Source organism: Aquisalimonas lutea, assembly GCF_030409225.1.
Taxonomy (GTDB): Bacteria; Pseudomonadota; Gammaproteobacteria; order Nitrococcales; family Aquisalimonadaceae; genus Aquisalimonas; species Aquisalimonas lutea.
Genome location: NZ_JAUFPK010000005.1, coordinates 1 through 48,889, shown reverse-complemented (window position 1 = coordinate 48,889; position 48,889 = coordinate 1). Strand labels below are relative to the sequence as shown.

The window sequence follows — 48,889 nt, the reverse complement described above, 5'->3', positions numbered from 1 at the left end:
GGGGCCTTCTGTTGACGGTTTCATGCAACCGCCTGGAGTCAAAGGGCAATGGACATCAATTTCACCCCCGAGGAAGAGGCGTTCCGCCAGGAGGTCCGCGACTTCCTGCGCGAGAAGCTGCCCGCGCACATGAGCGACAAGGTGCTCAACCACAAGCACCTGAGCAAGGACGACCTGGTCGGCTGGCAGAAGATCCTCTACGACAAGGGCTGGGCCGCCCCGGGCTGGCCGAAGAAGTACGGCGGCCCCGGCTGGACCCCGGTGCAGAAGCACATCTTCGACGAGGAGACGGCCCTGGCCGGCGCCCCGCCGCTGCTGCCCTTCGGCCTGGCCATGGTCGCGCCGGTGATCATGAACTTCGGCACCGAGGAGCAGAAGGAGCGCTTCCTGCCGCGCATCCTGTCCGCGGATGACTGGTGGTGCCAGGGCTATTCCGAGCCCGGCGCCGGCTCCGACCTGGCGTCGCTGAAGACCCGCGCCGAGCGCCAGGGCGAGAACTACATCGTCAACGGCCAGAAGACCTGGACCACCCTGGGCCAGTACGCCGACTGGATCTTCTGCCTGGTGCGCACGGACCCGGACGCCAAGAAGCAGGAAGGCATCTCGTTCCTGCTCATCGACATGAACAGCCCCGGGATCACGGTACGGCCCATCATCACCCTGGACGGCGGCCACGAGGTCAACGAGGTCTTCTTCGACAACGTCCAGGTGCCCGTCGACAACCTGGTGGGCGAGGAGAACAAGGGCTGGACCTACGCCAAGTTCCTGCTGGGCCACGAGCGCAGCGGCATCGCCGGTGTCGGGCGCGGCAAGATGGAGCTGCAGCGGCTCAAGCAGATCGCCGCCGCGGAGCGCAAGAACGGCAAGCCCCTGATCGATGATCCGCTGTTCCGCTCGCGGGTGGCGCAGATCGAGATGGAGCTGGAAGCCCTGGAGATGACCGACCTGCGCGTCATCGCCGCCGTCCAGCAGGGGCAGTCGCCGGGCCCGGAGGCCTCCATGCTCAAGATCAAGGGCACGGAGATCCGCCAGGAGATCTACCACCTGGTGCGCCAGGCGGTGGGTCCGCGCGCCCTGCCCTTCCAGCCGCAGGCCCTGCACGGCGACACCGATGACGCCGTGGCGCCGGACTACGCGCTGTCCGCTGCGCCCACGTATTTCAACAACCGCAAGCTCACCATCTTCGGCGGCTCCAACGAGATCCAGAAGAACATCATCGCCAAGATGATCCTGGGCCTCTGAGCGCACCGATACGGGTTAACGGAGCAACGACCATGGATTTCTCTCTGACCGACGAACAGCGCATGCTCCAGGATACGGTGGAGCGCCTGGTGCAGGATCAGTACGGTTTCGAGCAGCGCCGCGGCTACATGCAGGCCGAAGGCGGCTTCACCCGCGAGATGTGGAACCAGTTCGCGGAGCTGGGCCTGCTCGGCGTGCCCTTCGCCGAGGAGCTGGGCGGCTTCGGCGGCGGTCCGGTGGAGACCATGCTGGTCATGGAGGCCTTCGGCAAGGGGCTGGTGCTCGAGCCCTACGTCGCCTCCGTGGTCACCACCGGCCAGCTCATCGCCGATGCCGGCAGCGACGCCCAGAAGAGCGCCGTGCTGGAGCCGCTGGTCAGCGGCGAGCTGATCCTGGCCTTCGCCCACGGCGAGCCGGACAACCGCTACAGCAACACGCAGGTCGCCACCCGGGCCGAGCGCTCCGGCAGCGGCTATACCCTCCACGGCCACAAGACCGTCGTCCTGCACGGCGACAGTGCCGACAGGCTCGTCGTCAGCGCCCGCACGAGCGGCGATACCGGCGACGCCAGCGGCGTCAGCCTGTTCCTGGTGGACGCCGGCGCCCCGGGGGTCTCCGTCCAGGGCTATGCGACCATCGACGGCCTGCACGCCGCCGAGGTCCGGCTGGACGGCGTCCAGGTCGGCGAAGACGCGCTGGTGGGCGCCGAGGGCGGAGCCGTGCCGCTCATCGAGCTCACCCAGGACCGCGGCGCCTTCGCCGTGTGCGCCGAAGCGGTGGGCGCCATGAGCGTCGCCTGCGACCTCACGCTGGACTACCTCAAGCAGCGCAAGCAGTTCGGCGTGCCCATCGGCAGCTTCCAGTCCGTCCAGCACCGCATGGTGGAGATGCGCATGGAGCTGGAGCAGTCCCGCTCCGCCACCTACAAGGCCGCCGCCAAGCTCGACAGCGACGACCCCGCCGCGCGCCGGCGGGCGGTGTCCATCGCCAAGTACCAGGTGGGCAAGGGCGGCCGCTTCGTCTCCGAGCAGTCCATCCAGCTGCACGGCGGCATCGGCATGACGGAGGAGTACAACCTCTCCCACTTCGCCAAGCGCATCGCCATGATCGACAACCAGTTCGGCGATGCCGATGCGCACATGGACCGGTTCTCGGAGCAGATGGAGGTGCCGGCGGCGGGGTGATGCGCCGGCAGCAGGGTCGCGACTGACGTCGCTCCTACGGAAAGCCAGCTGTGGGAGGGGCTTCAGCCCCGACCATCCCGGCGAGCAGACTCTCTGGAAGGTCGCGGCTGAAGCCGCTCCTACGGGACCGGAATCCGGCCGGCATTGCACGGGTCCACTGTAGGAGCGACGTCAGTCGCGACCAACGCCCCGGAGTCGCAGGCGATACCGCCGACGCCGCCGGGGCGTCGCCGTCATCGATATCCGAATCCGCCGACGGAAGCCCCTATGAACAGCCCCATCGTCAACCGCCGCGACCTGGATTTCCTGCTCTACGAGCTGCTGGACACCGAGCGGCTCACGGAGCGCGAACGCTACGCCGAGCACAGCCGCGAGACCTTCGACGCCGCCATCGAGACCGCCCACCGGGTGGCGGTGGACTACCTGCAGCCGCACAACCGCAAGGCGGACCTGAACGAGCCCACCTTCGACGGCGACAAGGTCAGCACCATCCCGGAGGTCAAGGAAGCCCTGGATGTCTACTGCGACACCGGGCTGCTGGCCGCGGGCCAGGACTTCGAGCGCGGCGGCATGCAGCTGCCCGCCACGGTGGCGCAGACCTGCACCGCCATCACCAAGGGCGCCAACGTGGGCACCTTCGCCTATGTCGGCCTGACCGTGGCCGCCACCAACCTGATCCTCGCCCACGGCAGCGACGAGCAGATCCAGCGCTACACCCCGTACATGCTCAGCGGCCGGTTCTTCGGCACCATGTGCCTGACCGAGCCCCAGGCCGGGTCGTCCCTGGGCGACCTGCGCACCCGCGCCGTCCCGCAGGACGACGGCAGCTACCGCATCCGCGGCAACAAGGTCTTCATCTCCGGCGGCGACCACGAGCTCGCCGAGAATATCGTGCACATGGTCCTGGCCCGCACCCCGGACGCACCTGCCGGGGTCCGGGGCATCTCGCTGTTCATCGTGCCCAAGTACCTGGTCAACGACGACGGCAGCCTGGGCCCGCGCAACGACGTCAAGCTGGCCGGGCTCATCCACAAGATGGGCTACCGCGGTACCACGTCGACCATGCTCAACTTCGGCGAGAACGACGAGTGCACCGGGTATCTCGTCGGCCAGCCGGGCGACGGCCTCAAGTGCATGTTCCACATGATGAACGAGGCGCGCATCGGCGTGGGGCTGGGCGCCGTCATGCTCGGCTACGGCGGCTATCTCCATTCCCTGGCCTACGCCCGGGAGCGCCGCCAGGGACGCGCGCCGGGCGAGAAGGATCCGGCGACGCCGCAGCGGCTGCTGGTGGAGCACGCCGACGTGCGCCGCATGCTGCTGGCCCAGAAGAGCTACGTGGAAGGCGGCCTGGCCCTGGGGCTCTACGGCGCCCGGCTCGTGGACGACGAGCGCACCCACCCGGACGCCGCGGCGCGCGCGAACGCGACCCGGCAGCTGGCGCTGCTCACGCCCGTGATCAAGTCCTGGCCGTCGGACTACTGCCTGCGGGCCAACGATCTGGCCATCCAGATCCTGGGCGGCTACGGCTATACCCGGGAATACCCGGTGGAGCAGTACTTCCGGGACAACCGCCTCAACCCCATCCACGAGGGCACCCACGGCATCCAGGCCCAGGATCTGCTGGGCCGCAAGGTGCGCCAGGAAGGGGGTACCGCGTTCGACACCATGGTCGCGACCATGCGCGCGACGGTGGACGAGGTGAACCACGACGGTCCCGGGTCGCTGGCCGGCGAGGCGGAGGCCCTGGCGCGCGCCCTGGAGGCGCTCGAGGAGACCACGCGGGCGTTGAGGGCCGTGGGCGAGACGGGAGACACGGAGCGGTATCTCGCCAACGCCAGCGACTACCTGGACATGTTCGGGCACATCGTCATCGCCTGGCTGTGGCTCCGCCAGGCGGCGACCGCGGCCGCGGCCCAACCGGCCAGCGACGACGACCGCGCCTTCTACCAGGGCAAGCTGGCCGCCTGCCGGTACTTCATGAACGTCGAGCTGCCGAAGATCCATCACCTGGCCGCGCTGTTGCGCCGGGGCGAGGACACGCCGCTGAACACGGATCCGGACTGGCTGTAGCCAGGGAGCACCGGGTCATCGAACGACACGACGAAGGAGGCACCATGGACATGCAAGCCGACGACCCGGCCCTGAAGCACGACTACGAACAGCTGACCGAATGGGATGCCCGCGTCCAGCTCGCCGCCGCCTACCGCCTGGTAGCCCACTTCGGCTGGGACGACCTGATCTTCACCCACCTGTCCTGCCGGGTACCGGGGCCCGAGCATCATTTCCTGCTCAACCCGTACGGCTACCTGTTCCACGAGATCACCGCCTCGTCGCTGGTGAAGGTGGACAAGGACGGCAATGCCGTGGACGACGACGGCAAGGGCCGCATCAACCCCGCCGGCTTCACCATCCACAGCGCCGTGCACATGGCCCGCGACGACGCCCACGCGGTCATGCACCTGCACGAGCCCAACTGCATGGCTGTCTCCGCCCAGGGGGGCGGGCTGAAGCCGCTAAGCCAGACCGCCATGCTCTGCCAGGCGCACCTGGCCTTCCACGAGTACGAGGGCGTGGCCCTGGAGCTGGGGAAACGCTGAACCATTCACGCGCGCTTCTGGCCGAGCGGCGCAGCTGCAGGCAAGGCGCGCTGCGCAGCGCTGTACTGGCGGTACAGTCAAGCAGCGCAACGCCGACTGCGGCTGTGCCGCTCGGCCCCGCAGGGCGCGCCGCAGCGGTGCTCTGGACTGCGTTGGCGTTCTTGTAAAGGGCGACCGGCCATTCACTGCGAACGCCGCCTTGCCAGAGCACCGCTGCGGCGCGCAGAAGCACGCGGGAATGGTTCAGCGTTTCCCTAGACGAGCGCGAGCGGCTGATCCGGGACCTGGGCGAGAAGAACATCATGATGCTGTGGAACCACGGCGTGCTGACGGCCGGAAAGACGGTGCCGGAGGCGTTCATCTACCTGTACTTCTTCACCCGCGCCTGCGAGATCCAGGGCCGCGCCGGCAACGGCCCGCATCACCTGCCGGACCAGGCGGCCATCGATACCACCCGCGAGCAGGGACAGATGCTCGGCGGCGCCGCCAAGCTGGCCTGGCCGGGGCTGGTGCGGCTGGCGGACACGCACCACCCGGGCTTCCGCGAGTGATCACCGCACCGTGATCCCGCGGCCGGCCCGCGCCGGGGCCGGTCACTCGCGCACGAAGGTCACCGCGTCGGCGATGCCGGCGCGCTCGGTGCGATAGCGGTTCACCGGGTGACGCTCGTCGGCGTAGCCGAAGGAGCAGCCGAACAGCAGGTGGCGGTCGGCCGGGACGTCGAAGTGCTCGCGGACCACCGCCGGGTACGCCGCCAGGGACGCCTGGGCGATGGAATGCACGCCCTGGTCCAGGGCCGCCAGCATGAACGACTGCAGGTACAGCCCGCAGTCCACCCCGCCGTAGAAGCCCAGGCTCTCGTGGCAGAACACCAGCATGACGTGGGGCGCGTCGAAGAACTCGTAGTTGCGCAGCATCTGCCTGGCGCGCGCCTCGCGATCCGTCCGGGCGATATCCACGGCCTCGTAAAGCTGCGCCCCGCACTTCTTGCGCCGGGTGTCGTGCGCGCCCACGTACTCGCGCGGGAAGGGCTTGTCGGGTCCGGGCTCGCCGCCGGCGGCGGCGTGATCGTACAGCCGCTGCCGCAGGCGCTGCGTCGCCGCCGGCGTCTCGGTCACCACGGCTTCCCAGGGCTGCGTGTTGCACCACGACGGCGTCTTCTGGGCGACATCCAGGATATGCCGGATGATTCCCGCGGGCACGGGGTCCGCCAGGAATGCACGTGCACTGTAGCGCTGACGCATGAGGTTTTCGAAGTTCATTCCGGGCTCCTATGCCAGGCGGTGCCGGTCGGGCAACGCGCCGTTCGACGCGCCGCCCGACCCGGGGTAACCTCGTCGCGATCGACAACGACGAATGCGGGAGGACAGGCACCATGCTGGATGCCAGTGAAATCGAGCTGTTCCGGGATACGCTGGGGCGCTTCCTGGACAAGGAAGTCGCCCCCCACTACGAGGCCTGGGAGCACGAGAAGCTCTTTCCCCGGACGCTGTGGAACCGGCTCGGGGAGAACGGCTTCCTGTGCGTCGACGTCCCCGAGGAATACGGCGGCTTCGGCGGCGACTTCGTCCTGTCCGCCGTGGTCATCGAGGAAGTGGCGCGCCGCGGTTTCGGCGCCCTGGCCACCAACCTGTCGGTGCACTCGGATATCGTCGCGCCCTACATCCTCCACCTGGGCACCGAGGAGCAGAAGCACACCTGGCTGCCGCGCATGGTCACGGGCGAGGCGGTGGGCTCCATCGGCATGACGGAGCCGGCGGCGGGCTCGGACCTGCAGGGCATGAAGACCCGCGCCCAGCGCGACGGCGACGCGTTCGTCATCAACGGCCAGAAGACGTTCATCACCAACGGCTATCATGCGGATCTCCATATCCTCTCGGCCAAGACGGACCCGAATGCCGGCGCGCGCGGGGTGACCCTGTTCACCGTCGATACGTCCCTGCCCGGGTTCGACTGCGGCCGCCGCCTGGAGAAGATCGGCCAGCACGGCTCGGACACCGCGGAGCTGTTCTTCTCCGACCTGCGCGTGGGCGCCGACCAGATCCTGGGCGGCGAGGGCCAGGGCTTCGCCAATCTCATGAATGAGCTGCCCCGCGAGCGCCTGGTGCTGGCGGTGGGTGCGATCTCGGCGTGCGAGGGCATGCTGGAGCGCACCATCCAGTACGTGCAGGAGCGCAAGGCGTTCGGCCAGGCCATCGGCAGCCTGCAGAACACGCGCTTCGCCCTGGCGGACCTCCAGGCACAGATCCAGGTCAACCGGGCGTTCGTCCGGCAGTGCACGGAAGAGTACAACCGGGGCGAGCTCACCACGACCAATGCCTCCATCGCCAAGCTCACCACCACGGACCTGCAGTTCCGGGTGGCGGATCAATGCCTGCAGCTGTTCGGCGGCTACGGCTACATGCGCGAGTACCCGATCTCCAGAGACTTCGTCGATGCCCGCGTGCAGCGCATCTACGGGGGCAGCAACGAGATCATGAAGGAGCTCATCGCGCGTTCGATTCTCGGGCGTTGAGAGGTCTCCTCCCCGGAAACCGGTAACGGTAACTTCCGGGGGCGGGGGAATCGGGTGCTTCGGTCACGGACACGCCGCAAGTACATCCCTGTAGGCTCGTCTCCAGCCGTCCATGGCTGGAGACGGTCCGTGACCGAAGCACCCGATTCCCCGCCTGTGCCTCCTTTCGATCCCGTCCCCAACAATGCGCCGCACCGCAATTATCCCGACTACTTCGGCTGCATCCGGATGGCGCCGTCCAGGCGGATGGTCTCGCCGTTGAGCATGGTGTTGCCGACGATGCTCTCCACCAGCCGGGCGTACTCGTCCGGCCGGCCCAGCCGCGGCGGGAACGGCACGCTGGCGCCCAGGGAGTCCTGCACTTCCTGGGGCAGCCCGAGCAGCATGGGCGTCTCGAACAGGCCCGGGGCGATGGTCATGACGCGGATGCCGTAGCGCGCGAACTCCCGGGCGATGGGCAGCGTCATGCCGGCCACGCCGGCCTTGGACGCCGCATAGGCGGCCTGCCCGATCTGGCCGTCGAACGCCGCCACCGAGGCCGTGTTCACCACCACGCCCCGTTCGCCCTCGGCGTCCGGCGTGTTCTCGGTCATGGCCTGCGCCGCCAGGCGGATCATGTTGAAAGTACCCACCAGGTTGATCTGGACGACCTTGTTGAAGCGCTCCAGATCATGCGGCCCTTCCTTGCCCAGGGTCTTCTCCGGCGTGCCCACGCCGGCGCAGTTCACCAGGCCGTGCACGGCACCGAAGGTCTCCCGGGCCGCATCCACGGCGTGCTGGGCATCGGACTCCCGGGTGACATCGCAGCGGGCGAAGTGCACGGCGCCGCTGAGCTCGTGGGAGAGCTTCTTGCCGGCATCCTCGTTCATGTCGGCGATCACCGCGCGGGCGCCGCCGTCGACCAGACGGCGGACCGTGGCCTCGCCCAGCCCGGAGGCGCCGCCGGTGACAATGAATACGCGTTCGTCGATCTTCATGCTGACCTCCACTCGGTGATAACGGGGACCGGGCGCGGCGCTTGACCTGCCCGGGGAAACACGGGAATGTTGCCGGCGGACGCCGGGGCAAGCCGGCGCACGCCTGAAAAGAACCGGGAATCGGAGGAGACCTCATGGGCCCCCTGCAGGGTATTCGCGTCATCGAGATGGCCGGCATCGGACCCGGCCCCTTCTGCGCCATGATGCTGGCGGACATGGGCGCGGACGTGCTGCGCATCGACCGCAAGTCGGCCGGCGCACTGCCGGTGGACGACCCGGTTACCGCCCGCGGGCGGCGCTCGGTGACCGTCGACCTGAAGCAGCCCGCCGGCGTCGAGACCGTGCTCAAGCTCCTGGAACGCGCCGACGCCCTGGTGGAAGGCTTCCGGCCCGGCGTCATGGAACGCCTGGGCCTGGGCCCGGACACCTGCCTGGAGCGCAACCCCGCCCTGGTCTACGGACGCATGACCGGCTGGGGCCAGGACGGTCCGCTCGCCCGCGCCGCCGGCCACGACCTCAACTACATCGCCCTGTCCGGCGCCCTGCACCCCATCGGCCGCGCCGGCGAGCGACCCGTACCGCCGCTGAACCTGGTGGGCGACTACGGCGGCGGCGCCATGATGCTCGCCTTCGGCATCGCCTGCGGCCTGCTCGAGGCGAGGCAATCCGGGCGCGGCCAGGTGGTGGACAGCGCCATGACCGACGGCTCGGCACTCCTCATGAGCCTGTTCCACGGCATGAAGGCCGGAGGCGCATGGTCCAGCGAGCGCGGCACCAATCTGCTCGACGGCGGTGCGCCCTTCTACGACACCTACACTTGCGCCGACGGCCGGCACATCAGCATCGGCGCCCTGGAGCCGCAGTTCTACCGCGAGCTGCTGGAACGCCTGGAACTCACCGATGAGCCGGCCTGCGCCGAGCAGATGAACAAGCACAACTGGCCCGCCATGCGCGAGCGCTTCGCCGCGGTGTTCGCCACCCGCAGCCGCGACGAATGGTGCCGCCTGCTGGAGGGCACCGATGTGTGCTTCGCCCCCGTGCTGGACATGGACGAAGCCCCGGAGCACCCCCACAACCGCGCCCGCGGCACCTTCGTCCACCACGACGGCATGACCCAGGCCGCCCCGGCCCCGCGCTTCTCCCGCACGCAGCCGGAACTCACCACCGGTGCCCGCGAACCCGGTGCCGACACCGAAACCGCCCTCTCGGATTGGGGCATCGACGCGAACACCATTAAAGAATTGCGGGGCAAGGGAATCTGCTGATTCCGTACCATCACTGACCGCTGGACTGCCTGCCAGGGACGGCGGAGAATCATGAACATGAGGACGCTGCAGTAAAGAGCGTGATCGATAGCACGGCGCGGAGCGGGTGCTTTGGTCACGGACCGTCTGCGGCCAGGACGGCCGCAGTCGAGCGTACAGGGACGTATTTACAGCGTGTCCGTGACCAAAGTACCCGCTCCGCGCCCCCCGACGCGCCGATACCCGCTGATTCCGGTCCCAGCCAAGATCAAAGCCATCAGAGCGAGGAGTAGAGCCATGCAAGACGACCCCATTGTCATCGTCGGCAGCGCCCGCACCCCCATGGGCGGCCTCATGGGCGACGTCGCCGCCCTCAGCGCCACGGAGCTGGGCAGCCGCAGCATCGCCGCCGCCCTGGAGCGTGCCGGCGTCCCGGCGGACACCGTGGACGAAGTGTTCATGGGCAACGTCCTGCCCGCCGGCCTGGGCCAGGCACCGGCCCGCCAGGCCGCCCTGGGCGCCGGGCTGCCCCTGTCCGTGCCCTGCACCACCGTCAGCAAGGTCTGCGGCTCCGGCATGCGCGCCACCATGTTCGCCCACGACACCCTGGCCCTGGACCGCGGCCGCATCACCGTCGCCGGCGGCATGGAAAGCATGTCCCGCGCCCCGTATCTCCTGGACAAGGCGCGCGGCGGCTACCGCCTCGGCCACGGCCGGATCACCGATCACATGTTCTTCGACGGGCTCGAGGACGCCTACGAGAAGGGCGAGCTCATGGGCCGGTTCGCCGAGCGCTGCGCCAGCCACTTCGGCTTCACCCGCGAGGCCCAGGACGACTTCGCCGAGACCTCCCTGCAGCGGGCCCGCAAGGCCTCCGAGGACGGCACCTTCGAGGCCGAGATCACGCCCATCACCATCAGCGAGCGCAAGGGCGAGCGCACCATTAGCCGCGACGAGCAGCCCTGGAACGCCGACCCCGACAAGCTGCGCACCCTCAAGCCGGCCTTCGACCCGCAGGGCACCGTAACCGCCGCCAACGCCAGCTCCATCTCCGACGGCGCCGCCGCCCTGGTGCTCATGCGCCGCAGCGAGGCGGACCGGCGCGGCCTCAAGCCCCTGGCGGCCATCCGCGGCCAGGCCAGCCACGCCCGCGAGCCGCAGTGGTTCACCACCGCGCCCGTGGGCGCCACCCGGAACCTCCTGGAGCAGGTGGGATGGAGCGCCGGCGACGTCGATCTCTACGAGATCAACGAGGCCTTCGCCGTGGTGGTCATGGCGGCCATGCAGGAGCTGGGCCTGTCCCACGACACGGTCAACGTCCACGGCGGCGCCTGCGCCCTGGGCCACCCCATCGGCGCCTCCGGGGCGCGCATCCTGGTCACGCTGCTGAATGCGCTGGAGCGCCACGGCCTCCGGCGCGGCGTGGCCTCCATCTGCATCGGCGGCGGCGAGGCGACCGCCGTGGCGGTGGAGCGGTTGGACTGAGCGCGGGGTATAGACCTGCGGCCGGCCCGGCGAAAACGCCGGGTCGGTCTGGGTCTGGAGACGGTCGCGACTGACGTCGCTCCTACGGCGGCGGCTGGCACACATGGTTGTGGGAGCGGCTTCAGCCGCGACCTTCCAGAGCGCCGCCCAGCCGGGGCGGTCGGGGCTGAAGCCCCTCCCACAGCGGGTCTCGGAAGAGACCTCCCCCCGGCCCGCTGTAGGAGCGACGTCAGTCGCGACCCAGCCTCGGCCGTCCCTACGATGGCCACAGCCGACAAGCAACCGGCAAGCCCCGGCATCACCGTGGCGGAAGACGCCCCTGCCGGCTCCCTCTCCCACGCACGGCCTCGCCGGCCCCGCGGCAAGCGCTTCAGCCGCGGCGGGCAGGGACGCATCTGGCGAGCGCTTCGGCATGGGAAGCCTCTTACAGGTCGTCGAAGTCGCCGTGACGACCCTGGCCCGAGGCAAAGCGGCTTGCCCCGGCCACCCCTTCCTCGCGCAGGGCGCGCAGGCCCTGCCGGTACTCGTGCCGCAGGGCCTCGCCGACCCCCTGCCCGTGCTGGGCATAGGCCGACGCCCGGTCCATGCGCATGCAAAGCTGCGGAAAGCGCGCCAGCTCCCGGGCCAGCTCCTCGGCGGCGGCGCGTGCCCCGCCCTCAGGCACCACGCGGTTGCACAGGCCCATGGCGTGGGCCTCGTCCGCGTCCACCCGGCGGCCCGTGAGAATCAGGTCCATGGCGCGCCCCAGCCCGATGATCTGCGGCAGCCGCACCGTGCCGCCGTCGATGAGCGGCACGCCCCAGCGTCGGCAGTAGACGCCGAAGGCGGCGGTTTCTTCCATGACCCGCAGATCGCACCACAGGGCCAGCTCCATGCCGCCGGCCACGGCGTGGCCGGACACCGCGGCGATGACCGGCTTGCTGAGAAGCAGCCGCGACGGGCCCATGGGCGCCGGTGACCCGGTCACTTCCGCGGCGTCCTCCGGCGGGTCCAGCTCCCCGAGATAGGCCTCCAGGGCCCCGGAGGAGACCGCCTTGAGATCGGCTCCGGCGCAGAAGGTGCCGTGGTCGCCGCAGAACACGGCGACGCTGGCGTCCGGGTCGGCGTCGAAGTCCAGGAAGGCCCGGTAGAGCGCCCGGGCGGTGTCGGGATCCACGGCATTGCGCGCATGCCGGCGATCCAGGATCACCGTGGTCACCGGGCCGTCCTTTTCCACCCGGATGCCGCTCATTGCGACGCCGATCCTCCGCCGTGCTGCAGGAACTCGATCACGCTGGAGAAATCCTTGTGGCCGTTGCCGCCGGCATCATGGAGCGCGTAGATATTGCGCGCCAGCGCCCCTAGCGGCGTCGCCTTGCCGTCCTTGAGCGCGGCGTCCTGGGCGAGCCCCAGGTCCTTGAGCATGAGGGCGGTGCCGAAGCCGCCGGTGTACCCGCGCGAGGCCGGCGTGCCGTCCATGACCCCGGGATAGGGGTTGTAGCCGTTGAGCACCCAGTTGCCGCCGGAGGCCTGCTGCATGATGTCCGACAGGGCCTTGGGGTCGAGCCCCTCGGCGACGCCCAGGTTGATGGCCTCCGAGGTGCCGATCATGCTGATGGCGAGCAGCATGTTGTTGCACATCTTGGCCACCTGCCCGGCCCCCGCCGGGCCGGCGTGGAACACCGCCCGGCCCATGACGTCCAGCACCGGCCGCGCCTGCTCCACGGGACCGCTCGCGCCGCCCACCATGAACACCAGCTTGCCCGCCTCGGCGCCCGCCACGCCGCCGGAGACCGGGGCGTCGATCATGGGGCAGCCGGCCTGCTCCGCCTCGGCGGCGACCGCCCGGGCCGTGTCCGCATCGATGGTGCTGGAGTCCACCAGCAGCGTCCCGCGCGCGACGTTCGCCAGCAGCCCGTCGTCGCCCAGGTAGAGGCTGCGGACGTGCTTGCCCGCCGGCAGCATGGTGATCACCATCTCCACGCCGCTGGCGGCCTCCGCAGCACTCTGGCAACCGGTCGCGCCGGCCTTCGCGAGCCTCTCCACCGCCTCCGTGGCGAGATCGAACACCTGCACGGTGTGGCCGGCGTTAACCAGGTTGGTGGCCATGGGGCCGCCCATGTTGCCCAGTCCGATGAAACCGATGGTCGCCATGGCTCCCTCCTCCAGACGGCTTGGCCCGGGCCCGTTCGGCCCCGGGCGTTGTTACGACAGATCCGCCAGCGGATGCGACGTGTAGTCCGCCGGCAGCGTGAAATGCGCGTCGATGGTGGCCTCGGGGACCTCCGCCAGGGACGGCACGGACCAGCTCGGGCTGCGGTCCTTGTCCACCAGCAGGGCGCGAACGCCTTCGCGGAAGTCCGGTCGGCGCGATGCCTGCACCGCCATGGCCAGCTCCCGCCGGAAGCACTCGGCCAGGGACAGGTGCCGGCCGCCCCGGTACTGCCGGTCGAATACCGCCTGGGACACGGGGCAGGCGCGCCCCAGCCCCTTGGCCACCGACTGCAGCGACTCGTCGCTGTCGGCGGCGCGATGAATGGCCTCCACCACGGCGCCGGGCGTTGCATGGTCGGTCAGCGCCTGGATGGTCGCGAACCGGTCCATGAGCGGCGTTGCACCCGAGGCATCATGGGCCTGCCACACGCCTGCCAGCACCTGGCTCGCGGTCTCGTGCCGGTCGCGGTCGGAGCGTCCCCAGCGTGCCGCCCGCAGGGCCTCGACCACGGTCTCGCGCTGGTCCGAGGCGATCATGTAGCTGCCCAGGCCCAGCTCGAAGATATCGCTGCCGAACACGTGCTCGCCGGTAATGCCCAGGTAGTAGCCCATGCGCCCGGGCATGCGGCCGAGGAAGAAGGTGCCGCCGACATCCGGGAACAGGCCCAGGGGCATCTCCGGCATGGCGAGCCGCGAGCGCTCGGTGAGAATGCCGTGGCTGGTGCCCGCCAGCAGGCCGACACCGCCGCCCATGACGATGCCGTCCGCCCAGCAGACAATGGGCTTGGGATAGGTATGCACCGTGTGGTCCAGCCGGTACTCCGTGGTGAAGAACCGCTCCGCCACCGGCGCCGGCTCGCCCTCGGCGTGCCGGCGCATGTCGTGGTAGAGGCTGACCACGTCGCCGCCGGCGCAGAAGGCCTTGTCGCCGGTGCCCTCCAGGAACACGGCGGCCACGGCATCGTCCGCGGCCCACTCGTCCAGGGCCGGCTGCAGCGCATCGATCATGGCCTGGCTCAGCGAGTTCAGCGACTTCTCGGCGTTCAGCCGCACCCGCTTGAGCTGCTGGCCGTCGGCGGTGTCCAGGGTCTCGAAAACGACGGGCGTGTCGCTCATTACCGGTGCCTCCACTGCGGCTCGCGCTTGTCGACGAAGGCCGCCATACCCTCTTTCTGGTCCTCGGTGGAGAACACGGAATGGAACACCCGGCGCTCGAAGCGCACCCCCTCGGAGAGCGTGGTCTCATAGGCGCGGTTCACCGACTCCTTGCACATGGGCACCGTGATCCGGGACAGCCCGGCGATCTTCCCGGCGGTCTTCATGGCCTCGTCCAGGAGCTGGTCCGCCGGCACCACCCGGCTGACCAGGCCGGAGCGCTCGGCCTCGTCGGCGTCCATCATGCGGCCGGTGAGGCACATCTCCATGGCCTTGGACTTGCCCACGAAGCGGGTGAGCCGCTGCGTGCCGCCCGCCCCCGGGATGGCTCCGATCTTGATCTCCGGCTGGCCGAACTTGGCCGTATCCGCGGCGAGGATGAAGTCGCACATCATCGCCAGCTCGCAGCCGCCGCCCAGGGCGTAGCCGGCCACCGCGGCGATGACCGGCTTGCGGCAGCGGGTCACCTCCTCCCACTGAGCGGTAATGAAGTCCTCGCTGTAGACATCGGCGAAGCTCTTGGGCTGCATCTCGCTGATGTCCGCGCCGGCGGCGAAGGCCTTCTCGCTGCCGGTGATGACCATCACGGCCACCTCGTCGTCCGCCTCGTGGGCGGCCAGCGCTTCACCCAGCTCGCCCATGAGGGTGCTGTTGAGCGCATTCAGGACCTTGGGACGGTTGAGCGTGATCACGCCGATGCCGTCGCGCTTTTCGCTGGTAATGGTTTCGAAAGCCATTGATGTCCCCAGTGTTGCTGCGTGTGGATCCCGGCCGGGACAGCGCCTCAGCCGACAACATTCTCGCCGCCCGGTGCCAGCAGGCGCCGGGCGATGATGACCCGCATGATCTCGTTGGTGCCTTCCAGGATCTGGTGCACCCGCACATCACGGACGTGGCGCTCCAGCGGATACTCGCGGATGTAGCCGTAGCCACCGTGGACCTGCAGGGCCTCGTTGCAGATGCGAAAGCCCAGGTCCGTGGCCAGGCGCTTGGCCATGGCGCAGTAGGTGGTCGCCTCGGGGTGGTTGGCGTCCAGCCGCGCCGCCCCCAGGCGCACCATCTGCCGGGCGGCGACCAGCTCCGTGGCCATGTCGGCGAGCTTGAACTGCACGCCCTGGAACTCGCCCAGCGCCTGGCCGAACTGCTTGCGCTCGCCGGCGTAACGGCGGGCGGCATCCAGGGCGGCCGCGGCGGTGCCCACCGAGCAGGTGGCAACATTCAGCCGCCCGCCGTCCAGGCCCTTCATGGCGATCCTGAAGCCGTCGCCCTCCTCGCCCAGGCGGTTGTCCGCGGGCACGTAGACATCCTCGAAGGTGATGCCCCGGGTGGGCTGGCTGTTCCAGCCCATCTTGCCCTCCTTGCGGCCGTAGCTGATGCCCTCGGCGTCGGCGGGCACGGCGAAGGCGGAGATGCCGCCGGCACCCTCCCTGCCGGTGCGGGCCATGACCACCAGCAGGTCCGTCTCGCCGGCGCCGGAGATGAACGACTTGCTGCCGGTCAGCCGATAGCCGTCACCGTCGCGGACTGCTTTCGTTCGCAGCGACGCCGCGTCGGAGCCCGCACCCGGCTCGGTGAGGCAGTACGAGGCCAGCTTCTCGCCGGCGGTGAGCTGCGGGCACCAGGCCTCGCGTACCGCGGCCTGGCCGAAGGTCGCCACCATCCAGGTGGCCATGTTGTGGATGGTGATGTAGGCCGTGGTCGAGGTGCAGCCGGCGGACAGCGCCTCGAAGATGATGGTCGCGTCCAGCCGCGACAGCCCCAGGCCGCCCACGTCCTCGGGGCAGTAGACACCGCAGAAGCCCAGCTCGCCGGCCAGGCGCAGGGTCTCCACCGGGAAGATGCATTCCTCGTCCCAGCGCGCCGCGTTGGGCGCGAGCTCGCGCTCGGCGAACTCGCGCGCGGTCTCCCGGAACGCGAGTTGATCGTCGTTCAGTTCGAAATCCATGCGGGCTCTCCCGATCGGTCGGGGCGGCCTGCGGCCGCCCCGCCGGTACTACCGCATACTGATGGTCATGTTGGGCCCGGACGGCAGGTCCGACTCCGGCCAGCGGCTGATGACGGTCCGGGTCTCGGTGTAGAACCGGATCGCCTGCTTGCCGTAGGCGTGCAGGTCGCCGAAGAAGGAGTTCTTGCCGCCGGTGAACGAGAAGAACGGCGCCGGCACCGGGATGGGGATGTTCACCCCGACCTGGCCGACCTCGGTCTCGTGCTGGTACTTGCGCGCCGCCGCCCCGGAACGGGTGAAGATGGAGGTGCCGTTGCCGTAGGGGTTGGCGTTGACCAGCTCGATGGCCTCCTCGAGGGTGTCCACGTGCATGCACAGCAGCGCCGGGCCGAAGATCTCCTCCTGGTAGACGGTCATGTCCGTGGTGACATCGTCGATGAGCGTCGGCCCCACCCAGTTGCCGTCCGGGTAGCCGTCCACGGTATGGCCGCGCCCGTCCAGCAGAAGCTTCGCGCCTTCCGGCTCCGCCGTGCCGATCAAGCGCTCGACGCGCTCCTTGGCGGCCGGGCTGATCAGCGGCCCGTAGGCGGCGTCCGGGTCGTCCGAGGGCCCGGGGCGGATACCGCCCACCGCCTCGCGGATCTCGTCCATCCAGCCGCGGGTCTCCTCGCCCACCAGCACGGCCACGGAGATGGCCATGCAGCGCTGGCCGGCGGCCCCGCAGGATGCGCCCACCAGGTGGTTGATCACCTGCTCCTTGTTGGCGTCGGGCATGACCACCATGTGGTTCTTGGCGCCGCCCATGCACTGCACCCGCTTGAGGTTGTGCGTGGCCGTGCGATAGACGTGGGTGGCCACGGGCACCGAGCCGACGAAGGACACGGCCTTGATGGCGGGGTCCTCCAGCAGGTAGTCCACCTGGTCCTTGCGCCCGTGCACCACCTGCAGCGTACCCGCCGGGAACCCGGCCTCGTGCCACAGCTCCGCCAGCCGCATGGGCGTCAGCGGGTCCTGCTCCGAGGGCTTGAGCACGAAGGTGTTGCCGCAGGCCACCGCCAGCGGGAACATCCACAGCGGGATCATGGCCGGGAAGTTGAACGGGGTGATCCCGGCGCACACGCCGATGGGGTGGACGATACTGTGGGTGTCGATGCCCTTGGCGACGTTCTCGGTGGTCTCGCCCATCATCAGGGTCGGCACGCTGCAGCCGTGCTCCACCACCTCGATGCCGCGCCAGACATCGCCCTTGGCGTCGGCCATGGTCTTGCCCGTCTCCCGGGCGAGGATCTCCGCCAGCTCGTCGTGGTGCTCCTTGAGCAGGGCCTGGTAGCGCATGAGGCAGCGCATGCGCTCCTGGACGGGCACGTCCCGCCAGGTCCGGAACGCCTCCTCGGCGGCACCGATGGCCCGGGCCATCTCGGCATCCGTGGCCACGGGGGCGCGGCCGATGACTTCCTGGGTGGCCGGGTTGGTGACGTCGATCCAGTCGCCGGTGGTGCTCTGGACGAATTCGCCGTTGATCAGCAGCGGCACGTTCTGCGTGGTCTCACTACGTACGGTACTCATGGCATCTCCTCGCACCCTGCCTCGGCAGGGATCGGTTGTTGCACCGTCGTGACGGCGCGATCCCGGACTCAGTCAAAGGAGCGCTCGTCCGCGATCACCTTGCCGTCGTTCGGCAGCTCCCCTTCCGCCGCCACGCGCACGTCGCCGCGCATCTTGGTGACGGCCTGGAGGGATTCCGCGATCCTGTCATTCAGACCGGCATCCCCTGCCTGGGTTTCCACATGCAGGGTCATGGCGTCCTTCTCGTTCTCCCGGGTCACCACCAGGCGCGCCCGCCGGATCTCCGGGTGCCGCGCCATGACGGCATTGATCTGCTCCGGCGTGACGAACATGCCCTTGACCTTGGTGGTCTGGTTGGCGCGCCCCATCCAGCCCTTGATCCGCGGCGCCGTGCGCCCGCAGGGGCTGGGCCCGGGCAGGAAGGCGGTCATGTCGCCGGTGGCGAAGCGGATGATCGGGAACGCCCCGGCGCGCAGCACGGTCACCACCATCTCGCCCACTTCACCCTCGGCCACCGGCTCGCCGCTGCCGGGACGCACCACCTCGACCAGGACGTCCTCGTCGGTGATGAGCCCTTCTACCGCCTCGGACTCGTAGGCGACCAGGCCCAGCTCGGCGGTGCCGAACATCTGCAGCACGCGCACGCCGCGGCTGCCCATTTCCTCGCGCAGGCTGCTGCTCAGCGGCTCGGCGCCCACCAGGGCCCGATTGATGGACGAAACGTCGCGGCCGAGCTCCTGGCCCTTGTCCAGAAGCGCCTTGAGGAACGACGGCGTGCCGGCGTACACCGGCGGTCGCAGGCGCTCGATGGCCTCGACCTGCACGTCGGTATTGCCGATGCCGGCCGGGAACACGGGGCAGCCGACGGCCCGGGCGCCGCTGTCGAGCATCATGCCCGCGGGCGTGAGGTGATAGGAGAGCGTGTTGTGGACCAGCTCCCCCGGACGCAGGCCGGCGGCCCAGAACGCGCGACCGAAGCGCCAGTAGTCGCCCTTGTCCTCGGCGGCCTCGAAGATGGGGCCGGGGGACTGGAAGACGTGGGCCATGTCGGCCATGGAGGCCGCCTCCATGCCGCCGAACGGGGGCTGCTCCGCGTGCCGGCCCGGGATGTCCTCCTTGCGGGTCAGCGGAATGCGCGCCATGTCCGCCGGCTCGCGGATCGACGCCGGGTCCACGTCCGCGAGCTGATCGCCCCAGTACCGGGACCGGCTCCGCGCGTGCTCGAGCACGGTACGCACCATGGCCATCTGCTCGGCCAGCCGCTCGTCCGGCGAGCGCGTCTCGCGTGCATCGAAATAGCGGTTGTCACTCAAGATTCAACTCCTTGACCAGATCGAATGACGCCGGCGCCCCGCTCACGCCAGCCAGCGCTTGCGCCGGCGGTAGTGCTTGACGTCGCGGAAGCTCTTGCGCGCCTCGCCGGAGCCGACGCCCAGGTAGAACTCCTTGACGTCCGCGTTCTCGCGCAGCTCATTGCCGGTGCCGTAGAGCACGACGCGGCCGTTCTCCAGGATGTAGCCGAAATCCGCGTGCTTTAGCGCGACATTGGTGTTCTGCTCGGCCACCAGGAAGGTGACCTGCTGCTCGCGACGCAGCCGGGAGACGATCTCGAAGATCTCCTCGACCAGCTGCGGAGCCAGGCCCATGGACGGCTCGTCCAGCAGGATCATCTTCGGGCTCGCCATGAGTGCCCGCCCCAGGGCGAGCATCTGCTGCTCGCCGCCGGAGGTGTACCCGGCAGTGGAACGGCGCCGCTCCCGGAGACGGGGAAAGTATTCGTAGACGCGCTCCAGGTCCTGCTGCGTCTGCTGCGTGCTGATATTGCGGCTGTAGGCGCCCACCGTCAGGTTCTCTTCCACGGTCAGGTGCTCGAACACCCGTCGCCCTTCCATGACGTGGGACAGCCCCTTCTCCACCCGGGCCGGCGCCGGGATGTGGCTGACGTTCTCGCCCTGGTAGGTAATGTGCCCCCGCGTGATCTCGCCGCGCTCCCCGGTCAGCAATCCGGAGACGGACTTGAGCGTCGTGCTCTTGCCGGCGCCGTTGCCGCCGAGCAGGGCCACGATGTCGCCCTCCTGCACTTCCAGGGAAACGCCCTTGAGCACCAGAACGACGTGGTTGTAGACCACCTCCACGTTCTGCATGACCAGCAGCGGATCCCGCGCTGTTGTTGCTTCAGCCATTAGTCATTCTCCGACGCGAGACAAAAGGCCCGGGGGGCATCGTGCCCCCGGGCCCGCGTATCGCCTAGTCGCATTCCTTGACTTCGACGCCTTCGCTCTCGGCGTACTCCAGCGCGGATTCCCTGTAGAGCGGGAACACCCGTTCCATGTCGGGCTCCATGAAGTCGGTCACCTGCTCCCAGGACTCGCCGTTCCATTGCTGGATCAGGGCCAGGCCGCCACCCTCGTGGTCCCTGCAGGTCACGTCCACCGGGGGCATCAGGCCCTTCATGCCCAGCTCCTCGGTGCGCTCCTCGGTGATGGTCAGCTGGTTCCAGGCCCACTTGGTCTCCTCGCGGCCCATGACCTCGCCTTCACCGAACTCCTGCTGCGCCTGGCGCCAGGCCTCGATGATGTAGGCAGCGTTGATCAGCCCGCGGTTGTAGGCGATCTTGCCCTGCTGGCTGCCGTCGCCGGCCGCCAGGCCCGGGTCATAGACGTACTCCTGGAGATCGTCGTAGACAGGGTAGTCGCTGCCCGGACCGTGGAAGGTTACCGCCTTGTAGCCTTCGGCGGCGCTGCCGGCCGGCTCCACCGCATCATCCTGGGCCGCATAGATGCCGCCGATGATCTTCGAGACATCAATGCCCATGGAGTTGGCGGTACGAATCGCCGTGGGGTTCATGACGCCCCAGCCGAACAGCGAGATCCAGTCGGGCTGCATGCGGCGGATCTGGGTCCACACGGAGCGCTGCTCCACGCCCGGGGGCGAGATGGCCATCTCCTCCAGGGTGAAGCCGTATTCCTCGGCATAGCCCCGCAGCACTTCCAGCGGCTCGCGGCCGTAGGCGGAGTCGTGGAAGGCATGGACGATGGTCTTGCCTTCCAGGTTCTCCCAGCCGCCTTCCTGGTCGGCGATGTGCTGCATGGTCACCGTGGTGCTGGACCAGTAGGTGGTGGGCACCATGAACACCCAGTCCATCACCGGGCCGTAGGCTGCGTCGGCACGCCCGTAGCCCATGGTATGGAGGACGATATTGTCCTCGCGGGTGCGCGGGATCAGGGTGTAGGTAATGCCGGTGGACAGCGGCGCCATGACCGTCGCGCCGTCGCCGTCGCCACGGTTCTTGAGCCGCTCGTAGCATTCCGCGCCCCGGTCATTGGAGTAGGCGGTCTCGCACTCCTCGAGCTCGATGGGCACGCCGTTGATGCCGCCGTCGCGCTCGTTGACCAGGGTAACGTAGTCGGAGAAACCGTCGGCAAAGCCCACACCGCTAGGGGCGTAGGGACCGGTACGGTATACCAGACTGGGCAGATACTGGGCTTCCTCGGACTGGGCCTGGGCTGTCGCCATGCCGGTCAAACCGACGATGAGCCCCAGACCCGCCGCCGCCAGCTTCCGGGTCATTGATTTTGTCATTGCTTTCTCCTCCATACGGGTACCCAGACCCGTTTGACGCTCCCAATAACGCGACCGGCCGGCCGCGTCATACCCTCCAGAAACCCTTCCGGACCGGGCCCCTCCAGATTAGTACGGGAAGGGCCACAAGCGCAGCTTCTGCTTGGCGATGGTCCACAGCCGGGCCAGCCCGTGCGGCTCGACGATCAGGAAGAAGATGATCAGCGCGCCGAACGTGAACACCTCGATGTAGCTGACCATGGCCGTATCCAGGGGCAGCCCCAGCCAGCCCGGCACGATGTTGAGAAAGATCGGCACCAGGACCACGAAGGCCGCCCCGAGAAAGCTGCCCAGGATCGAGCCCAGGCCGCCGATGATCACCATGAACAGCACGTCGAACGAGGTGTAGATGTCGAAGGCGTTGGCCTCGAGCTGGCCCAGGTACAGATAGGCCCAGAGAATCCCGGCGAGGCCCACGAAGAACGAGCTCACGGCGAACGCCTTGAGCTTGGTCATCATGGGCCGGATGCCGATGATCTCGGCGGCCACGTCCATGTCGCGGATGGCCATCCACTTGCGGCCGGTGGAGCTGCGCACCAGGTTCTTGGCGACGAGTGCCATGATGACGACCACCGCAAGGGCGAACAGGTACTTGTCGATACCGCTGTCCACGGTCCAGCCGAGTAGCTGGATTTCCTGGGCCGAAATCACGCCGGTGGCGCTGTAGTCGACAAAGAAGGGTCGCTGCAGCAGCCAGACCAGGAAGAACTGGGCCGCCAGGGTGGTGACGGCGAGATAGAAGCCCTTGATCCGCAACGCCGGCAGCCCGAAGAGCACCCCGGCGCCGGAGGCGCACAGCGCGCCGAGGACGAACCCGACCAGGATGGGCATCTCCGGCATGCGGGTGAGGATATTCCAGGCGGCGAAGGCCCCCACCGCCATGAATCCGCCCGTGCCCAAGGAGATCTGGCCGCAGTAGCCCACCAGGATGTTGAGCCCGATCGCCGCGAGGGAATAGATCAGGAACGGCAGCAGCAGCGCCTGGATCACGTAGTTGGAGACCAGGAACGGCAGCGCCACGGCCAGGGCGATCACCGCCAGGACGAAGATCTTGTCCTGCAGGATCGGCAGCATGGCCTGGTCGGCCGCGTAGGTCGTCTTGAACTGTCCGGATTCACGGTAAATCATGCAGTCAGATCCTTTCGATGATCTTTTCGCCGAACATGCCTTCCGGGCGATACACCATGAAGGCCATGGCGATCATGTAGGCAAACCAGTCCTGAATGCCGCCACCGATGATCGGGCCCAGGTAGACCTCGGCCAGCGCCTCGCCCCCGCCGATGATCAGGCCCGCGACGATGGCGCCCGGGATGGAGGTGAGCCCGCCCAGCAGCAGCACCGGCAGCGCCTTGAAGGCCACATCGACCATCACCGGCTGCACGCCCAGGTTGCCGCCCCAGACCACGCCCGCCACGACCGCCACGAAGCCGGCGATGGACCACACCACCACCCAGACGGTGCTCAGGCGGATCCCCACCGCCTGGGCGGCCTGGTGGTCGTCCGCCACTGCCCGCAGCACCCGGCCCATGCGGGTCCACTGGGCGAACGCGGCCAGAAGCAGAACCAGCACGACGGCGATGCCGCCGGCCACCAGATCGTAGGTCTGGAAGAGCATGTTGCCGACGAAGATGGGATCCCGCGGAATGCCCACATCCAGCGTCCGGGAGCTGCTGCCCCAGAAGATCTCGGCGATGCCGATGAGGCAGAAGAAGATGCCGATGGTGGACATGAACATCACGATCGGCTCCTGGTTGACCAGGGGCCGCAGCACTACGCGTTCCACCACCCAGGCAACGCCGATCATGAGGACGATGGTGATGGGTATCGCCAGCCACAGCGGCACACCCCACTCACCGCTCATGCCGGCGATGAACATGGCGGCGAACAGCACCATCGCCGCCTGGGCGAAATTGAAGATGCCGGAGGCCTTGAAGATCAGCACGAAGCCCAGGGCGACGAGGGAGTACATCAACCCCGCCAGCAGGCCGCCGACCAGTACCTCGATGAAAAACGCCATGGTCAGGCCTCCTCTTCCTGTTGCGTACCCAGGTAGGCCTCGATGACCCGGGGATCGGAGCTCACTTCGTCGGGTGTGCCCTCGCCGATCTTCTCGCCGTGGTCGAGCACCACGATGCGGTCGGAGAGGTCCATGACCACGGCCATGTCGTGCTCGATCAGGGCGATGGTCATGCCGTACTGGTCATTGACGTCGAGGATGAAGCGGGCCATGTCCTGCTTCTCCTCCAGGTTCATGCCGGCCATGGGCTCGTCCAGGAGCAGCAGCTCCGGCTCCGCCGCCAGCGCCCGCCCGAGCTCGACGCGCTTCTGCAGGCCGTAGGGCAGTGTTCCCACCGGGGTCTTGCGGTGCTGCTGGATCTCCAGGAAATCGATAATCTCCTCGCAGAAGTGCCGGTGCGCCATCTCCTCGCGCCGGGCACGGCCGATCCACAGGGCGTTCTCCACCAGCGTCGACTGTGCCTTGAGGTGGCGCCCGGTCATGATGTTGTCGAGCGTGCTCATGCCCGTGAACAGGGCGATGTTCTGGAACGTCCGGGCGATGCCCTGGCTGGCGGCCTGGTACGGCCGCATCTGCTTGCGCGGCTCGCCCTTGTAGGTGATCGTGCCGGCGCTGGGCTGGTAGAAGCCGTTGATGCAGTTGAGCATGGACGACTTGCCCGCACCGTTGGGGCCGATAATGGAGAAGATCTGCCGGCGGCGGATCTCGAAGCTCACGTTGCGCAGCGCGTGCACGCCGCCGAACGAGAGCTGCACGTCCTCGACCTTCAGCAGGCTCTCTCCGGCACGGGCGGCGCCGGCGCTTTCCTGGGGTTGTGCTGCCATGGAGTCTTATCCTGCCTTGCTCATGGGCTGGTAGGTGGTCGCGTCGCTGATCCGCAGCGTCGCGCCGAGGACACCGGTGCTGCCGTCCTCGTAGGTGACGGGCACCTCGAACTGGACGCTCTCGTCGCCCCGGTAGAGGGCCTCGATGAGCTCGCCGTAGCGCTCGTTGATGATCCGCCGCCGCACCTTGCGGGTCCGGGTGATCTCGCCGTCGTCCGGGTCCAGCTCCTTGTGCAGGATGACAAAGCGGGTGATCTGGATGGGGGCAAGCTCCGGGTCGGAGGCGAGATCGCGATTCACCGCCTCGACCTCCTGGCGGATCAGGTCGTAGACCTCCGGTCGCCCGGCCAGGTCCACGTAGCCGGTAAAGGTGATGTTCTCGCGCTCGGCCCAGTTGCTGAGCGCCTCGAAGTCGATATTGATGAACGCCATCACCGACTCGCGCTCGTGCCCGAATGCCACCGCCTCCATGATGTGCGGGTGGAACTTGAGCTTGTTCTCCACGAACTTCGGGCTGAACATCGTGCCGTCGTTGAGTCGCCCCACATCCTTGGCGCGGTCGATGATGCGCAGGTGCCCATCCTCGGTGAACAGCCCGGCATCGCCGCTGTGCACCCAGCCTTCGGGGGTCTTGGTCTTCTGCGTCTCCTCGTCGTTCTTGTAGTAGCCCATGAACACCCCGGGGCTGCGGTAGAGCACCTCACCGTTATCGTCGAGCCGGATCTCCACGCCCTCGCCAGGGGGGCCGACGGTATCGGGGCGCACGTCGTCGTCCGTTTGCAGGCACAGGTACACCGAGCACTCGGTCTGGCCGTAGAGCTGCTTCAGGTTGACGCCGATGGAGCGGAAGAAATCGAAGATATCCGGACCGATCGCCTCGCCGGCGGTGTAGGCGACACGGATCCGCGAGAAGCCGAGGACGTTGCGCAGCGGTCCGTAGACCAGCAGGTTGCCGATGGCGTAGTTGATCCGGTCAGCGGTGGAAACCGGCTTGCCTTCGAGGATATCCACGCCCACCCGGCGGGCAAGCCGCAGGTAGTAGTGGAAAATCCGCTGCTTGATCCGGCTGGCGTCCTCCATGCGCACCATGACGTTGGTGATCAGGTTCTCCCAGGTGCGCGGCGGAGCGAAGAAGTAGGACGGCCCGATCTCGCGCAGATCCGTCATGACGGTATCCGGCGACTCCGGGCAGTTCAGGCAGAACCCCGCCAGAAACCCCTGGCAGTAGGTGAGGAAGTGATCGCCCACCCAGGCCATGGGCAGGTAGGCCAGGGTTTCGTCGTTCTCGGTCAGGCCATCGAACTTCACGGCGTGCTCGGCGGACTTGAGCAGATTGTCATAGCTGAGCATCACGCCCTTCGGGCGGCCGGTGGTCCCGGAGGTGTAGACGATGACCGACAGGTCGCCGCCCCGCCCCTTGGCGGCCTCTTCCCGGAAGAAGCCCTCGTGGGAGCGAGCGTACGCCCGCCCCTGGTCCTGAACGGCCTCGAGGGAGTAGAGAAAGGGCTCGTCGTAGTTGTGCAGGCCGCGGGGATCCTCGTAGATGACCGCCTCGAGCTTCGGCAGTTGGTCCTTCACCGAGAGAATCTTGTCGACCTGCTCCTGGTCCTCGACGAAGGCGAAGCGGACGTCGCCGTGATCGAGCACGTACTGCATCTCGTCGGCCACCGAGTCCTGGTAGACCGGCACGGGCACCGCACCCATGGCCTGCGGGGCCGCGAACCCCCAGTACAGCTGAGGCCGATTGTTGCCGACGATGGCCACCTTGTCGTCGCGCTCCAGGCCCAGGCTCTTGAGCCCCCCGGCCAGGGCCTCCACCTCGTCGAGCACCTGGCTCCAGGTCCAGGTCTGCCAGATGCCCAGGTCCTTCTCGCGCATCGCCGCCCGTTGCGGCCGCTCCCGGGCATTGCGGATGAGCAGCTTGGGGAAGGTGTCGTTGCGTTCGCTTGCGCTTTCCGCCATTACATCAGCCTCTTGCAAACATTAGCGGATTCAGTCCCCGCAGGCACAACTGTGCCATGGACTCAGCCGGATTCCAGAACGCGGAAGGGAAGAAGGACCGGAAAGCGGATCGCCCGTGTGCGTTGTGCAGGGCATGACCGCGGCGCGCGCGCATCGAATGCGTGCCACATCCTTTGTTCTCCTCCCGATTTATGCAGCCGGTTCTCTTATATTGGCCACATTTATAATGATTATTACGCCTTCAGATTACTGACTCTGGCAGCAAATGCAAGGTGTACAGCCGTCCTGCCCGGCACGATCGATGCGGCAGCGCAGCAACGGACGAGCCGGTGCTCCGTATGAGCAACACGGGCTTGACCGGCCCCCCTTGCAGCCGGAATGCTGCGCCTCGCGAGACGCACGCCCGGGACACTGGTGGATCGACGCAACGGGGAGCGCCCATGGCAACACCTCCGACCCCCTTGCTGACCGGCGGATGCTTCTTCGAGGCCCCACGCTGGCACGAAGGTCGTTGGTGGGTGTCCGACTTCTACCGGCATACCGTCCACACGGTCGCGCCGGACGGCGGGCAGGAGACGGTGCTGACGGTCCCCGGACGGCCCTCGGGCCTGGGCTGGCTCCCCGACGACTCGCTACTGGCGGTATCCATGCGGGACCAGTGCGTGCTCCGTCGCTGGCCCGACGGCCGGACCACGGAGCACGCCACCCTCGCCGGGATCGCCACCGGGCACGCCAACGACATGGTGGTCGATCCCTCGGGGCGTGCATGGGTCGGCAACTTCGGTTTCGACCTCATGGCCGGGGACGACCCGCGCCCGGCCACGCTGGCGCGCATCGACCCGGGCGGCACGAGCATGCCCGCGGCCGGGGATCTCTACTTCCCCAACGGCATGGCGATCTTCCCGGACGGCGGCACCCTGGTGGTCGCCGAGACCTTCGCCGGCCGGCTGACGGCGTTCACCGTGTCCCGGGAGGGCGAACTGGTGGATCGCCGTACCTGGGCGCAGTTCGGGGAGGATCCGACGCGGTATCCTGCCGGCGAGATGCGCCGGCACCTTGCCGTGGCGCCGGACGGGTGCTGCCTCGATGCCGATGGCTGTATCTGGGTCGCGGATGCCGTGGGCCGGCGCTGCATCCGGGTCGCGGAAGGGGGCGAGATCGTGGACACCGTGACCGGCCCCGACGGGCTTGGCGTGTTCGCCTGCATGCTCGGCGGCGCCGACGGTCGGACGCTGCTGCTGTGCTGCGCGCCCGACTCCTCGGAGCGAAAGCGCCGGGCCGCCCGGGAGGCGGCCCTGTGGACCGTCCGCGTGGACGCCCCGCACGCGGGCATCCCCTGAGGGTACGAGGGGAGGAATCGCTCAGAAGGGAATATCGTCGTCGAAGTCGTCCGCGGGCTCGGGGGACGACTGTGGAGCGGACTGCCCCTGGCTGCGGCCGCCGCTGTCGTCCATGGGTGCACCGCCGCCACCGCCGCCGCGGCCGTCCAGCATCTGCATGTCCCCGGCCACCACCTCGGTGGTGTAGCGATCCTGGCCGTCCTGCCCCTGCCACTTGCGGGTCTGCAGGCGCCCCTCCAGGTAGATCTTGGAGCCCTTGCGCAGGTACTCGCCCGCGATCTCCGCAAGCTTGCCGAAGAACACCACCCGATGCCACTCGGTGCGCTCCTGCTGCTCCCCCGTCTGCTTGTCGCGCCACGAATCGGTGGTCGCCAGACGGACGTTGGTCACCGCCGCCCCGCTGGGGCTGTAGCGGACCTCGGGATCGGCGCCGAGATTGCCGATCAGGATGACCTTGTTCACTCCGCGGGCCATGTCAGTCCTCCTTCAGTATATTGGTTTCGGCCCGGGCACCCCGCTTCCCTGGCGTGCCCGAACCGGAAATGTAGCGTGTTTGCGCCGCCGACGACAGCCGCAATCCCGGTCATCCCTCGGAGGCCGCGACGTGCCGGGCGTCGGGGACCTGCCCCATGCCGCGCAGGCTTCCCAGCCAGACCAGCGTGGCCGCCGCGCACACCAGGAAAACCCAGGTCACCCCGGCCGTGCCGTGAACGATGCCCCCGGTGACCCCGCCCAGGAAGGCGCCGCTGAACTGGGCCGTCGCGTAGACGCCCAGCGCCGTGCCCTTGGACTCCGCCGGCGCATACCGCGATATAAGCGCCGGCAGGGTGGCCTCGAGCACATTGAAGCCGGCGAACCACAGCCACAGCCCCACGAGCAGGAACACCGGCGTTTGCCCGAGGATGCCCATGGCCACCTGGGCAAGGGTCAGCCCGGCGACGGCCATGCACAGCACTTCCCGGTGCCACCCCCTGCGTTCGCTGACCATGACCGCGGGCACCAGGGCGACCACCGAGAGCACCAGCACCGGGACATAGACCTGCCAGTGCTGCCCCACCGCCAGGCCGAGGCTGTCCCGGAGCATGAGCGGCAGCACCACGAAGGCGGCCGTGAGGACGAAATGCAGGACGAAGATGCCGAGATCCAGCCGCAGCAGGTTGGCATCCCGGAGCACCCCGGCGAAGCGGCTGCGCACGGGTTCGGCATCGGCCTGCACGCTCTGTGGCGGCGGAGCCGGCACCAACCGGTACAACAGCCCGATGGCGACCACGGCGAGCAGGGCGGACACCCAGAAGATACTCGCCAGCCCGCCGACACCGGCGAGAACGGGCCCGAGTCCCATGGCGAGCAGGAAGGTCGCGCCCACGCTCATGCCGATCACGGCCATGACCTTGGTTCGCTGCCGCGGCTCCGTGAGATCGGCGGCCAGCGCCAGCACCGCCGCGGCAATGGCACCCCCGCCCTGGAGGGCACGGCCGACGATCACCCCGGCGATGTGGTCGGAGGCGGCGGCAACCATGCTGCCCGCCGCGAACACCAGCAGGCCCGCGAGAATCACCGGCCGGCGGCCGAAGCGGTCGGACAGGAAGCCCATGGGGATCTGCAGCAGGGCCTGCGTCAGTCCGTAGATACCGATGGCCACGCCGATGAGCGCCGGGGTCGCCCCTTCCAGCTCGACACCGTAGACAGCGAATACAGGCAGGATCAGGAACAGGCCGAACATGCGCAGGCCGAAAATGCTGGCCAGCCCCGCGGCGGTACGTCGCTCACCCGATGTCATCACGTCCATCCCCGCGGCGTGCGACAGCGCAACTCCCCATGCAACCCTCCTGGCTCGATACGGCGCTCATGGTATCACTTCGAATGCGTTTCGTGACGCGCGCCCGCGGCGAGTACAATGGGAGGTTTGCGACCCGTTGCCGGAGAGCCCATGGAATCCATCCGCATCCGCGGTGCCCGGACCCACAACCTGCAGAACATCGATGTGGACCTGCCCCGGAACCGGCTGGTCGTGATGACCGGCCTGTCCGGCTCGGGGAAATCGTCGCTGGCATTCGACACCATCTACGCCGAGGGGCAGCGGCGGTACGTGGAATCCCTGTCGGCCTACGCGCGGCAGTTCCTGTCCATGACGGAGAAACCCGACGTGGACGAGATCCAGGGCCTGTCCCCGGCGATCGCCATCGAGCAGAAGTCGACCTCGCACAACCCCCGCTCCACCGTGGGCACGGTCACGGAGATCCACGACTACCTGCGCCTGCTGTTCGCCCGCACGGGAACGCCCCGGTGCCCGGATCACCAGGTGGAGCTCAACGCCCGCACGGTCAGCGAAATGGTGGACCAGGTACTGGCCCAGCCGGAAGGGGCGCGGCTGCTGCTTCTGGCTCCGGTGGTCAGCGAGCGCAAGGGCGAGCACCTGCACGCGCTGCAGGAGCTGAAGTCCCAGGGGTTCGTGCGTGCGCGCATCGACGGCCTGGTGGTGGACCTGGACGACGCGCCGGCCCTGGACGGCAGGAAGGTGCACACCATCGAGGCCGTGGTGGACCGCTTCAAGGTCCGCCCGGACCTGGCCGGACGCCTGGCCGATTCCTTCGAGACCGCCCTGGGCATCGGCGACGGCATCGCCCGGGTGGCCTGGATGGACCACCCGGAGGCCGAGGACCTGGTGTTCTCGGCCCGCTACGCGTGCCCGGAGTGCGGCTACTCGCTGGACGAGCTGGAGCCCCGGCTGTTCTCGTTCAACAACCCCCGGGGCGCCTGCCCGACCTGCGACGGCCTGGGCGAGCAGGACTTCTTCGACCCGGCGCTGGTGGTGGCCAACCCGGGCCTGAGCCTGGCCGGCGGCGCCATCCGCGGCTGGGACCGTCGCAATGCCTACTACAGCCAGATGATCCGGTCCCTGGCCGAGCACTACGGCTTCTCCACGGAAACGCCGTGGCGGGAGCTGCCCGAGGCCGTCCGCGAGATCATCCTCTACGGCAGCGGCGACGAAGCCATCGCGTTCCGCTACATGACGCCCCAGGGGGGCACCCGCAAGCGCAGCCATGCCTTCGAGGGGGTGATCCCCAACATGGCCCGTCGGCACCGGGAGACGGACTCCGGGATCGTGCGCGAGGAGCTCGCCCGCTACCGCAGTACCCGCCGCTGCCCGGACTGCGACGGCACTCGCCTGAACCGCGCGGCCCGCAATGTCCTGGTGGCCGGGCACAGCCTGCCGGAGCTGGCGGCGCTGTCCATCAGCGACGGCCTGGCCTTCTTCCAGGCCTTCCAGCTGGAGGGCGCGCGCGGCGAGATCGCCGCGCCGATCCGGCGCGAGATCGCCCAGCGCCTCGCCTTTCTTGCCGACGTCGGCCTCGACTATCTCACCCTGGACCGGGGGGCCGACAGCCTCTCCGGCGGCGAGGCCCAGCGCATCCGGCTGGCGAGCCAGATCGGCGCCGGGCTGGTGGGGGTGATGTACGTGCTGGACGAGCCCTCCATCGGTCTCCACCAGCGCGACAACAACCGGCTCCTGGATACCCTGTGCCGTCTCCGCGACCTGGGCAACACGGTCATCGTCGTCGAGCACGACGAGGACGCCATCCGGCGCGCCGATCACGTGGTGGACATGGGGCCCGGGCCGGGTGTGCACGGCGGCCGCGTCATCGCCGAAGGCCCGCCGGAGCGGATCGCCGGGCACAGCGAGTCGCTCACCGGCCAGTACCTGGCCGGCACGCGGCGGATCCGCGTTCCCGATGCGCGCGTGACGCCCGACGCGAGCCGGCAGGTCACGGTGCGCAATGCCCGGGCCAACAACCTGCAGGGCCTCGACATAGCCATTCCCCTGGGCCTGCTCACCTGCGTGACCGGGGTGTCCGGCTCGGGAAAGTCCACCCTGATCAACGAGACCCTGTACCCGGTCGCGGCCCGCACCCTCAACGGTGCCACCATGAAGCCGGCCGAGTGCGATGCCGTGGAAGGACTGGAGCAGCTGGAGAAGGTGGTGGACATCGACCAGAGCCCCATCGGCCGGACGCCCCGCTCCAACCCCGCCACGTACACGGGGCTGTTCACCCCCATCCGGGAGCTCTTCGCCGGCACGCCCGAGGCCCGGGCCCGCGGGTACTCGCCGGGACGGTTCAGCTTCAACGTCAAGGGCGGGCGCTGCGAGGCCTGCCAGGGGGAAGGCGTGACCCGGGTCGCGATGCACTTCCTGCCGGACATCCACGTGCCCTGCGACGTCTGCAAGGGCCAGCGGTACAACCGCGAGACACTGGAGGTACGCTATCGCGGCCTCAACATCCACGAGGCCCTGGAGCTCACCGTGGAGCAGGCCCTGGACGTCTTCCATGCCGTGCCGGTGCTTCGCCGCAAGCTGGAGACGTTGATGGACGTGGGCCTGTCCTACGTGCGCCTGGGGCAGAGCGCGACCACGCTGTCCGGCGGCGAGGCGCAGCGGATCAAGCTGGCCCGGGAGCTGTCACGGCGGGAAGGCGGGCAGAACCTGTATATCCTGGATGAGCCCACCACGGGCCTGCACTTCCAGGACATCGACCAGCTCCTGGGGGTTCTCCACCGGCTGCGGGATCACGGCAACACGGTGATCGTCATCGAGCACAACCTGGACGTCATCAAGACCGCGGACTGGATCCTGGATCTGGGCCCCGAGGGGGGTGCCGGGGGCGGCCGGCTCGTGGCCGAGGGCACGCCGGAGGCCGTTGCGGCGATGGCGGACTCCCACACCGGCCGGTACCTGGCGCCGTTGCTGGCGCAGCAGGCGGAGCCGGACACCGGCGCCCGGGAAGGGCTCGGCTGAGGGTAGCACCGGCACCGGGCTAACACGCGGTCAAGCCGATCGGGGCTGAAGCCCGTCCCACAAGGACCGGTGGGACGGGCTTCAGCCCCGACTTTCCGGGAGCTCTAGCTCGGGAACAGGTGCTTGACCGCGTCGCGCTCTTCCACCAGTTCCTGCTCGGTGGCCTGCATCCGGTCGCGGCTGAACGCATCCAGCTCCAGGCCCTGGACGATCTCGTAGCGCCCCTGGCTGCAGGTCACCGGGAACGAGTAGATGATCCCTTCGGTAATGCCGTAGCTGCCGTCCGACGGGATGCCCATGCTCGTCCAGTCGCCCTCGGCCGTGCCCAGGGCCCACGTGCGCATGTGATCGATGGCCGAGCTGGCGGCCGAGGCGGCGCTGGAGGCACCGCGCGCCTTGATGATGGCGGCGCCGCGCTGCTGGACGGTGGGGATGAACTCGTTCTCGTACCACTGGCGGTCGACCTTCTCCAGCGCCGGCTCGCCCTTGATCAGGGTCTGGCTGATGTCCGGGTACTGCGTGGAGGAGTGGTTGCCCCAGACCGTGAGCCGCGTGATGTCCTGGGTGTGGACGCCGGTCTGGTTCGCCAGCTGGGCCAGGGCGCGATTGTGGTCCAGGCGGGTCATGGCGGTGAACTGGCCGGCATCGAGATCCGGTGCGTTCTGCTGGGCGATCAGGGCATTGGTGTTGGCCGGATTGCCCACCACCAGCACCCGTACGTCGCGGCTCGCCACGTCGTTGAGGGCCTTGCCCTGAACGGAGAAGATGGCGGCATTCGCCTCGAGCAGATCCTTGCGCTCCATGCCCGGGCCCCGCGGGCGCGCGCCCACCAGCAACGCGTAGTCCGCGTCCTTGAAGACCTCCTCGGCCTTGTCGCTGGTGGAAATGCCGGCGACCAGCGGGAACGCGCAGTCCTCGAGCTCCATGACCACACCGCCCAGCGCTTCGAGCGCCGGCGTGATCTCCAGCAGTTGCAGGATCACCGGCTGGTCCTTGCCCAGCATGTCACCGGAGGCGATCCGGAACAGCAGACTGTAGCCGATCTGGCCGGCGGCCCCGGTAACTGCAACGCGAACGGGTGCTTTCATGGTCTTCTCCTGTCGATTAGCTCGAATCCGGGCCCGGCGCGCCCATCGGCGAACGCCCCGGCCGCGTAGCCACCGCCATGCACCCAGATGTTGCACCGCAGCGGTTTTTCGGCCCCGGATTATAGCAGAGGTGCCGTCCGCTCGGCATCGTCACCGTCAGTCGTTGCCGCTGCCTCCCTCCCGGCCGCCGCTGCCGCCGCCGGAGCGGCCGTAGCCGCCGGCCATGGCGTCCCAGAACGCACGCTGGATGCCTTCCATGTTCTGGAACTGGGAGGGCATGAACGACTGCATCAGGGTCGCCGGATCGTAGCCTTCCGTGCCCGCCTGCATGCGCTCGCGAATGGTTCGCAGCATCTCCTCGTGCAGGGGCTGGACGTCCGGCCATCCGAAGAACCGCCGCAACTCCTCGGGCGTCGCATCGACTTCCACGTTCACCTTCATGGCGCTCTCCTGTTCTCCGGAATACGCAGGTACCGCTAGGGCCGGATCAGCCGGACCCGGCTTCCCGGCACCAGATGCAGCTGCCCGGCGGCGCTGCCCCCGTTCACGGCCACCTCCACCAGGCCGCTGGAGTTACGGTACCAGAACGGCACGCCCGGCTCGTTGTCCGCGAACGTCGTCGCCCGGCCCAGGCGGCGGTCACCCGCCTCGATGACGGCATCGTCGCTGACGGCGCTGCCGCGGATTCCGGTCATGGCGTTGCCGTAAGAATCCAGGTACAGGATGCGCGGCACGTCGTCCGGCCATTCGGCCCCGGGGCGATCGTCAAGACGCTGCCCCAGCCACGAGCGGTCCCCCTGCCACAGCGCGGCCGCCGCGGGTGCAAAGACATCCCGCCCGTGGAAGGTCGGCGCCGCATCGGCGGGCGGCGGCGCCAGCTCCCAGGCCGCCCATTCGCCCGCACGGCGCGCGACGAACTCGAACAGGCCATTGACGGGGCCGACGTACCAGCGCTCGTCGGCGTACAGCGCGCATCCGGGGCGCTCGGTGCCAACCCCCGGATCGATGACGGCCACGTTGATCGTCTCCGGCGGCAGCGGCCGGGCAAAGGGCTCGAGCAGGTAGCCGGCAGCCCGCGGGTCCATGGCCGGGGCATCGTGCAGCAGATCCACCACCGGTACCCCGGGCGCCCGTGCCCACAGGGCGGCCTTCAGCTGTCCCACGTACGGGCCCTGCCAGCCGAAATCCGTGAACAACGCGAACATACGCCCTCTGCTCCGCCGTGCCGTGAACCGTATTCTCGCCCCGTGGCCGGGCCGGGCGCAAAAAAAAGGCCGGGCACAAGGCCCGGCCTGGAGAGCGCCACGATATCCGGCGGCCTATTCGGCAGCCGCTTCCTGGCTCTCCCGGCTGGTTTCCTGCTCACCGAACGGACGGTCCACGAGCTCCACGAACGCCATCGGCGCGTTGTCCCCGGGCCGGTAGCCGCACTTGAGGATGCGCAGATAGCCGCCCGGCCGGGCCTGGTAGCGCGGACCCAGCTCGCTGAAGAGCTTGCCCACGGCCGCCTTGTCCCGCAGCCGCGAGAACGCCAGCCGCCGCCGCGAGACGCCGTCTTCCTTCGCCAGCGTGATGAGCGGCTCCGCCACGCGGCGCAGCTCCTTCGCCTTCGGCAGCGTGGTCTTGATGGCCTCGTGCTCGAACAGGGACACCGCCATGTTCCGGAACATGGCCTGTCGGTGACTGCTGTTGCGATTCAGTTGACGCCCGGATTTGCGATGACGCATGGTTCGTTACCTTCTGGTTCGTCGGTGCACGCCTCCCGGCGCGATCAGCCCGTGGCCTGTTCCTTTCCAGCGAGACCGGCCGGCGGCCAGTCCTCCAGCCGCATGCCCAGCGACAGGCCGTGGGAGGCCAGCACTTCCTTGATCTCGGTGAGCGACTTCTTGCCCAGGTTCGGCGTCTTCAGGAGCTCCACCTCGGTGCGCTGCACCAGATCCCCCACGTAGTGAATGCTCTCCGCCTTCAGGCAGTTGGCCGAGCGCACGGTGAGCTCCAGGTCGTCGATGGGCCGCAGCAGCACCGGATCGACTTCCGGCGACTTGCGCGTCGGCTCGGCGAAATCCTCGCCGCCTTCCAGCGCGACAAACACCGACAGCTGATCCTGCAGCAGCCCGGCGGCGAACTTCATCGCCTCTTCCGGCTCGATGACGCCGTTGGTCTCGATTTCCATGACCAGCTTGTCCAGGTCCGTGCGCTGCTCCACGCGGGCGCTCTCGATGCTGTAGGCCACCCGCCGCACCGGCGAATAGCTGGCGTCGAGCTGCAGACGGCCGATAGGCCGGTCTTCCTCGTCGCTGCGCTGGGTCACGGCCTGGTAGCCACGGCCCCTGGCGACCTTGAGCGTCATGCTGAGCTCGCCGGCCTTGGTCAGGTGCGCGATCACCAGGTCGGGATTCTTGATCTCGACGTCGTGCCCCGCCTCGATGTCCGCCGCAGTGACCACGCCCGGGCCCTTCTTCGACAGCTTGAGACTGGCCTCATCCCGGGAATGCAGGCGAACGGCCAGCTGCTTGAGGTTCAGCAGGATGTCGACGACGTCCTCCTGCACCCCTTCGATGGCGGTGTACTCGTGGAGCACCCCTTCGATCTCCGCTTCCACCACCGCGAAACCCGGCATGGAGGAAAGCAGAATCCGCCGCAGCGCGTTGCCCAGCGTGTGGCCGAAGCCACGCTCCAGCGGCTCGATCTCCACGCGGGCAGAGGTCTCGCTCTGGGCCTGGACATCCACCACGCGCGGCTTGAGAAAATCTTGGAACTGGGCCTGCATCGCCTCGCCCTCTCTACGTCTTGGTACGGCTCGTGTCGTCGGCTCTTACTTGGAGTAGAGCTCGACCACCAGGTGCTCGTTGATTTCGGCCGGAAGATCCGCGCGGTCGGGGCGGGCCTTGAACGTGCCCTCGAACTTCGACGGATCCACGTCGATCCAGTCCACGAAACCCGACTGCTGCGCGAGCTCCAGCGCCGCCTGCACGCGGTCCTGCTTGCGCGCCTTCTCGCGCACCGTGACCACGTCACCCGGAGACACCTGGAACGACGGCACGTTCACAGTGCGGCCGTTGACCATCACGGCGCGGTGGCTGACCAGCTGACGCGCTTCCTGGCGCGTCGACCCGAAGCCCATGCGCCAGACGACGTTGTCCAGGCGCCCTTCGAGCAGACGCAGCAGCTCCTCGCCGGTGGCGCCCTTGCGCCGGGCTGCCTCCTTGTAATAGTTGCGGAACTGCTTTTCCATGACGCCGTACATGCGCCGGACCTTCTGCTTCTCGCGCAGCTGCAGGCCGTAGTCCGACAGGCGGGTACGACGCTGGCCGTGCTGCCCCGGCGGCGTGTCCAGCTTGCACTTGCTGTCGATGGCCCGCACGCCGCTCTTGAGGAACAGATCCGTTCCCTCGCGGCGGGCGATCTTGCATTTGGGACCGAGATACCTAGCCATTCATGTGCTCCAGTCGATCAGACGCGACGCTTCTTGGGCGGACGGCAGCCGTTGTGCGGGATCGGCGTGACGTCGGCGATATTCGTGATCTTGAACCCGGCATTGTTGAGGGCACGCACCGCCGACTCCCGCCCCGGACCGGGCCCTTTCACCCGGACTTCCAGGTTCTTCAGGCCGTAGTCCTTGGCCGCCTGCCCCGCGCGATCCGAGGCGACCTGCGCAGCGAACGGCGTGCTCTTGCGCGAGCCACGAAAACCGCTGCCACCCGCACTCGCCCAGCTCAGGGCGTTGCCCTGGCGGTCGGTAATCATGATCATGGTGTTGTTGAACGTCGCGTTGATGTGCGCGATGCCGTCAACAACCGTTTTCGTGACGCGCTTGCGCGTCCGGCTTGAAGCTTTCGCCATAGCGATGAATCCCAGTTCCTGGCCGCCGGCCATGCCGGCCGCGAATGATGGTTACTTCCGCACGGCCCGACGCGGCCCCTTGCGGGTGCGTGCGTTGGTCTGCGTCTGCTGACCCCGCACCGGCATGCCGCGGCGATGCCGCATCCCCCGGTAGCAGCCCAGGTCCATGAGCCGCTTGATGTCCATGGCAACCTTGCGGCGCAGGTCCCCTTCCACCAGGTAGTTGTTGCCGATGATGCCCCGGAGGGCTTCCACCTCGTGCTCCGCCAGGTCGCGTATCTTGCGATCCTCGGCGATCCCGGACTCCTTGCAGATGGCCGCAGCCGCGGAGCGTCCGACGCCGTAGATGTACGTCAGCGCGACGACCGCGTGCTTGTTGTCCGGGACATTGACGCCAGCAATACGCGCCATGAGTGAAACTCCTGCTTTGTGCGGAAAACCCGCAATGTTAGCGAATACCTTGACTTGCCATCAAGCGCGAGCGGATCAGCCCTGCCGTTGCTTGTGCCGGGGCTCGGTGCAGATCACCCGCACCGTGCCGCCACGACGGATGATCTTGCAGTTCCTGCAGATCTTCTTGACCGAAGCGCGTACCTTCATGATCGTTCTCCAAAACGTCCGCCCTGCCACGAAGGGCGCGTACTATACCAGATTCGTCCCGGCAATGCGTCCCCCGCGACGCGACCGTCAGCGGGGCGCTCCCGACCGGCCGAAGGACTTGAGGTTCGACTTCTTCATCAGCGGCTCGTACTGGTGCGACACCAGGTGCGACTGCAGCTGCGCCATGAAGTCCATCACCACGATCACGATGATCAGCAGCGATGTCCCGCCGAAGTAGAACGGCACGTTCCAGTACAGGATTAGGAACTCGGGCAGCAGGCACACCGCCGTGATATAGACCGCGCCGGCCGCCGTCAGCCGCGTCATGACGCCGTCGATGTACTTCGCCGTCTGCTGCCCCGGCCGAATCCCGGGGATGAACGCCCCGGACTTCTTCAGGTTGTCCGCCGTATCCCGGGAGTTGAACACCAGCGCCGTGTAGAAGAAGCAGAAGAACACGATGGCGACGGCGTAGAACACCACGTACAGCGGCTCGCCCGGCTGCAGCGTCTGCGCCAGGCGGCTGATGATGCCCGCGCCCTCGGGATCGCTGAACCAGCGCCCCAGCGTCGCCGGGAACAGGATGATGCTCGAGGCGAAGATCGGCGGGATCACGCCGGCCATGTTCAGCTTCAGGGGCAGATGGGTACTCTGCCCCTGGACCATCTTCCGCCCTTGCTGGCGCTTGGCGTAGTTCACCGTGATGCGCCGCTGTCCCCGCTCGATGAACACCACGAACGCCGTGAGCAGCAGCACGCCCACCGCCAGGACCAGTACCAGGAACATGCTCAGCTCGCCGGTGCGCGCCAGCTCCAGCGTGCTGCCCAGGGCCGCGGGCAGACCGGCGACGATGCCGGCGAAGATGATGATGGAGATGCCGTTGCCGATGCCGCGCTCGGTGATCTGCTCGCCCAACCACATCAGGAACATGGTCCCGGTGGCCAGCGTCACCGTCGCGGTGAACGTGAACGCGATATCGAAGCCCGCGCTGGCGCCGCCGTGGGTCACGCCCTGGTTCTGCAGCGCCACCGACACGCCGATGCCCTGGACGATGGCCAGCCCGAGGGCGCCGTAGCGCGTGTACTGCGTGATCTTGCGCCGCCCGGCTTCGCCTTCCTTCTTCAGCTGCTCCAGGTACGGCACCACAGCGGTGAGCAGCTGCATGATGATCGCCGACGAGATGTACGGCATGATGCCGATGGCGAAGATGGACAGCCGCTGCAGCGCACCCCCGGAGAACATGTTGAACATGTCCAGGATGGTGCCCGACTGCTCCTCGAACATCCGCACCATCGCTTCCTGGTCGATGCCCGGAATGGTCAGGTGCGTGCCGATACGAAAGACAACCAGCGCCATCAGAACGAACAGAAGGCGCTGGCGGACTTCGGTCAGTTTCGCGATTCCACCGAGTGACGACATTTGGGCTCAGCCTGCCGGGGGTACGGGTTTCGTGATCAGCTCTCGACGGTGCCGCCGGCCTTTTCAATCGCTTCCCGGGCACCCCGGGTAACGCCCACGCCCCGTACCGTTACCGCGCGATCCACGGAACCGGAAGCGATGACCTTCGCCGCCCGGGACTGCTCCGGAATCACGTCGGCTTCCTTGAGGGTGCCGAGATCCACGGTATCGCCCACCACGTACTTGAGCTCCGACAGGCGTACCTCGGCGGTTACCAGGGACTTCCGCGAGCGGAAGCCGCTCTTGGGCACGCGCCGCTGGAGCGGCATCTGACCGCCCTCGAAGCCCACCTTGGTGTAGCCGCCGGAACGGGAGTGCTGGCCCTTGTGGCCGCGCCCGGCAGTCTTGCCGTGCCCTTCGGAAAGGCCGCGCCCGACGCGCGTGCGCTCCTTGCGGCTACCGGCAGCCGGCTTCAGGCTATTCAGGCGCATGTTCAGGCCTCCTCGACGTGCAAAAGGTACGCGACCTTGTTGATCATGCCGCGATTCTCGGGCGTGTCGGCGACCGTCACCGTGTGGTGCATGCGGCGCAGGCCCAGCCCGAAAACGCAGGCGCGATGACGCGCAGTGCGCCCGTTGACGCTGCGGCGTAGTGTTACCTTGAGCTGCTTCGTGTTGGCCATGATCAACCCTGGATCTCTTCCACTGTCTTGCCGCGCTTGGCGGCCACCTCGTCCGGCGCCCGCAGGGCGGAAAGACCATTGACCGTCGCCCGCACCACGTTGATCGGATTGCGGGATCCGAGACTCTTGGCCAGGACGTTGTGCACGCCCATCACCTCGAACACGGCGCGCATGGCGCCGCCGGCGATGATCCCGGTACCCTCCGAGGCGGGCTGCATGAATACCTTGCTGGCACCGTGCCGCGCCGTGATCGGGTACTGCAGCGTGCCGTCGTTGAGCCGCACCGTGACCATGTTGGCGCGCGCCTTCTCCATGGCCTTCTGGATAGCCGCCGGCACCTCGCGCGCCTTGCCGTAGCCGAAGCCGACCCGGCCGTCGCCGTCGCCGACCACCGTCAGCGCCGTGAACCCGAACTGCCGGCCGCCTTTCACGACCTTGGCCACCCGGTTGACCGTGATGAGCTTTTCCTGGAGGCCGTCGGTATTGCTGTCGTTCATCGCCATCGTCTTATGCCTCGGTTAGAACTGCAGTCCGCCTTCGCGGGCGGCTTCGGCCAGGGCGCGGACGCGGCCGTGGTAGCGGAATCCGGAACGGTCGAACGCCACGCGCTCGACGCCCGCGGCCTTGGCCCGCTCGGCGATCAGCTTGCCCACCTCCTCGGCGGCGCTGGTATTGCCGGTGGCCGACACCGAACCGCGCACGTTCTTGTCGAGCGTGCTCGCCGCCGCCACCGTGCGGCTGCCGTCCGCCTCGACCACCTGGGCGTAGATATGCCGCGGCGTCCGGTGGACGCTGAGCCGGTAGACACCGAGCTCGCGGATCTTCATCCGGCCCCTGCGGGCGCGGCGCAGTCGTGCTGCCTTCTTGTCCATAACCCCTACCTGCTACTTTTTCTTGGCTTCTTTCATGACCACGCGTTCGCCGACGTAGCGCACGCCCTTGCCCTTGTAGGGCTCCGGCGGACGATACCGGCGAATCTGCGCGGCCACCTCGCCGACCCGCTGCTTGTCGATGCCCCGGACGACCACTTCCGTCTGACTCGGGGTCTCCACGGTCACCCCGTCGGGGACCTGGAAGTTCACCGGGTGGGAGAAACCAAGGGTGAGATTCAGATTGTCGCCCTGGCTCTGGGCACGATAGCCGACCCCGCGGAGCTCCAGCTTGCGCTCGAAGCCCTCGGAGACCCCGGTCACCATGTTGTTGAGAATGGCGCGGGTGGTCCCGGCAAGTGCCACGGAACTCTGGCGATCCTTCACCGCCCGGCAGCGCAGCTCGCCGTCGTCCTGCACCACTTCCACGTCACCGTGCACGTGGAAGCGCAGTTCGCCTTTGCTGCCCTTCACCGTCACGTCCTTGCCGTCGAGCGTGACCTCGACGCCGGACGGAATCCTGATCGGCTGCTTCGCTACTCTGGACATTCAGTTCATCCTGTCTTAGAAGACCTCACAGAGGACCTCACCGCCGACGCCCGTCGAACGGGCCGCGTGGTCCGTCATGACGCCCCGCGAGGTCGAGATGATGGCCACCCCCAGCCCGCCGTTGACCTTCGGCAGCGAGGACTTGTCCCGGAAGATGCGCAGCCCGGGCCGGCTGACCCGCTGAATCCGCTCGATCACGGGATGCCCCTGGAAGTACTTGAGCCGGATCGCGATGACCGGCTTCTTGGGCTCGCCCTCGACCCGGAAGTCCTCGATGTAGCCTTCCTCCTTGAGCACGCTGACGACAGCCTGCTTCAGCTTGGAGGAGGGCACGGTCACCTCGGCCTTGTTCGCGGTCTGTGCGTTGCGGATGCGTGTCAGCAGGTCCGCAATGGGATCGGTCATGCTCATGCTCTACGTACCTGTTTTGTCAGTATTCCAGGGCCCGGGAACGGCACTTACCAGCTCGACTTGGTCAGGCCCGGGATCATGCCCTTCATGGCAGCTTCCCGCAGCTTGTTACGCGCGAGGCCGAACTTGCGGTAGTAGCCGCGTGGACGACCGGTCACCTGGCACCGATTCCGCCGACGCACGGGGCTGGAATTCCGCGGCAGATTCTGCAGCTTCTCCTGGGCTTCCAGCTTCTCCTCCGGAGAGCTCTCCGGATTCTGGATGATCGCCTTGAGCGCCTTGCGCTTCTCGGCGTACTTGCGAACGAGGCGCGCCCGCTTCTCTTCACGCGCCACCATCGACTTCTTTGCCATATCGCCCTCGTCTATTTCCGGAACGGGAAGCCGAACGCTTCCAGCAGCGCCTGGCCTTCCTCGTCAGTATTCGCCGTCGTCGCGATGGTGATGTCCAGCCCCCGGATGCGGTCGACCTTGTCGAACTCCAGCTCCGGGAAGATGATCTGCTCGCGCACGCCCAGGTTGTAGTTGCCCCGCCCGTCGAAGGACTTGGGCGAGAAGCCGCGGAAGTCCCGGATGCGCGGCGCGGCGACGTTGATGAACCGGTCCAGGAACTCCCACATGCGCTCGCGGCGCAGCGTCACCTTGCAGCCGATGGGCCAGCCGTCGCGGATCTTGAACCCGGCGATGGACTTGCGCGTATACGTGATCGTCGGCTGCTGTCCGGCCAGCGCCGCCATGTCCGACATGGCGTGATCGATGATCTTCTTGTCCTTGACCGCCTCACCCAGGCCCATGTTCAGGGTCACCTTGGTAATGCGCGGTACCTGCATGATGTTCCGGTAGGCGAACTGGCTCTGCAGCTGCCCGACCACTTCATTTCTGTACTGCTGCTGCAACCTGGCCATGACCGCACCTAGACGTCGACGAGTTCGTTGTTGGACTTGAAGTAACGCGCCTTGCGGCCGTCCTCCAGTACCTTGATGCCAACACGGTCACCCTTGCCGGCCTTGTGGTTGTAGAGCTGCACGTTGGAGACGTCCACCGGCGCTTCCTTTTCCTGGATGCCGCCGGTCTCGCCCCGCTGCGGGTTGCCCCGCACGTGCTTTTTCACCATGTTGACGTTCTCGACCACCACCTGGTTGTCGTCGCGCAGCACGCGCACGACCGTCCCGCGGCGGCCCTTGTCCTTGCCGGCGACCACAATGACTTCGTCGCCCTTCTTGATCTTCTGCATGATCCTCTCTCCGCTCACAGCACTTCGGGTGCCAGCGAGATGATGCGCATGAACTGCGTGGTCCGCAGCTCGCGCGTCACCGGGCCGAACACGCGCGTGCCCACCGGGGTGAGCTGGTTGTTCAGAAGGACCGCGGCGTTGCCGTCGAAACGGATCACCGACCCGTCGGCGCGGCGCACGCCCTTGCGGCTGCGCACCACCACGGCGTTGTAGACCTCGCCCTTCTTCACGCGGCCCCGCGGAATGGCGTCCTTCACGCTCACCTTGATGATGTCGCCGATGGCGGCATAGCGACGCCGGGACCCACCAAGGACCTTGATACACTGGACCTTGCGGGCGCCACTGTTGTCGGCCGCATCCAGCACGGTCTGCATCTGAATCATCGCGTTTACCCGCTTCCTTTATTCCTGAGGACCACCACCGCGGCGGCGCCCGGTGCACTGCACTCAGCGACGTGTGCGCTCGACGACTTCCACGAGGCGCCAGGACTTGGTCTTCGACAGGGGCCGGCACTCCTCGATGGACACCCAGTCGCCCTCGCGGCACTCGTTGTTCTCGTCGTGCGCGTGCAGCTTCGTCGAACGACGAATGAACTTGCCGTACAGCGGATGCTTGACCATCCGCTCGAGATAGACCGTGATGGTGCGATCCATCTTCGCGCTCACGACCCGCCCAACCTGGGTCCGCCTCGTCTTCTGATTGTCACTCATGACTGTTCACTCGCCTTGCGCTTTTCGTTCAGCACAGTCTTGATCCGCGCAACGTCACGCCGCGCGGTCTTGACCAGATCGGGACGACCCAGCTGCCCGGTGGCGGATTGCATGCGCAGGTTGAACTGCTCCTTGCGCTTTTCCAGGAGCTCCTTCTCGAGCTCGGAGATGTCTTTCTGCCGCAGTTCGTTTGCTTTCATCACAGCACCGTCCGGGAAACGAATCGGGTCTTCACGGGAAGCTTCGCCGACGCCAGGCGGAACGCCTCGCGGGCCACTTCCTCCGAGACCCCTTCAATCTCGTAGAGCACGCGACCGGGCTGCACGCGGGCGGCCCAGTGATCGACGTTACCCTTGCCCTTGCCCTGCCGGACCTCGAGCGGCTTCGACGTCACCGGATAATCCGGGAACACGCGGATCCAGATCTTGCCGCCACGGCGCACGTAACGGTTGATGGCGCGTCGCGCCGCCTCGATCTGGCGGGCGGTGACCGGCCCGCGCGTCGTCGCCTTCATGCCGAACTCGCCGAAGCTGACCTGGTCGCCCCGGTTCGCGAGCCCGTAGTTCCGGCCCTTCTGCTGCTTGCGAAATTTCGTCCGCTTCGGTTGCAACATGGCTATTGATCCTTACTTGGTCGCCCCGGCGCGTTCTGCCTTGCCTTCCTGCCCCTGCTGGAAGAGCTCCGGCTCCAGAATCTCGCCCTTGAACACCCACACCTTGACGCCGATCACGCCGTAGGTGGTGAACGCCTCGGCAAAGCCGTAGTCGATGTTCGCGCGCAGCGTGTGCAGCGGCACGCGCCCTTCCCGGTACCATTCGGTGCGCGCGATCTCGGCACCGTTGAGGCGGCCGGCGACGTTGAGCTTGATGCCCTGGGCACCGAGGCGCATGGCGTTACCCACGGCGCGCTTGGTGGCGCGGCGGAACATGATCCGCCGCTCGAGCTGCTGGGCCACGTTCTCGGCCACCAGCTGGGCGTCCAGCTCCGGCTTGCGCACCTCCTCGATATTGATGTGCACCGGCACGCCCATGAGCTTGCTCACTTCCCGCCGGAGGACCTCGATATCCTCGCCCTTCTTGCCGATCACCATCCCCGGGCGCGCCGTGTGAATGGTCACCAGCGCGTTCTTCGCCGGGCGCTCGATCCGGATGGTGCTCACCGACGCGTGCGAGAGCTTCTTCTTGATGAACTCGCGCACCTTCAGGTCGGTGTTGAGGAACGTCCCGAAGTCCGAACTCTTGGCATACCACATGGACCGCCAGTCTTCGGTGACGCCCAGACGAAATCCGGTCGGGTGGACTTTGTGACCCATGAACTGCTCCCGTTATTACTGCTCAGCCACTTTCACGGTGATGTGGCTGGTGCGCTTGAGGATCCGGTTCGCGCGGCCCTTGGCGCGCGCCTGGATCCGCTTGTACATCGGCCCTTCGTCAACATAGATCGACGACACGCGGAGCTCGTCGATATCCGCGCCCTCGTTGTGCTCGGCGTTGGCAATTGCCGACATGAGCACCTTGCGCACCATGGCGGAGGCCTTCCGCGGGCTGAACTCCAGGGTCTGCAACGCCTTGCCCACCGACTGGCCGCGGATCTGGTCGGCGACCAGCCGCACCTTCTGCGGCGAGATCAGGGCATACCTGTGCTTCGCTGCGACTTCCATGGGTCACCCCTACCGTTTGGACTTCTTGTCGGCCATGTGGCCCCGGTACGTCCGCGTCGCCGCGAACTCGCCGAGCTTGTGACCGACCATGTTCTCGTTGATAAGCACCGGTACGTGCTGCCTGCCGTTGTGGACGGCGATGGTGAGACCCACCATGTCCGGCAGGACCATGGACCGGCGCGACCAGGTCTTGATCGGCCGCTTCGAGTTCGCGTCCACCGCCTGCTCGACCTTCTTGAGCAGGTGGGTGTCAACGAACGGGCCCTTCTTGATTGAACGTGGCACGAATACGACCTCTCGCTGCTAGTTGCGCTTCTTCTTGCCTCGGCCCCGGACAATGTACTTGTCCGTGCGCTTGTTCTTGCGGGTCTTGTACCCCTTGGTGGGGATGCCCCAGGGCGTCACCGGGTGACGGCCGCCGGACGTCCGGCCCTCGCCGCCACCGTGTGGGTGATCCACCGGGTTCATGACCACGCCGCGCACCGTGGGGCGGCGGCCGCGCCACCGAGTGGCACCGGCCTTGCCGAGGGAACGCAAGCTGTGTTCCTGGTTTCCGACTTCGCCGACCGTCGCGCGGCATGCCGTGGGCACCTTGCGCATCTCGCCCGAGCGAAGCCGGATCGTCGCGTAATTGCCTTCCCGGGCGACCAGCTGTGCCGCCGTTCCGGCAGCACGGGCCAGCTGTGCGCCCTTCCCGGGGCGCATCTCCACGCAGTGGACCTGGGTACCCAGCGGAATGCTCCGCAGGGACAGGGCATTGCCCGGCTTGATCGGCGCTTCCTCGCCCGCGAGGACCTGCGCGCCCACCCGCAGCCCGCGGGGCGCGATAATATACCGCCTCTCGCCGTCCGCATAAAGGATCAATGCGATATTGGCGCTGCGGTTGGGATCGTATTCCAGGCGCTCCACCTTGCCCGGGATGCCGTCCTTGTTCCGCTTGAAGTCGATAATGCGATACCGCTGCTTGTGACCGCCGCCGCGATGGCGCGTGGTCATCCGGCCGGCATTGTTGCGGCCGCCGGTCCGCGACTTCTTGTCCACGAGGGGCGCGTACGGTTCACCCTTGTGCAGCTCGTCGTTGCGAATCTGAACGACAAAGCGGCGCCCGGGGGATGTCGGTTTCGCCTTGAGCAGTGCCATGGTTCCTGTCCGTCGCTGGTCGCGTTCGTTATTCGCCGCCCAGGAAATCGATATCCTGGCCGGCCTCCAGGGCCACGTAGGCCTTCTTCCAGTTCGGGCGCCTGCCCTTGATCCGGCCGAAGCCCTTTTCTTTGCCCTTCATCACCGCGGTGCGCACTTTCTCGACCCTGACGTCGAACAGCTGCTCCACCGCGGTCTTGATCTCGCCCTTGCTGGCATCGCGCTTGACCCGGAAGACCACCTGGTTGGCCTCGTCGCCAACGATGGTGCTCTTCTCGGATACGTGCGGCGCAAGCAGGATGTTGTACATGCGTTCCTGATTCATCCCAGCCACTCCTCGACGCGCTTGAGCGCATCCACGGTGATCACCACCTTCTCGAAGGCAACCAGCCGCACCGGATCCAGCCCGGCCGTATCGGTCACGTCCACGTGGGGCAGATTGCGCGCCGCCAGCGCCAGGTTCTCCGAGGTCGACTGCGTGACGATGAGCGCCTGATCGACGCCGTGCTCGCCGAGCTTCGCCAGCAGGGACTTGGTCTTCGGTGCATCCACGTCGAAGGAGTCCACCACCACCAGGCGCTGCTGGCGCGCCAGCTCGGAGAAGATGCTGCTGATCGCGGCCCGGTAGACCTTGCGGTTGACCTTCTGCGAGTAATCCCGCGGCCGCGCGGCAAACGTCTTGCCGCCGCTGCGCCAGATGGGGCTGCGGATCGTCCCCGCCCGGGCGCGGCCGGTGCCCTTCTGGCGCCAGGGCTTGGAGCCGCCGCCGCTGACGTCGGAACGGCTCTTCTGCGCCTTGGTCCCGGCACGGCCGCCGGCCATGTAGGCGGTGACCACCTGGTGCACCAGGCCTTCGTTGAATTCGCGGCCGAACGCCTTGTCCGAGACGGTAACCGTCTCGCCGCCGTGTTTCTGGAGTTCCATTAGCTGCCCCTCCCTTCACCGGCCTTGACCGTCGGCTGCACGATGACGTCGGCGCCGTTCGGCCCGGGGATCGCTCCCTTGACCAGCAGCAGGTTGCGCTCGGCATCCACGCGCACGATCTCGAGATTCGGCTGCGTGCTGCGCTTGTTGCCCATCTGGCCGGCCATCTTCTTGCCCTTGAACACGCGCCCCGGCGACTGGTTCTGGCCGATGGAGCCCGGCGCGCGGTGGGACTTCGAGTTGCCGTGGGTCGTGTCCTGGGTGGCGAAGTTGTGCCGCTTGACGTTGCCGGCGAAGCCCTTGCCCTTGCTCACCCCGCGGACGTCCACGTGCTGGCCCGCCTCGAACAGGTCCACCTTGATCTCGCCGCCGACCTCCAGGGCCGGCTCGGGCTGCTCACCCTCGGCCAGGCGGAACTCCCACAGGCCGCGCCCGGCATCGACACCCGCCTTGGCGAAATGACCCGCTTCCGGGCGCGTGACCCGGGACGGACGGCGGGAGCCGGTCGTCACCTGCACGGCCTGATAGCCGTCCGCGTCCACGGTCTTGAGTTGTGTTATACGGTTCGGCGTCGCTTCGATCACCGTGACCGGGACAGCCGCCCCGCTCTCGGTGAAGATGCGCGTCATGCCGCGTTTACGACCGACGATTCCGATAGCCATCGTTACCTCTTCCAGAGACAAAGAGCCCTGACCGCGCCGACACGCACGGCCGGGCCCTGCTTAGCGTAACGCCTCAGTACAGCTTGATCTGGACATCCACCCCGGCGGCCAGGTCGAGCTTCATGAGCGCGTCCACGGTCTTGTCCGTCGGGTCGATGATGTCCATCAGCCGCTTGTGCGTCCGGATCTCGTACTGATCCCGCGCGTCCTTGTTGACGTGGGGCGAGATCAGCAGCGTGTAGCGTTCCTTCTTCGTCGGCAGCGGGATCGGGCCCCGGACCTGGGCGCCCGTCCGTTTCGCGGTCTCGACGATCTCGCCAGCGGACACATCGATGAGCCGATGATCGAACGCTTTCAGGCGAATACGGATTTTCTGGTTCGTAGCCATAGTGATTACTCGATAATCTTCGAGACGACGCCGGCGCCGACGGTGCGGCCGCCTTCGCGAATGGCAA

At 67.7% G+C, this 48,889-nt stretch carries 58 protein-coding genes; 10 read left to right on the top strand and 48 right to left on the bottom strand.

All coding sequences use genetic code 11. The features are described from left to right. Positions 1-48: 48 nt before the first annotated feature. From QWY84_RS14350 to QWY84_RS14330, 5 genes are all read left to right on the top strand, one after another. Positions 49-1,242, top strand: coding sequence for an acyl-CoA dehydrogenase family protein (locus QWY84_RS14350; RefSeq protein WP_290203484.1), 1,194 nt, complete (start codon positions 49-51; stop codon positions 1,240-1,242). A gap of 32 nt (positions 1,243-1,274) precedes the next feature. Next, the gene (locus QWY84_RS14345) at positions 1,275-2,426 is read left to right on the top strand and encodes an acyl-CoA dehydrogenase family protein (protein WP_290203483.1); all 1,152 of its coding nucleotides are present in this window, start codon (positions 1,275-1,277) and stop codon (positions 2,424-2,426) included. A gap of 267 nt (positions 2,427-2,693) precedes the next feature. Continuing rightward, positions 2,694-4,499, top strand: coding sequence for an acyl-CoA dehydrogenase (locus QWY84_RS14340; protein ID WP_290203482.1), 1,806 nt, complete (start codon positions 2,694-2,696; stop codon positions 4,497-4,499). A gap of 44 nt (positions 4,500-4,543) precedes the next feature. After that, on the top strand, positions 4,544-5,026 hold the full coding sequence (locus QWY84_RS14335; RefSeq protein WP_290203481.1) for a class II aldolase/adducin family protein: 483 nt from the start codon (positions 4,544-4,546) through the stop codon (positions 5,024-5,026). Positions 5,027-5,211: 185 nt separating this feature from the next. Beyond that, positions 5,212-5,577, top strand: coding sequence for a class II aldolase/adducin family protein (locus QWY84_RS14330; RefSeq protein ID WP_290204047.1), 366 nt, complete (start codon positions 5,212-5,214; stop codon positions 5,575-5,577). A gap of 42 nt (positions 5,578-5,619) precedes the next feature. On the opposite strand, the gene QWY84_RS14325 is transcribed toward QWY84_RS14330, so the two are convergent. Then, on the bottom strand, positions 5,620-6,288 hold the full coding sequence (locus QWY84_RS14325) for a nitroreductase (protein ID WP_290203480.1): 669 nt from the start codon (positions 6,286-6,288) through the stop codon (positions 5,620-5,622). 113 nt (positions 6,289-6,401) lie between these two features. Here QWY84_RS14325 and QWY84_RS14320 point away from each other — a divergent pair, with 113 nt between their 5' ends. After that, positions 6,402-7,541 carry an acyl-CoA dehydrogenase family protein gene (locus tag QWY84_RS14320; protein ID WP_290203479.1) on the top strand — a complete coding sequence of 380 codons (1,140 nt, stop codon included), beginning with the start codon at positions 6,402-6,404 and terminating at the stop codon, positions 7,539-7,541. Between the two features lie 209 nt (positions 7,542-7,750). Here QWY84_RS14320 and QWY84_RS14315 read toward each other — a convergent pair whose 3' ends face one another. After that, positions 7,751-8,518 carry a 3-hydroxyacyl-CoA dehydrogenase gene (locus QWY84_RS14315; RefSeq protein WP_290203478.1) on the bottom strand — a complete coding sequence of 256 codons (768 nt, stop codon included), beginning with the start codon at positions 8,516-8,518 and terminating at the stop codon, positions 7,751-7,753. Positions 8,519-8,652: 134 nt separating this feature from the next. On the opposite strand from QWY84_RS14315, the gene QWY84_RS14310 reads away from it, so the two are divergent. Together QWY84_RS14310 and QWY84_RS14305 are read left to right on the top strand one after the other, a co-directional pair. After that, complete coding sequence (locus QWY84_RS14310) at positions 8,653-9,783, top strand: CaiB/BaiF CoA transferase family protein (RefSeq protein ID WP_290203477.1); 1,131 nt, start codon at positions 8,653-8,655, stop codon at positions 9,781-9,783. Between the two features lie 276 nt (positions 9,784-10,059). Further along, entirely contained in the window at positions 10,060-11,247 is a 1,188-nt protein-coding gene (locus tag QWY84_RS14305; protein WP_290203476.1) for an acetyl-CoA C-acyltransferase, read from the top strand. 424 nt (positions 11,248-11,671) lie between these two features. Here the strand turns inward: QWY84_RS14305 and QWY84_RS14300 are convergent, their stop codons facing one another. From QWY84_RS14300 to QWY84_RS14240, 13 genes are all read right to left on the bottom strand, one after another. Next, entirely contained in the window at positions 11,672-12,478 is an 807-nt protein-coding gene (locus tag QWY84_RS14300; RefSeq protein ID WP_290203475.1) for a crotonase/enoyl-CoA hydratase family protein, read from the bottom strand. Further along, complete coding sequence (mmsB, locus tag QWY84_RS14295; protein WP_290203474.1) at positions 12,475-13,380, bottom strand: 3-hydroxyisobutyrate dehydrogenase; 906 nt, start codon at positions 13,378-13,380, stop codon at positions 12,475-12,477. The genes QWY84_RS14300 and mmsB overlap by 4 nt, the downstream gene beginning before the upstream one ends. A 51-nt stretch (positions 13,381-13,431) precedes the next feature. Next, the gene (locus QWY84_RS14290) at positions 13,432-14,556 is read right to left on the bottom strand and encodes an enoyl-CoA hydratase/isomerase family protein (RefSeq protein WP_290203473.1); all 1,125 of its coding nucleotides are present in this window, start codon (positions 14,554-14,556) and stop codon (positions 13,432-13,434) included. Next, a complete protein-coding gene (locus QWY84_RS14285) occupies positions 14,556-15,332 on the bottom strand; it encodes an enoyl-CoA hydratase (protein WP_290203472.1) in 777 nt (258 codons plus the stop codon). Before QWY84_RS14285 ends, QWY84_RS14290 begins: the two co-directional genes overlap by 1 nt. A 47-nt stretch (positions 15,333-15,379) precedes the next feature. Beyond that, positions 15,380-16,540, bottom strand: a complete 1,161-nt coding sequence (locus QWY84_RS14280; RefSeq protein WP_290203471.1) for an acyl-CoA dehydrogenase family protein — start codon at positions 16,538-16,540, stop codon at positions 15,380-15,382. A 48-nt stretch (positions 16,541-16,588) separates the two neighbouring features. Beyond that, the gene (locus QWY84_RS14275) at positions 16,589-18,106 is read right to left on the bottom strand and encodes a CoA-acylating methylmalonate-semialdehyde dehydrogenase (RefSeq protein WP_290203470.1); all 1,518 of its coding nucleotides are present in this window, start codon (positions 18,104-18,106) and stop codon (positions 16,589-16,591) included. 68 nt (positions 18,107-18,174) lie between these two features. After that, on the bottom strand, positions 18,175-19,419 hold the full coding sequence (locus QWY84_RS14270) for a phenylacetate--CoA ligase family protein (protein WP_290203468.1): 1,245 nt from the start codon (positions 19,417-19,419) through the stop codon (positions 18,175-18,177). Between the two features lie 42 nt (positions 19,420-19,461). Then, positions 19,462-20,289 carry an ABC transporter ATP-binding protein gene (locus QWY84_RS14265; protein ID WP_290203467.1) on the bottom strand — a complete coding sequence of 276 codons (828 nt, stop codon included), beginning with the start codon at positions 20,287-20,289 and terminating at the stop codon, positions 19,462-19,464. Positions 20,290-20,353: 64 nt separating this feature from the next. Continuing rightward, positions 20,354-21,688, bottom strand: a complete 1,335-nt coding sequence (locus QWY84_RS14260) for an ABC transporter substrate-binding protein (RefSeq protein WP_290203466.1) — start codon at positions 21,686-21,688, stop codon at positions 20,354-20,356. A 108-nt stretch (positions 21,689-21,796) separates the two neighbouring features. Continuing rightward, entirely contained in the window at positions 21,797-22,855 is a 1,059-nt protein-coding gene (locus QWY84_RS14255; RefSeq protein ID WP_290203465.1) for a branched-chain amino acid ABC transporter permease, read from the bottom strand. 4 nt (positions 22,856-22,859) lie between these two features. Beyond that, a complete protein-coding gene (locus QWY84_RS14250) occupies positions 22,860-23,744 on the bottom strand; it encodes a branched-chain amino acid ABC transporter permease (RefSeq protein WP_290203464.1) in 885 nt (294 codons plus the stop codon). 2 nt (positions 23,745-23,746) lie between these two features. Then, a complete protein-coding gene (locus tag QWY84_RS14245) occupies positions 23,747-24,568 on the bottom strand; it encodes an ABC transporter ATP-binding protein (protein ID WP_290203463.1) in 822 nt (273 codons plus the stop codon). A 6-nt stretch (positions 24,569-24,574) separates the two neighbouring features. Next, positions 24,575-26,530 (bottom strand): AMP-binding protein, encoded by a 1,956-nt coding sequence (locus QWY84_RS14240; protein ID WP_290203461.1) that lies wholly within the window; start codon positions 26,528-26,530, stop codon positions 24,575-24,577. A gap of 440 nt (positions 26,531-26,970) precedes the next feature. Here QWY84_RS14240 and QWY84_RS14235 point away from each other — a divergent pair, with 440 nt between their 5' ends. After that, positions 26,971-27,870, top strand: a complete 900-nt coding sequence (locus QWY84_RS14235; RefSeq protein ID WP_290203460.1) for an SMP-30/gluconolactonase/LRE family protein — start codon at positions 26,971-26,973, stop codon at positions 27,868-27,870. Between the two features lie 21 nt (positions 27,871-27,891). On the opposite strand, the gene ssb is transcribed toward QWY84_RS14235, so the two are convergent. Together ssb and QWY84_RS14225 are read right to left on the bottom strand one after the other, a co-directional pair. Beyond that, positions 27,892-28,344 (bottom strand): single-stranded DNA-binding protein, encoded by a 453-nt coding sequence (gene ssb / locus QWY84_RS14230; RefSeq protein WP_290203459.1) that lies wholly within the window; start codon positions 28,342-28,344, stop codon positions 27,892-27,894. Between the two features lie 109 nt (positions 28,345-28,453). Further along, complete coding sequence (locus QWY84_RS14225) at positions 28,454-29,650, bottom strand: MFS transporter (protein ID WP_290204046.1); 1,197 nt, start codon at positions 29,648-29,650, stop codon at positions 28,454-28,456. A gap of 150 nt (positions 29,651-29,800) precedes the next feature. On the opposite strand from QWY84_RS14225, the gene uvrA reads away from it, so the two are divergent. Beyond that, on the top strand, positions 29,801-32,665 hold the full coding sequence (gene uvrA / locus QWY84_RS14220; protein WP_290203457.1) for an excinuclease ABC subunit UvrA: 2,865 nt from the start codon (positions 29,801-29,803) through the stop codon (positions 32,663-32,665). Between the two features lie 104 nt (positions 32,666-32,769). On the opposite strand, the gene QWY84_RS14215 is transcribed toward uvrA, so the two are convergent. The 31 genes from QWY84_RS14215 to rpsJ form a co-directional block, all read right to left on the bottom strand. Beyond that, the gene (locus QWY84_RS14215) at positions 32,770-33,753 is read right to left on the bottom strand and encodes a malate dehydrogenase (protein ID WP_290203456.1); all 984 of its coding nucleotides are present in this window, start codon (positions 33,751-33,753) and stop codon (positions 32,770-32,772) included. A gap of 156 nt (positions 33,754-33,909) precedes the next feature. Next, a complete protein-coding gene (locus QWY84_RS14210; RefSeq protein WP_290203455.1) occupies positions 33,910-34,194 on the bottom strand; it encodes a DUF6489 family protein in 285 nt (94 codons plus the stop codon). Between the two features lie 35 nt (positions 34,195-34,229). Next, positions 34,230-34,958 carry an SAM hydrolase/SAM-dependent halogenase family protein gene (locus tag QWY84_RS14205; RefSeq protein ID WP_290203453.1) on the bottom strand — a complete coding sequence of 243 codons (729 nt, stop codon included), beginning with the start codon at positions 34,956-34,958 and terminating at the stop codon, positions 34,230-34,232. A gap of 114 nt (positions 34,959-35,072) precedes the next feature. Further along, the gene (gene rplQ, locus QWY84_RS14200; protein WP_290203451.1) at positions 35,073-35,480 is read right to left on the bottom strand and encodes a 50S ribosomal protein L17; all 408 of its coding nucleotides are present in this window, start codon (positions 35,478-35,480) and stop codon (positions 35,073-35,075) included. Positions 35,481-35,524: 44 nt separating this feature from the next. Next, on the bottom strand, positions 35,525-36,523 hold the full coding sequence (locus tag QWY84_RS14195; protein ID WP_290203449.1) for a DNA-directed RNA polymerase subunit alpha: 999 nt from the start codon (positions 36,521-36,523) through the stop codon (positions 35,525-35,527). Positions 36,524-36,568: 45 nt separating this feature from the next. Then, complete coding sequence (rpsD, locus tag QWY84_RS14190; RefSeq protein WP_290203448.1) at positions 36,569-37,189, bottom strand: 30S ribosomal protein S4; 621 nt, start codon at positions 37,187-37,189, stop codon at positions 36,569-36,571. Positions 37,190-37,206: 17 nt separating this feature from the next. Further along, positions 37,207-37,596, bottom strand: coding sequence for a 30S ribosomal protein S11 (gene rpsK / locus QWY84_RS14185; protein WP_290204045.1), 390 nt, complete (start codon positions 37,594-37,596; stop codon positions 37,207-37,209). A 51-nt stretch (positions 37,597-37,647) separates the two neighbouring features. Further along, positions 37,648-38,007 (bottom strand): 30S ribosomal protein S13, encoded by a 360-nt coding sequence (rpsM, locus tag QWY84_RS14180; protein WP_290203447.1) that lies wholly within the window; start codon positions 38,005-38,007, stop codon positions 37,648-37,650. A 75-nt stretch (positions 38,008-38,082) separates the two neighbouring features. Then, positions 38,083-38,196, bottom strand: a complete 114-nt coding sequence (rpmJ, locus tag QWY84_RS14175) for a 50S ribosomal protein L36 (protein WP_167783392.1) — start codon at positions 38,194-38,196, stop codon at positions 38,083-38,085. An 87-nt stretch (positions 38,197-38,283) separates the two neighbouring features. Next, positions 38,284-39,615 (bottom strand): preprotein translocase subunit SecY, encoded by a 1,332-nt coding sequence (gene secY, locus QWY84_RS14170; RefSeq protein WP_290203445.1) that lies wholly within the window; start codon positions 39,613-39,615, stop codon positions 38,284-38,286. A 35-nt stretch (positions 39,616-39,650) separates the two neighbouring features. Continuing rightward, the gene (gene rplO, locus QWY84_RS14165; RefSeq protein WP_290203444.1) at positions 39,651-40,085 is read right to left on the bottom strand and encodes a 50S ribosomal protein L15; all 435 of its coding nucleotides are present in this window, start codon (positions 40,083-40,085) and stop codon (positions 39,651-39,653) included. 2 nt (positions 40,086-40,087) lie between these two features. Then, entirely contained in the window at positions 40,088-40,276 is a 189-nt protein-coding gene (gene rpmD / locus QWY84_RS14160; RefSeq protein ID WP_290203443.1) for a 50S ribosomal protein L30, read from the bottom strand. 2 nt (positions 40,277-40,278) lie between these two features. Continuing rightward, on the bottom strand, positions 40,279-40,779 hold the full coding sequence (gene rpsE, locus QWY84_RS14155; protein WP_290203442.1) for a 30S ribosomal protein S5: 501 nt from the start codon (positions 40,777-40,779) through the stop codon (positions 40,279-40,281). A 15-nt stretch (positions 40,780-40,794) separates the two neighbouring features. Next, on the bottom strand, positions 40,795-41,148 hold the full coding sequence (rplR, locus tag QWY84_RS14150; protein ID WP_290203441.1) for a 50S ribosomal protein L18: 354 nt from the start codon (positions 41,146-41,148) through the stop codon (positions 40,795-40,797). 12 nt (positions 41,149-41,160) lie between these two features. After that, positions 41,161-41,694, bottom strand: coding sequence for a 50S ribosomal protein L6 (gene rplF, locus QWY84_RS14145; protein WP_290203439.1), 534 nt, complete (start codon positions 41,692-41,694; stop codon positions 41,161-41,163). 15 nt (positions 41,695-41,709) lie between these two features. Then, entirely contained in the window at positions 41,710-42,105 is a 396-nt protein-coding gene (gene rpsH / locus QWY84_RS14140) for a 30S ribosomal protein S8 (protein ID WP_290203438.1), read from the bottom strand. 47 nt (positions 42,106-42,152) lie between these two features. Further along, positions 42,153-42,458, bottom strand: coding sequence for a 30S ribosomal protein S14 (rpsN, locus tag QWY84_RS14135; RefSeq protein WP_290203436.1), 306 nt, complete (start codon positions 42,456-42,458; stop codon positions 42,153-42,155). An 11-nt stretch (positions 42,459-42,469) separates the two neighbouring features. After that, on the bottom strand, positions 42,470-43,009 hold the full coding sequence (rplE, locus tag QWY84_RS14130; protein ID WP_290203435.1) for a 50S ribosomal protein L5: 540 nt from the start codon (positions 43,007-43,009) through the stop codon (positions 42,470-42,472). Between the two features lie 8 nt (positions 43,010-43,017). Continuing rightward, positions 43,018-43,338, bottom strand: a complete 321-nt coding sequence (gene rplX / locus QWY84_RS14125) for a 50S ribosomal protein L24 (RefSeq protein ID WP_290203433.1) — start codon at positions 43,336-43,338, stop codon at positions 43,018-43,020. Positions 43,339-43,352: 14 nt separating this feature from the next. Beyond that, positions 43,353-43,721, bottom strand: coding sequence for a 50S ribosomal protein L14 (gene rplN, locus QWY84_RS14120; protein ID WP_290203432.1), 369 nt, complete (start codon positions 43,719-43,721; stop codon positions 43,353-43,355). 63 nt (positions 43,722-43,784) lie between these two features. Beyond that, positions 43,785-44,048, bottom strand: a complete 264-nt coding sequence (gene rpsQ, locus QWY84_RS14115) for a 30S ribosomal protein S17 (protein ID WP_290203430.1) — start codon at positions 44,046-44,048, stop codon at positions 43,785-43,787. Beyond that, positions 44,045-44,248: a 50S ribosomal protein L29 gene (rpmC, locus tag QWY84_RS14110; RefSeq protein ID WP_290203429.1), complete on the bottom strand. Its 204-nt coding sequence runs from the start codon at positions 44,246-44,248 to the stop codon at positions 44,045-44,047. The genes rpsQ and rpmC overlap by 4 nt, the downstream gene beginning before the upstream one ends. Next, complete coding sequence (gene rplP, locus QWY84_RS14105; RefSeq protein WP_290203427.1) at positions 44,248-44,661, bottom strand: 50S ribosomal protein L16; 414 nt, start codon at positions 44,659-44,661, stop codon at positions 44,248-44,250. The genes rpmC and rplP overlap by 1 nt, the downstream gene beginning before the upstream one ends. 12 nt (positions 44,662-44,673) lie before the next feature. Continuing rightward, on the bottom strand, positions 44,674-45,360 hold the full coding sequence (rpsC, locus tag QWY84_RS14100) for a 30S ribosomal protein S3 (protein WP_290203425.1): 687 nt from the start codon (positions 45,358-45,360) through the stop codon (positions 44,674-44,676). A 15-nt stretch (positions 45,361-45,375) separates the two neighbouring features. Next, on the bottom strand, positions 45,376-45,708 hold the full coding sequence (rplV, locus tag QWY84_RS14095; RefSeq protein ID WP_290203423.1) for a 50S ribosomal protein L22: 333 nt from the start codon (positions 45,706-45,708) through the stop codon (positions 45,376-45,378). 9 nt (positions 45,709-45,717) lie between these two features. Then, the gene (gene rpsS, locus QWY84_RS14090; protein ID WP_290203421.1) at positions 45,718-45,993 is read right to left on the bottom strand and encodes a 30S ribosomal protein S19; all 276 of its coding nucleotides are present in this window, start codon (positions 45,991-45,993) and stop codon (positions 45,718-45,720) included. 18 nt (positions 45,994-46,011) lie between these two features. Continuing rightward, the gene (rplB, locus tag QWY84_RS14085; RefSeq protein WP_290203419.1) at positions 46,012-46,848 is read right to left on the bottom strand and encodes a 50S ribosomal protein L2; all 837 of its coding nucleotides are present in this window, start codon (positions 46,846-46,848) and stop codon (positions 46,012-46,014) included. A gap of 28 nt (positions 46,849-46,876) precedes the next feature. After that, positions 46,877-47,173, bottom strand: coding sequence for a 50S ribosomal protein L23 (rplW, locus tag QWY84_RS14080; protein ID WP_290203417.1), 297 nt, complete (start codon positions 47,171-47,173; stop codon positions 46,877-46,879). Then, on the bottom strand, positions 47,170-47,772 hold the full coding sequence (gene rplD, locus QWY84_RS14075; protein WP_290203416.1) for a 50S ribosomal protein L4: 603 nt from the start codon (positions 47,770-47,772) through the stop codon (positions 47,170-47,172). Before rplD ends, rplW begins: the two co-directional genes overlap by 4 nt. Beyond that, positions 47,772-48,434: a 50S ribosomal protein L3 gene (rplC, locus tag QWY84_RS14070; protein WP_290203414.1), complete on the bottom strand. Its 663-nt coding sequence runs from the start codon at positions 48,432-48,434 to the stop codon at positions 47,772-47,774. The genes rplD and rplC overlap by 1 nt, the downstream gene beginning before the upstream one ends. A gap of 73 nt (positions 48,435-48,507) precedes the next feature. Beyond that, complete coding sequence (gene rpsJ, locus QWY84_RS14065) at positions 48,508-48,822, bottom strand: 30S ribosomal protein S10 (RefSeq protein ID WP_167783414.1); 315 nt, start codon at positions 48,820-48,822, stop codon at positions 48,508-48,510. Positions 48,823-48,889: the final 67 nt, after the last annotated feature.

Coding starts and splice junctions, on each gene's coding strand:
- QWY84_RS14350 (WP_290203484.1), top strand. CDS start 49: ATGGACATCAATTTCACCCCCGAGGAAGAGGCGTTCCGCCAGGAGGTC.
- QWY84_RS14345 (WP_290203483.1), top strand. CDS start 1,275: ATGGATTTCTCTCTGACCGACGAACAGCGCATGCTCCAGGATACGGTG.
- QWY84_RS14340 (WP_290203482.1), top strand. CDS start 2,694: ATGAACAGCCCCATCGTCAACCGCCGCGACCTGGATTTCCTGCTCTAC.
- QWY84_RS14335 (WP_290203481.1), top strand. CDS start 4,544: ATGGACATGCAAGCCGACGACCCGGCCCTGAAGCACGACTACGAACAG.
- QWY84_RS14325 (WP_290203480.1), bottom strand. CDS start 6,288: ATGAACTTCGAAAACCTCATGCGTCAGCGCTACAGTGCACGTGCATTC.
- QWY84_RS14320 (WP_290203479.1), top strand. CDS start 6,402: ATGCTGGATGCCAGTGAAATCGAGCTGTTCCGGGATACGCTGGGGCGC.
- QWY84_RS14315 (WP_290203478.1), bottom strand. CDS start 8,518: ATGAAGATCGACGAACGCGTATTCATTGTCACCGGCGGCGCCTCCGGG.
- QWY84_RS14310 (WP_290203477.1), top strand. CDS start 8,653: ATGGGCCCCCTGCAGGGTATTCGCGTCATCGAGATGGCCGGCATCGGA.
- QWY84_RS14305 (WP_290203476.1), top strand. CDS start 10,060: ATGCAAGACGACCCCATTGTCATCGTCGGCAGCGCCCGCACCCCCATG.
- QWY84_RS14300 (WP_290203475.1), bottom strand. CDS start 12,478: ATGAGCGGCATCCGGGTGGAAAAGGACGGCCCGGTGACCACGGTGATC.
- mmsB (WP_290203474.1), bottom strand. CDS start 13,380: ATGGCGACCATCGGTTTCATCGGACTGGGCAACATGGGCGGCCCCATG.
- QWY84_RS14290 (WP_290203473.1), bottom strand. CDS start 14,556: ATGAGCGACACGCCCGTCGTTTTCGAGACCCTGGACACCGCCGACGGC.
- QWY84_RS14285 (WP_290203472.1), bottom strand. CDS start 15,332: ATGGCTTTCGAAACCATTACCAGCGAAAAGCGCGACGGCATCGGCGTG.
- QWY84_RS14280 (WP_290203471.1), bottom strand. CDS start 16,540: ATGGATTTCGAACTGAACGACGATCAACTCGCGTTCCGGGAGACCGCG.
- QWY84_RS14275 (WP_290203470.1), bottom strand. CDS start 18,106: ATGAGTACCGTACGTAGTGAGACCACGCAGAACGTGCCGCTGCTGATC.
- QWY84_RS14265 (WP_290203467.1), bottom strand. CDS start 20,289: ATGGCTGAAGCAACAACAGCGCGGGATCCGCTGCTGGTCATGCAGAAC.
- QWY84_RS14260 (WP_290203466.1), bottom strand. CDS start 21,688: ATGACAAAATCAATGACCCGGAAGCTGGCGGCGGCGGGTCTGGGGCTC.
- QWY84_RS14255 (WP_290203465.1), bottom strand. CDS start 22,855: ATGATTTACCGTGAATCCGGACAGTTCAAGACGACCTACGCGGCCGAC.
- QWY84_RS14250 (WP_290203464.1), bottom strand. CDS start 23,744: ATGGCGTTTTTCATCGAGGTACTGGTCGGCGGCCTGCTGGCGGGGTTG.
- QWY84_RS14245 (WP_290203463.1), bottom strand. CDS start 24,568: ATGGCAGCACAACCCCAGGAAAGCGCCGGCGCCGCCCGTGCCGGAGAG.
- QWY84_RS14240 (WP_290203461.1), bottom strand. CDS start 26,530: ATGGCGGAAAGCGCAAGCGAACGCAACGACACCTTCCCCAAGCTGCTC.
- QWY84_RS14235 (WP_290203460.1), top strand. CDS start 26,971: ATGGCAACACCTCCGACCCCCTTGCTGACCGGCGGATGCTTCTTCGAG.
- ssb (WP_290203459.1), bottom strand. CDS start 28,344: ATGGCCCGCGGAGTGAACAAGGTCATCCTGATCGGCAATCTCGGCGCC.
- QWY84_RS14225 (WP_290204046.1), bottom strand. CDS start 29,650: ATGACATCGGGTGAGCGACGTACCGCCGCGGGGCTGGCCAGCATTTTC.
- uvrA (WP_290203457.1), top strand. CDS start 29,801: ATGGAATCCATCCGCATCCGCGGTGCCCGGACCCACAACCTGCAGAAC.
- QWY84_RS14215 (WP_290203456.1), bottom strand. CDS start 33,753: ATGAAAGCACCCGTTCGCGTTGCAGTTACCGGGGCCGCCGGCCAGATC.
- QWY84_RS14210 (WP_290203455.1), bottom strand. CDS start 34,194: ATGAAGGTGAACGTGGAAGTCGATGCGACGCCCGAGGAGTTGCGGCGG.
- QWY84_RS14205 (WP_290203453.1), bottom strand. CDS start 34,958: ATGTTCGCGTTGTTCACGGATTTCGGCTGGCAGGGCCCGTACGTGGGA.
- rplQ (WP_290203451.1), bottom strand. CDS start 35,480: ATGCGTCATCGCAAATCCGGGCGTCAACTGAATCGCAACAGCAGTCAC.
- QWY84_RS14195 (WP_290203449.1), bottom strand. CDS start 36,523: ATGCAGGCCCAGTTCCAAGATTTTCTCAAGCCGCGCGTGGTGGATGTC.
- rpsD (WP_290203448.1), bottom strand. CDS start 37,189: ATGGCTAGGTATCTCGGTCCCAAATGCAAGATCGCCCGCCGCGAGGGA.
- rpsK (WP_290204045.1), bottom strand. CDS start 37,596: ATGGCGAAAGCTTCAAGCCGGACGCGCAAGCGCGTCACGAAAACGGTT.
- rpsM (WP_290203447.1), bottom strand. CDS start 38,007: ATGGCGCGTATTGCTGGCGTCAATGTCCCGGACAACAAGCACGCGGTC.
- rpmJ (WP_167783392.1), bottom strand. CDS start 38,196: ATGAAGGTACGCGCTTCGGTCAAGAAGATCTGCAGGAACTGCAAGATC.
- secY (WP_290203445.1), bottom strand. CDS start 39,615: ATGTCGTCACTCGGTGGAATCGCGAAACTGACCGAAGTCCGCCAGCGC.
- rplO (WP_290203444.1), bottom strand. CDS start 40,085: ATGCGCCTGAATAGCCTGAAGCCGGCTGCCGGTAGCCGCAAGGAGCGC.
- rpmD (WP_290203443.1), bottom strand. CDS start 40,276: ATGGCCAACACGAAGCAGCTCAAGGTAACACTACGCCGCAGCGTCAAC.
- rpsE (WP_290203442.1), bottom strand. CDS start 40,779: ATGGCGATGAACGACAGCAATACCGACGGCCTCCAGGAAAAGCTCATC.
- rplR (WP_290203441.1), bottom strand. CDS start 41,148: ATGGACAAGAAGGCAGCACGACTGCGCCGCGCCCGCAGGGGCCGGATG.
- rplF (WP_290203439.1), bottom strand. CDS start 41,694: ATGTCCAGAGTAGCGAAGCAGCCGATCAGGATTCCGTCCGGCGTCGAG.
- rpsH (WP_290203438.1), bottom strand. CDS start 42,105: ATGAGCATGACCGATCCCATTGCGGACCTGCTGACACGCATCCGCAAC.
- rpsN (WP_290203436.1), bottom strand. CDS start 42,458: ATGGCAAAGAAGTCGATGGTGGCGCGTGAAGAGAAGCGGGCGCGCCTC.
- rplE (WP_290203435.1), bottom strand. CDS start 43,009: ATGGCCAGGTTGCAGCAGCAGTACAGAAATGAAGTGGTCGGGCAGCTG.
- rplX (WP_290203433.1), bottom strand. CDS start 43,338: ATGCAGAAGATCAAGAAGGGCGACGAAGTCATTGTGGTCGCCGGCAAG.
- rplN (WP_290203432.1), bottom strand. CDS start 43,721: ATGATTCAGATGCAGACCGTGCTGGATGCGGCCGACAACAGTGGCGCC.
- rpsQ (WP_290203430.1), bottom strand. CDS start 44,048: ATGAGTGACAATCAGAAGACGAGGCGGACCCAGGTTGGGCGGGTCGTG.
- rpmC (WP_290203429.1), bottom strand. CDS start 44,248: ATGAAAGCAAACGAACTGCGGCAGAAAGACATCTCCGAGCTCGAGAAG.
- rplP (WP_290203427.1), bottom strand. CDS start 44,661: ATGTTGCAACCGAAGCGGACGAAATTTCGCAAGCAGCAGAAGGGCCGG.
- rpsC (WP_290203425.1), bottom strand. CDS start 45,360: ATGGGTCACAAAGTCCACCCGACCGGATTTCGTCTGGGCGTCACCGAA.
- rplV (WP_290203423.1), bottom strand. CDS start 45,708: ATGGAAGTCGCAGCGAAGCACAGGTATGCCCTGATCTCGCCGCAGAAG.
- rplB (WP_290203419.1), bottom strand. CDS start 46,848: ATGGCACTGCTCAAGGCGAAACCGACATCCCCCGGGCGCCGCTTTGTC.
- rplW (WP_290203417.1), bottom strand. CDS start 47,173: ATGAATCAGGAACGCATGTACAACATCCTGCTTGCGCCGCACGTATCC.
- rplD (WP_290203416.1), bottom strand. CDS start 47,772: ATGGAACTCCAGAAACACGGCGGCGAGACGGTTACCGTCTCGGACAAG.
- rplC (WP_290203414.1), bottom strand. CDS start 48,434: ATGGCTATCGGAATCGTCGGTCGTAAACGCGGCATGACGCGCATCTTC.
- rpsJ (WP_167783414.1), bottom strand. CDS start 48,822: ATGGCTACGAACCAGAAAATCCGTATTCGCCTGAAAGCGTTCGATCAT.